Source organism: Saccharothrix sp. BKS2, from assembly GCF_047689505.1.
In the GTDB taxonomy this organism is placed as follows: Bacteria; Actinomycetota; Actinomycetes; order Mycobacteriales; family Pseudonocardiaceae; genus Actinosynnema; species Actinosynnema lopnurensis.
Genome location: NZ_JAUQOL010000006.1, coordinates 396224 through 453894 on the forward strand (window position 1 = coordinate 396224; position 57671 = coordinate 453894).

Consider the following 57671-nt stretch of genomic DNA (forward strand, 5'->3'; position numbering starts at 1 on the left):
GCCCGGAGAACGGGGTGGCGAGGAACGCCTCCACGATCGCGAACGCCTGCTCGGTGGTGTGCATCCGCGCGCCGAGGCCGATGAGCTGGGCGTCGTTGTGCTCGCGGGCCAGCGTCGCGGTCTCCACGCTGTAGGCGAGCGCGGCGCGGGCGCCGGGCACCTTGTTGGCGGCGATCTGCTCGCCGTTGCCGGAGCCGCCGATCACCACGCCCAGGCTGCCGGGCTCGCCGACGACCCGGCGGGCCGTCTCGATGCAGAACGGCGGGTAGTCGTCCTCCGCGTCGTAGACCGCGGGACCGACGTCGACCACGTCGTGGCCCGCGTCGGACAGGTGCTTGGCGAGGGCGTTCTTCAGCTCGAAGCCCGCGTGGTCCGATCCCAGATAAACGCGCACGTCAGGCAGTCTGCCATCCTGGGCCCGGTGTTCGGACAAGAGGGCTGCCGGCTGAGGCTGGAGTGGGGCGGCGAGGGGGTGGCCGCGCTCGGGCCGCGGTGCGCGGTGCTCGTGGTCGTGGACGTGCTGTCGTTCTCGACGGCGGTGGACGTGGTGGTGGCGCGCGGGGGCGCGGTGCGGCCGATCCGGTGGGCGGACCGCGCGCGGGCGGCGAAACCGGCGGACCCGTCGTGGTCGCTGCGGCCGTCGTCGCTGGTGGACGTGCCCGCCGGGGTCGAGCTGGAGCTGCCGTCGCCGAACGGGGCGACGCTGTGCGCCGCGGCCGAGGCGTCCGGGGCGATCGTGCTGGCGGGGTGTCTGCGCAACGCGGAGGCGGTGGCCGCCGCGGCGGCGGAACTGGCGGCCGGCGGCCCGATCGGGGTGATCCCGGGCGGCGAGCGCTGGGGCGTCGACATCACCACCCCCAGCGCGACGGCGACCTTCGGCCCCCTGCGCCCCGCGGTGGAAGACCTCCTGGGCGCAGGCGCCATAGTCTCGGCCCTGCTCTCCAACAACCACACCCCCGCGTCGGTCGAGGCGACGATCGCGGCGGAGACCTACACCCGAACCCCGATCGCCGACGCCGTCGCCGACTGCGTGTCCGGCCGAGAACTGATCGCCGCCGGTCACGCGGCCGACGTGGCCCTCGCCTCCCAGGTGAACGTCAGCACCGCCGTCCCCCGCCTGATCAACGGCGCCCTACGCCCCACCTGACCCAATCCCGCGAGTCGTACGTCCAGACCCATCGTGTCGTACGTTCAGGACCCCCGAGTTCAACATTCGCGTCGCTCCGCGCCTGGTCAGCGGTTACCAACCGGTAGCCCTCACCTGGTCGCGAATGTTGAACTCACCCGTCCTGAGCGTTCGACACGGTGGTCCCGAACGTTCGACTCGCGGGGGTCTGAACGTGTAACTCGGGGGGTCTGGACGTACGACACGCGAGGTCTGGACGTACGACTCGCGCGGGGCCTAGCGTTGGACCGACTTCAGCTCGGTGAACTCGTCCAGGCCGTGGCGGCCGAACTCGCGACCGTTGCCCGACTGGCGGTAGCCGCCGAAGGGGGCGCTGGTGTTGAACGCCGCGCCGTTGATGTCCACCTGACCGGTGCGCAGGCGCCTGGCCACCGCGAGGGCCCGCTCGGGGTCGGCGGAGAAGACGGCGCCGCCCAGGCCGTAGATGGTCGAGTTGGCGATGCGGACCGCGTCGTCCTCGTCGGCGTAGGGCATGACCGACAGCACCGGGCCGAAGATCTCCTCCTGCGCGATGGCCATGTCCGCCTCGACCCGCCCGAACACCGTGGGCGCGACGTGGAAGCCGCGTGCGGTCGGCGCGTCCGGGCCGCCCAGGGCCAGGGTCGCGCCCTCCTGGACGCCTCGGCGGATGTGGTCGACCACGCGATCGCGCTGGGCGGCCGACACCGCCGGGCCCAGGCGGGTGGTGGGCGCGGTCGGGTCGCCCGGCTCGTACTTCGCGGCCGCCGCGACGGCGATCTCCAGCGCCTCGTCGTGCCGGGACGACGGCACCAGCAGGCGGGTCCACGCGCTGCACGCCTGCCCGTTGTTCATGAACGCGTTGGCCACGCCGATCTTGACCGCCCGCGCGAGGTCGGCGTCCTCCAGCACGACGTTCGCGGACTTGCCACCCAGCTCCAGCGCCACCCGCTTGACCGTCTCGGCGGCCAGCGCGGACACCCGCCGCCCGGCGCGCGTCGAGCCGGTGAACGACACCATGTCCACCATCGGGTGAGCCGCCAACGCCTCGCCGACCACCGGCCCGGTGCCGTGGACCAGCGAGAACACGCCCGGAGGCACGCCCGCGCCCTCCAGCACCGACGCCAGCAGGTCGGCGGTGAACGGCGCCAGCTCGCTCGGCTTCAGCACCACGGTGCACCCCGCCGCCAGCGCGGGCACGACCTTGGCCACCGCCTGCTGCAACGGGAAGTTCCACGGCGTGATCGCCGCGACCACGCCGACCGGCTCCCGCAGCACCAGCGAGTTGCCGATCTCCTCACCGTCAAAATATCCACTCGAAAGTGTGGTCTCGACGCCGCGGGCGATGCCGATGGGGTTGGGCACCTGCACGCGGGAGGCGAACGTGATGGGCGTGCCCATCTCGGTCGTCATCGTCGAGGCGAACTCGTCGGCCCGCTCCGAGAGCCCGTGCGCCACGGCCCGCACGACGGCCAGCCGCTCCTCCACCGAGGTCGCCGCCCACGCCGGGAACGCGGCGACAGCCCTGGTCACGGCCGTGTCCACGTCACCGACCGTGCCGGCGCGGACCGTCCCGAGGACCTCCTCGGTGGTCGGGTTGACGACCTCGATCACAACAGGCCCCCCGCACGCGGTGTGACACTCTCGGACGGAACGAGGCCAAGAGTGTCACACCGAGGGTGTCAGGAGAAGTCCAGCCCCCCGGTCCGGGTGCGCTTCAGCTCGAAGAACTCCGGGAAGCCCGCGAGCAGCCGCGCGCCGTCGAACACCCTCAGCGCGTCCTCCCCGCGCGGGATCCTGCTGAGCACCGGCCCGAAGAACGCCACCCCGTCGATGTGGATGGTCGGCGTGCCCACGTCCATGCCCACCGGGTCCATGCCCCGGTGGTGGCTGGCCCGCAGCTCCTCGTCGTGCTCGTCGGTCCCCGCGGCCGCGGCCAGCTCGGCGGGCAGGCCCAGCTCCTCCAGCGCCTGCTCGACGACCTGGTCCCAGTCCTTGTTCCCCTGGTTGTGGATGCGGGTGCCGAGCGCGGTGTACAGGTCGCGCAGCACCCCGTCGCCCCGCAGCTTCGCCGCCGCGATGGCCACGCGCACCGGCCCCCACCCGCGGTCGAGCATGTCCCGGTAGTCCGGGGACACGTCACGACCCTGGTTCAGCACCGACAGGCTCATGACCCGGAAGTTCAGGTCGATGTCCCGCTGCTGCTCGACCTCCAGGATCCACCGGGACGCGATCCACGCGAACGGGCAGATCGGGTCGAAGTAGAAGTCGACGGCAGTGCGTCCCTCGGTCGACATGCGGTGCTCTCCATCCCTGCTGGTGCGAGCCGCTGGTGCGGCTCCGATCGTTCACAACGAACCGGTGTGACGCAGTCTTCCCTCGGACGCCTGTCCACTTCCCGGCACCCGTCGTGATTGGATGCGACTGTCGTGTTCACCCATGCGACACCTGTCCCGTTCCGACGAGGTCAGCGCCAAGTGCGCCGGCAGACGAGGTGACCAGTGGCGGCACCCAACCTCACCCGCGACCAGGCGCAGCAACGGGCTGCGCTGCTGGAGGTCGACTCCTACCGGATCGAGCTGGACCTGACCGACGGCGGTGGCAAGCCCGGCTCGGACACGTTCCGCTCCACCACGGCGGTCGAGTTCCGCAGCCGCACGGCGGGCGAGTCCTCGTGGATCGATCTCGTCGCCGCCAACGTCCACCGCGCCGTGCTCAACGGCCGCGAGCTGGACGTGTCGTCCTACCGCGAGGAGGAGGGCCTGCACCTCCCCGACCTCGCCGAGGCCAACGAGTTGGTCGTCGAGGCCGACTGCCGGTACATGAACACCGGCGAGGGCCTGCACCGGTTCGTCGACCCGGTCGACGGCGAGGTCTACCTGTACTCGCAGTTCGAGACGGCGGACGCCAAGCGCATGTTCGCCTGCTTCGACCAGCCCGACCTGAAGGCCGTCTACACCCTGAGGGTGACCGCCCCGCACCACTGGAAGGTCATCTCCAACGCCGCGATCGAGTCCACTGAGGACGGTATCGGCGGCGCGGACGTGCACTTCTTCGGGACCACGAAGCCCATGTCCACCTACCTGGTGGCACTGGTCGCGGGCCCCTACGCGGAGTGGCGCGACGAGTTCACCGACGGTGTGACCACCATCCCGCTCGGCATCTACTGCCGGGCCTCGCTCGCCCCGCACATGGACCACGAGCGCCTGTTCACCGAGACCAAGCAGGGTTTCGGCTTCTTCCACGGCGCGTTCGGCGTGAAGTACCCGTTCGGGAAGTACGACCAGTGCTTCGTGCCCGAGTTCAACGCGGGCGCGATGGAGAACGCGGGCTGCGTCACCTTCCTGGAGGACTACGTCTTCCGCAGCCGGGTGACCCGCTACCTGTACGAGCGACGCGCCGAGACCGTGCTGCACGAGATGGCGCACATGTGGTTCGGCGACCTGGTGACCATGCGCTGGTGGGACGACCTGTGGCTGAACGAGTCGTTCGCCACCTGGGCGTCGGTGCTGGCGCAGGCCGAGGCGACCGAGTACCGGCAGGCGTGGACCACGTTCGCCAAGATCGAGAAGTCCTGGGCCTACCGGCAGGACCAGCTGCCGTCCACGCACCCCGTGGCCTCCGACATCCCGGACCTCCAGGCGGTCGAGGTCAACTTCGACGGCATCACCTACGCCAAGGGCGCCAGCGTCCTCAAGCAGCTCGTGGCGTACGTGGGGCTGGAGAACTTCCTGGCGGGCCTGCGGGTGTACTTCGCCAAGCACGAGTGGGGCAACGCCACGCTGGCCGACCTGCTCGGCGCGCTGGAGGAGGCGTCCGGCCGCGACCTGTCGTGGTGGAGCGCGCAGTGGCTGGAGACCACCGGCCTGAACCTGCTGCGCCCGAAGTTCACCGTTGACGCGGACGGGCGGTTCACCGAGTTCGCCGTCCTCCAGGGCGGGGCCCGGCCGGGCGCGGGCGAGCTGCGCACGCACCGGCTCGCCATCGGCGTCTACGACGACGAGAACGGCAAGCTGGTGCGCAAGCACCGGATCGAGCTGGACGTGTCGGGCGAGCGCACCGAGGTGCCGGAGCTGGTCGGCGTGCACCGCGGCAAGTTGGTGCTGGTCAACGACGACGACCTGACCTACTGCACGATGCGGCTGGACCCGGACTCGCTGGCGTCGCTGATCGACCACATCTCCGACATCGCCGAGCCGCTGCCGCGCACCCTGTGCTGGTCGGCGGCCTGGGAGATGACCCGCGAGGCGGAGCTCAAGGCCCGCGACTTCGTCAACCTGGTGCTCGGCGGGCTGGCGTCGGAGACCGAGGTCGGCGTGGTGCAGCGGCTGCTGCTCCAGGCGCAGACCGCGCTGTCCTCCTACGCCGACACCTCCTGGCGCGACGAGGGCTGGCGCCGGTTCACCACCCGGGTGCTGGAGCTGGCCCGCGCCGCGGAGCCCGGTTCGGACCACCAGCTGGCGTTCGTGAACTCGCTCGCGGGCTCCGTGCTGGACGAGTCCAGCCTGGTCGTGCTGCGCGGCTGGTTCGACGGCACGGACGTGCTGGAGGGCCTGGACGTGGACACCGACCTGCGGTGGCGGCTGCTGCACGCGCTGGTCGCCCACGGCGCGGCGGGCCTGGACGAGATCGGCGCCGAGGAGGAGCGCGACCCGACCGCGACCGGTCGCCGCCGCGCCGAGTCGGCCCGCGCCCTGCGGCCCACGATCGAGGCCAAGACCGAGGCGTGGGACCGGGCCGTGAACGACGACGAGCTGCCGAACGCGGTGTCCGAGGCCATCGTGGCGGGCATCCAGCACGCCGGCCAGAAGGCCCTGCTCCAGCCGTTCGTGGAGCGGTACTTCGCCGACGTGGCCGACGTGTGGGACCGCCGGTCGAGCGAGCGGGCGCAGTCGGTGGTGGTCGGGCTGTTCCCGTCGTGGTCGATCCTCCGGGAGACGGTCGCGGCGGCGGACGCCTGGCTGGCGGAGGAGCGGCCGCCCGCCCTGCGGCGGCTGGTGTCGGAGGGTCGGGCGGGCATCGTCCGCGCCCTGGCGGCCCAGGAGTTCGACCGGTCCTGAGCCCGCGGGCTCGACGGGGCCGGCAGGTCCGTGAACGGGGTGGTTCCTCCGGGAGCCACCCCGTTCGCCGTGCGTGCGCCGGGGAGGCGCCCCACCTGCCGTTGCGGAACGGCGGCGCGGGGGGATCGCCGACATCCCGGAGCGCCGCGGAGGTCTCGACGGGGTGCGGGCCCCGGGGTCAGCGGACCGGGTGGTCCCGCCGGGAGCCGCCGTGCGCGCGGCTGCCGGCGGTGCGCTGGCGCGGGAACGCGGGGATGCGCTCGACCTGCCGCCACGCCGCGTCGCACTCGGCGCACGTCGGCCAGCACCACGCCAGGTTCGACGCCCTCCGGACGGGCACGACCAGTTCCTCCCCGCACAGGGTGGTGGCCTCGTCGTGGGCGACCACGTGCTCGGGCACGGCGTGCCGCTTGCCGTTGTGGGGCAGCCAGCGGAAGGGGCGGAGGGCCATCAGCGGTTCTCCCTGTCGTAGGCGTCGGCCCAGCGCACGAGGACGTCCCGCGAGCGCTCGGGGCTCAGGACCAGGCGCTGGAGGTGGCGCATCTTCGCCTGGTAGGCGGTCACGGCGTCCGGGTCGTCGTGGAAGACGGTGGCCGTGTCGGTCTCGGTGTAGGCCAGCGGCCTGGTCGGGGCGCCGAAGGTCAGCAGGGTGGCCGGGTGGCGCAGCGCGGTGTGCCCCGGCGCGGCCAGGGGGATCACGCGCGGGCTGAACCCGGTCCAGCCGCACATCAGGACCAGCCGCAGGAGCTGGTCGCGCATGACCTCCCGGCTGCCGACCACCAGCCTCAGCGCGACCTCGTGGACGATCACGAGGGTGTCGGGGCCGCCCGCGCGGCGCAGGTTCTCCTGGCGGGCGACCCGGGTCCTGGCCAGGTCGCGGTCGCCGGTCAGGGCGTGCGCGTAGTCCTCGGTCTGGGCCAGGCTCGGCACGGTGACCGGCTCGTAGGCGGTGACCGTGCGGGCGGTGCCCTCGTGAAGGGTCAGCGCGAGCAGGTCGTCGGGCACCGCGGTGTGCCGGCGCAGGAACGTGCCGGTGTCCGGTTCGCTCGCGATGGCCAGGACGCGCTCGCGCGTGGCCTTGTCCGCGCCGCACCGGCCGAGCAGCGTGCCGATCTCCCACGCGCTGGTGCCGCGGCTGCCGGTTTCGAGCTTGGACAGCTTGCCCAGCGACCAGCCGAGCGCCTCGGACACCGCTCCGGACGACATGCCGGCCCGCTGCCGGGCGCGCCGCAGTTCTTCTCCCAATTCCCGGCTGCGGGCGGTGCTCAACCGGGTGGGATGCTTTTCCTCGTGCTGCATGGCTCCTCTATACCGCTATTTGAGTTGCCCCAGCATGGCACGACTCTCAACACGGCGGTCAATGCCCTTTTCGAGGGACACCGTTGCCCGCCTGTACCGATCTGAGCTGCGGGTATGCAAAGAAAATGCGGTGCGCGCCGTTGAATTTCCGACGCGTTCGCGCAACACCTCAAAAGCCAGGATATAGAACGTTCACGCCTCGCGGAGCAATTTTCTTCCACGTGCGCGGTGCTTTCGCGCAACGCACCCGATGAGGCTGCCCCGGAGCCGGGCGCGGACATGCGAAAGGCCCCGGCCGTGGGGCCGGGGCCTTTTCGGGTGGTTCCTCAGTGCTGTCGGGGCGCGTGACCCGCCTGGTCCGTCAGCATCCTCAGGCCGCTGATCAGACCACCGGCCAGGTCGCCCTCCTTGAAGGAGGCGATCATGCTCATCACGGCCAGCTTCGCGGCGCGGTCCGGCAGCCGCCGGTGGGACTCGTCGCCGGTCACCACCTCGACCACGCGCTCACCCGGCGACACCGCGATCAGCACGGCGTGCGCGGGGCGCGGCGTGGAGGCGTGCAGTTCCTCGGCGCGGGCGCGCGAGTCCTGCCCCAGCCCGCCGAGGTAGACGCTGAAGTCCAGGCCGGTGGTCCGGCCGGCCAGCGTCAGCGCCTCGTCCAGCGTCGACAGCTGCACGGGGGTGAACGGCAGGCTCGGCGCGTGCGGCTCGTACATCTTCGCCGCGGACACGCGACCGCTGTTGGTCACGGCCGCGCCGGCCGGCAGGGTCGACGGGTCGACCTCGACGCGGGTCAGCTCACCAGTTGCCACGAGCGCCTCCCTTGGCGGTGCGGCCCTCGACCGGCGCGGCGACGACCTGGTGGGCGCCACCGGGCAGGCCGGCGGGGTTGGCGGTCCACCACACGGGCGCGTAGTCCCATTCCTGGCCCGGGCGGTACCGCTGGATGCGGGTGGCCTTCGGCCTCAGCGTCAGTAGCGTGATCACGCCGTAGATGGCCAGCGGGATCAGCGCGAAGACGAGCACGGTCTCCACGATGGTCACGGCGGTTACGGTAACCGATCGCCCCGGTCCGCTCAGGGCGAGGTCACCCGTTTCCGCACTGGGCGGGTCGAACCCGGTCCGCGGCGGCCCGCCGGCGGTCGTCCTGTCCGTGAACGCCGCGCCGGCGATGTGAGCCCTGATCATGCTTTCCGAGCCGCCCACCCACTGGGACGCCGGGCACGGCCCGTGGCCTGCACCTCTTCCGCGCGGTGCGCGCGGGCGCGCGACGTGGGCCGGTGTGATTCGGCCGACTCCCACCAGGAGCGATGTCACCGAGAGTGGTCGTGGACGCCGGATGCAGCAACCCGACCGCTCGATCGTCGCAGCGCGTGCACCCGGAAGGACTTCGCCCGGACGGAGGCGAATGGCGGCCGGTTTGGCGTCTTGTCCCGAGCCCACTCGGCTTCTAACTTTTCACCTGTACGGCTCTTGCGCATCCCTTCAGGGATCAAAAGTCCCGCCCCATACGTCTCGGAGGCCACGACATGTATACCGTGAACCGCGCTCAGGTTGCCCCCCTCACCCTTTCGCCGTACACCCGATCGGCGCAGAGCGTTACGGCTGTTCAGGCTCCGCCGCTGTCCGCGGACTCGGTGCGGATCACCGCGCGGGACTCCGTCCGGATCACCGCCGCCGACTCCGTGCGCATCACCGCCGCCGACTCGGTCCGCATCACCGCCCGCGACTCCGTCCGCATCACGGCCGCCGACTCGGTCCGCATCACCGCCCGCGACTCGGTCCGCATCACCGCGTCCGACTCCGTCCGGATCACCGCCCGCGACTCCGTGCGCATCACGGCGCGCCGCGAGGACCTCGTCCCGGCGACGTGAGACCCGGCGCGTCAGGCGGCGGGCTCACCCAGGTAGGGGAGCCACAGCGGGTCGGCCTCGGTGACGCCGGCCAGCAGCCGCCAATGGGGCCCGCGAGGCGCCGCGGGCACCACGCGCAGCCGCCACCCCAGTTCCGACAGGAGCTTGTCGGCCTTGCGGTGGTTGCACCGGGCGCAGCAGGCCACGCAGTTGGTCCACGAGTGCGCGCCGCCCCGGCTGCGCGGCACGACGTGGTCGATCGTCTCGGCCCGCCCGCCGCAGTACGCGCAGCGGTACCGGTCGCGGTGCATCAGCCCGGCGCGGGTCAGCGGGACCCGGCCGCGGTAGGGCACCCGCACGTAGTTCGCCAGCCTGATCACCGACGGCACGACCACCGCGGCCGTCGAGGAGTGCACCACGGCGCCCTCCGGGTCGCCGTGCACCACCTCCGCCTTGCCGCACACCACCAGCACCACGGCGCGCCTGAGCGGCAGGGCGGTCAGGGGCTCGAACGTGGCGTTGAGCAGGAGGACCTTCCGTCTTCCCCAAGGCAGCACCAAGGGGGCCGGACCGGCTCCCTCCCCGCCGACCACAGCGTGCACACCGGGCTGTTTTTGGCCGGACGGGACCGACGACGCGATCCCGGCGTTCACCAGGGCGCCGATCGGGGTGGGTTGTCGGTCTGGCACGCGACCACCTCCACCGGTTCAGCCCTAGGAGACCACAGATCACCGACAAAAATCACCTGTGATATGTGACGTGTCACGGAGCCGTGGGGAAAACTTCGGTGAACCACCCCCAATCGACGATCGTTTTCAACTCTGGCGCTACCCTCGGCGGGGTGACCGAGCCTTCCCGCGCAGCGCTGCCTGCGACTACCGACTACCCCGCCGCAGAACGGCTCGACCTCGTCGAGGACCTGCACGGGCACGCCGTGGCCGACCCCTACCGCTGGTTGGAGGACCCGGCCGACCCGCGCACCGCCGCCTGGTCGGCCGCCCAGGACGACCTCACCCGCTCGTGGCTGGACGCGATGCCCGGCCGCGACTCCCTCGGCGCCCGGGTCTCCGAGCTGATGCGGACCGGCTCCGTCGGCGTCCCCGTGTGGCGCGCCGGCCGCGCGTTCTACACGCGCCGCGACCCCGACCAGGACCTCCCCGTGCTCTACGTGCGCGTCGACGGCGTGGAGCGCGTGCTGCTCGACCCCTCCGCCCTCGACCCGACCGGCCGCACCACCCTCGACCGCTGGTCCCCCTCCCGGGAGGGCACGCGCCTGGCCTACCAGGTGTCCGTGGGCGGCGACGAGCACTCGTTGCTGCACGTCGTCGACGTCGACTCCGGCGAGCTCCTCGACGGCCCGATCGACCGCTGCCGCTACTCGCCCGTGGGCTGGCTGCCCGGCGGCGAGGAGTTCTTCTACGTGCGGCGGCTGGACCCGGCCCTGGTCCCCGAGGACGAGCGCCAGTTCCACCGCCGGGTATGGCGGCACCGGGTCGGCACCCCCGCCACCACCGACCTGAACGTGCACGGCGACGACCTCGACCACACCTACTACTACGGCCTGTCCGTCTCCGAGGACGGCCGGTGGCTGGTGGTCAACGGCGCGCCGGGCACGGTCCGCCGCGACTCCGTGTGGATCGCCGACCTGCGCGGCACCGCCGAACTGCGCCCGGTCCTGTCCGCCGACCAGGGCGCGCAGTGCTCCGCGTGGGTCGAGGCCGACGGCCGCCTGTACCTCCTGACCAGCCTGGACGCCCCCCGCTTCCGCCTCTGCGCGGCCGACCCGACCACCCCGACCGAGTGGACCGAGCTGATCGCCGAGGACCCGGACTCCGTCCTGGACGCGGCGGTCCCCCTCGACGGCTCCCTGGTCGTCGTGCGCACCCGGCACGCCGTCTCCGAACTGCACCTCCACGGCGCCGACGGCGCCCACCTCCGCCAGGTCGACCTCCCCGGCACCGGCTCCCTCCACGGCCTGTCCACAGCGGACGAACTCACCCTTGCCAACCGCGACGTCCTGTGGTTCGGCTGGTCGGACTTCGTCACCCCCACCTCCGTCCACCGGTTTTCGCTCTCCACCGGCGCCGTCACCCTCGACACCGCACCCCCCGGAGCGGTGACCCTCCCGGACCTGTCCACAACCCAGATCTCCTACCTGTCCCCCGACGGCACCACCGTGCGAATGTTCGTGGTGTCCGGCTCCCGTCACCCGGACCTGCCCAGGCCGACGCTGCTGACCGGGTACGGCGGGTTCGCGGTCGGGCGCGGACCGGGGTACAGCGCGACGACGTTGGCGTGGGTCGAGGCGGGCGGGGTGTGGGCGCACGCGTCGCTGCGGGGCGGCGACGAGGAGGGAGAGGAATGGCACGAGGCCGGGATGCGGTCGCGGAAGCAGAACGTGTTCGACGACTTCCACGCGGCGGCGGAGCGGCTGATCGCGGACGGGTGGACCACACCGCAGCAGCTGTCGATCACGGGCGGCTCGAACGGCGGCCTGCTGGTCGGGGCGGCGCTGACGCAGCGCCCGGAGCTCTACGCGGCCGTGGTGTGCTCGGCGCCACTGCTGGACATGGTGCGGTACGAGAACTTCCTGCTCGGGCGGCTGTGGGCCGAGGAGTACGGTTCCGCGGCCGTCCCGGAGGAACTCGGGTGGCTGCTGGCCTACTCCCCGTACCACCGGGTGCGACCGGGAGTTGAGTACCCTTCGGTGCTGTTCACGGTCTTCGAGTCGGACAGCCGCGTGGACCCGAACCACGCCCGCAAGACGTGCGCCGCGCTCCAGCACGCGACGGCGAGCGATCCGACCAAGCACCCGGTGCTGATCCGCCGGGAGACCGAGGTCGGGCACGCGGGACGGTCGGTGAGCCGGACGGTCGGGCTGGCCGTGGACCAGTTGACCTTCCTGGCCTGGGCGACGGGCCTCGAGTTGTAGATCGGGAGGACTGCTACGTGCTGAACGTGGAGTCGACGCTCGCAGTCGAGTGGTGGGTCGCCAACGGCCCGAAGCTCGCGGGCGGCGCGCTGCGGATCTTGCTGGTCGTGATCGTGGCGGTGATCATCCGGGCGGTCCTGCGCCGGCTGATCGACGGCATGACGCGGGGCAACGGCGGCCGCAAGCCCAAGCTGCTCAAGCCGCTGCGGGAGCGGGCGCCCCAGGCCCTGGGCGCGTTCGCCTCCGAGCGGCGGGAGCAGCGGGCCAAGACCATCGGCTCGGTGCTGAAGTCGTTCGTCACGATCATCGTGTTCGGCGTGGCGTTCATCCAGGTCCTGACCGAACTGGGCATGAACGTCGCCCCGATCCTGACCTCGGCGGGCATCCTCGGCGTGGCCATCGGCTTCGGCGCGCAGAACCTGGTCAAGGACTTCCTGGCCGGCATGTTCATGATGCTGGAGGACCAGTACGGCGTGGGTGACGTGGTCGACCTGGGCCCCGCCACCGGCACGGTCGAGTCGGTGGCGCTGCGCACCACCACGATCCGCGACACCAACGGCACGGTCTGGTACGTCCGCAACGGCGAGATCCTGCGCGTCGGCAACTCGTCCCAGGGCTTCGCCGTGGCGGTGGTCGACATCCCCCTGTCCTACGGCGCCAACCTGGCCTCCGCCACCCAAGTCCTCACGACGGCGGCCGAGGAGGCCGCGGCGGAGGAGCTGCTGGCCAAGGACGTGACGGACAAGCCGCAGGTCCTGGGCGTGGAAAAGGTCACGCCGGAGGGCATCACCATGCGCGTGACGGTCAAGGTCAGGCCGGGGCGCCAGTGGGCGGTCCAACGCGCCCTCCGGGCCAAGCTGATGCCGGCCCTGGAGGACGCGGGGATCTCCCTCAAGTCCTCCTGACCCACCACAGCACCACAGCCATACCAAAACCTGATGGGTGCGCCCCAGCCCGATCAGCCTGGAACGGCCCCGCACCAGGGGTCGACTCCGGGCTGGAGCAGACCCGGCCAGGAGCGGGACCGAGGCGGGCAAGCGCAGCGCGGAGCAGGACTGGACGGAGTCGGGCAAGGCGAGCCCGAGCCCGAGGCAGAAGCCGGCCAACACGAAACAGAGGCCGAAGCAGAGCTGAAGGCAGGGCAAATGCAGGGCGGACCTGGACCAAAACCGAGCCGGAGTCGGGCCGGAGTCAGGCCAGCACCGGACCGGCACCAAAGTGCCCGAACCAGCTCTGACCTGCCCTAACCCACCTCCCCACCCACCTCCCCGACCCTCCTCTCCCCAACAGCCACCGGCCGACGAGGCCCGATTTGACATGGGTTCGAGTGCCACAGGCTGGTCGGAGCCGGCAGGCTCGGCGGGACGCTTTCCCCCGCCGTGCCTGCCGGCTGCGGCCTGCCTCCGGTACTCGTAAGGGCCCCATGTCACATCGAGCCGGACCCACCCCAAGGCCAACCCCGGGGCCAACCAACAACACAGACCACACCCCGCTGAGACCTCCACCACAACCCCCTCCCCCACCGCACGCCGAACCAGGTGGCAGTGCGCCTCGCCCAGCGACCTGAGGCAGGATGGAGGGGTGACCACTCCTCCGGAGAACTTCTACGAAGCGGTGGGCGGGTACGACACGTTCCACCGGATCGTCAAGCGCTTCTACGAAGAGGTGGCGACCGACCCGATCCTCCGCCCCCTCTACCCGGAAGAAGACCTCGGTCCCGCCGAGGAGCGCTTCCGGCTGTTCCTCATGCAGTACTGGGGCGGCCCGCACACCTACTCCGACACCCGGGGCCACCCCCGACTGCGGATGCGGCACGCCCCGTACGTCATCGGGCCCGTGGAGCGGGACGCCTGGCTCCGCTGCATGGAGATCGCCGTCGACTCGGTCGAACTGGACCCCGAGCACCGCAAGCAGCTGTGGGCCTACCTCGACATGGCAGCCAACAGCCTGATGAACGCCTGGGCCTGACCAAGTCGACCACCACAACGTCGACCAAAGGCCGACCGGCCGACCACCCAACTCGGCCAATCGAACGTTGACCACCCGAACGGGCTCGTGCCTCAGGCCGCGAATGGCAGGATGACTTCTCGTGCGACGATCCTCCGACCTCCAACCAGAGATCGCCGACGAGTCCGCCTGGTGGCGCGACGCCGTCTTCTACCAGGTCTACGTCCGATCCTTCGCCGACGCCAACGGCGACGGCGTGGGCGACCTCGACGGCATCCGCTCCCGGCTCGGGTACCTCGAACTGCTCGGGGTGGACGCGCTGTGGCTCACGCCGTTCTTCACCTCGCCCATGGCCGACCACGGCTACGACGTGGCGGACCCCCGGGACGTCGACCCCCTGTTCGGCGACCTGGACGCGTTCGACCGCCTGGTCACCGAGGCGCACGCGCACAACATCCGCATCACCATCGACCTCGTGCCCAACCACACCAGCGACCGGCACGCGTGGTTCCAGGCCGCCCTCCAGTCGCCTCCCGGTTCCCCGGAACGCGCCCGCTACGTCTTCCGCGACGGCGGCGGCTTCGACGGCTCCGTGCCGCCCAACAACTGGCCGAGCCAGTTCGGCGGCCCCGCGTGGACGCGCCTGCCGGACGGGCAGTGGTACCTGCACATCTTCGCGCCCGAGCAGCCGGACCTGAACTGGGGCAACCCCGAGGTGCCCGCCGACCTGGCGCGCACCCTGCGCTTCTGGCTGGACCGGGGCGTCGACGGGTTCCGCATCGACGTGGCGCACGGCATGGCCAAGCCCGAGGACCTGCGCAACATCGACCCGCGCGCGGAGCTGGGCTCCGGGGTCCGGCACGACAACGCGCTGGACCCCCGCTTCGACAACGACGGGGTGCACGAGGTGCACCGGATGATCCGCAAGGTCGTCGACGAGTACCCGGGCCGCATGACCGTAGGCGAGATCTGGGTCAAGGACGACGAGCGGTGGGCCCGCTACGTCCGCCCCGACGAGCTGCACCTCGGGTTCAACTTCCGCCTGGTCGAGGCCCCGTTCGACGCCGACGGCGTGCGGTCGGCCATCGAGCACTCCCTGGCGGCCGTGCAGGGCACCGACGTCCCGCCCACCTGGACCCTGTCCAACCACGACGTGGCCAGGCACGTGACCCGCTACGGCGACGGCGCGATCGGCCGGCAGCGCGCCCGCGCCATGACCCTGGTCGAGCTGGCCCTGCCCGGCGTGGTCTACCTCTACAACGGCGAGGAGCTGGGCCTGCCGAACGTGGAGCTGCCCGACTGGGCCCTCCAGGACCCGATCTGGACCCGCTCCCGGCACACCAGGCGCGGCCGCGACGGCTGCCGCGTCCCGCTGCCCTGGGAGGGCGACACGCCGCCGTTCGGCTTCACCCGGGCGGTGAACACCTGGCTGCCGCAGCCGAACGAGTGGGCGGGCCTGACCGCCGAGTCCCAGCTGGAGGACCCGAACTCGATGCTGTCGTTCTACCGGCACGCGATCGAGCTGCGGAAGTCGAACCCGGCGTTCTCCGGCGAGGAGCTGGAGTGGTACGGCGCGCCGGCGGGCTGCTTCGCGTTCCGCCGCAAGGGCGGGGGCCTGATCTGCGCGCTCAACACCTCGGGCGGCCCGGTCCCGCTGCCGCCCGGCGGTGTGCTGCTGTCCAGCGGCCCGATGGACGGCAACCAGTTGCCGCCGGACACCGCGGTGTGGCTGGTCTGAGCTTGGCGGGGGCGTCCCACCGGGGCCGCCCCCCGCCCAAGCCCGGCCAGCCCAAAACCAGCAGCCCGACCCAACCCCGACTCAGACCAGCAGCGGCAACATCGAGTGCCGCCGGCGGACCACCGCACCGAACCGGGCGTCGATGCGCAACCACGAGTCGGTAGCCGTCACGCGCACGTCGTCACCACCCAGGAACCCCATCCCGGACAGCGCGAACAGGCACCGCATCGGCACCTTCACGTCCAGCCCGGACCCGCTGACCGTGATCACGGTCTGGTCCAGCAGCGACGCGGGCGGGGTGCCGCGCGGACCCGCGTTCTCCCGCGCCACCGCCACCCCCTTCTCCGCCAGCTCGGACACCACGCTGCCGGGCAGCCGGTCCACGGGCAGCCAGCCCGCCGTCGGCGGCAGCGCCGAGCGCCACATCATGTCCCGCGCCGGACCGGGGTCCACGACCTCGCTGCGCACCACCGCCAACCCGGTGAGCAGGTCGGTCGCCGACACGGTCAGGTCACCGGGGGTCACCTGCCCCGCCACGGTCCGGGTGGCCAGGGTGTCGAACGGGGTCGCCACCCACGCGTCGACCAGCCCGCCGACCGGCCCGTCACCTCCCGGACCACCCGCCGACCCGTCATCCCCGGAACCACCGACCGGCACGTCCCCGGCCGGCCGGTTGCGCAGCCGCACCACCGCCTGGGGGTCGAGCCGCACCGCGCGGGCGACGAAAGCCCCGAGGTCGTCCCGCTCGGCGCGGTCGACGAGGACCAGCTCAGGCACCATTACCTCCGGCACGCCAGCCGGCGAGGAAATCGCGCTCGGCTTCGAGGAGACGGCGCGGACGCCCGGCCGTCAGGTTGTAGGGCACCATCAGTGTCTCAGCCCTGGTCACCACGGGACCGTCCTCCCGGCGATCAGCGCGCACCGCGTAGTCGAGCGTGAACGACGCCGACTTCAGCTCCCGCACCGACACCTCCACCCGCACCTCGTCACCGGTGAAGGTCAGCGGCGCCAGGTAGTCCACCACGAGCCGCGCCACGACCATGCCCTCCGCCATCTCGGGGACGCCGTGCCGGGCGGCCTCGGTGAACAGCAGGTCGATCCGCGCCTCCTCCAGCAGCGTGACCGTGTTGGCGTGGTTGACGTGACCGAACGCGTCCATGTCCGACCAGCGCGGACGGACACCCGTGACGAACACACCCAACTTGACGCGCCTCCCGGGGTCGACATAGGTGGCAATGACCTTATCCACGTGCTAAGCCCGGGTTAAGACCGCACCCCGCCACCGCCGCGCCCCTCGTCACAGCCGAGCCTCACCGCCACGCCGCCTCACCGCGGCCGAGCCCCCGTGGACCCGCGCACCACCAGCTCCGGTTGGAACACGAACTCGGCGTGCGGCGCCGGCGTGCCGCCGATCTCCTCCAGCAGCGCGTGCACGGCCGCCTGCCCCATCGCCTCCACCGGCTGCCGGATCGTGGTCAGCGGCGGATCGGCGAACACGATCAGCGGCGAGTCGTCGAACCCGACCACCGACACGTCCCGCGGCACGTTCGCCCCGCGCTGCCGCGCCGCCCGGATCGCCCCGAACGCCATGAGGTCGCTGCCGCACACCACGGCCGTGCAGCCGCGGTCGAGGAGGGCGTTGGCCGCCGCCTGCCCGCCCTCGACGGTGAACAGCGAGTGCTCCACCAGCTCCTCCGCGCGCGGCCGCACGAGGGTGAACCCCTCCACCATCCGCTGCGCGGGCACGAACCGCCGCGGGCCGACGGCCAGGCCGATCCTCTCGTGCCCGAGTTCCACCAGGTGGGACACGGCCAGCCGCGCGGCCGCCCGGTAGTCCACCGACACGAACGGCGCGGACACCTGGTCGGTGAACCCGTTGACCATCACGAACGGCACCCCGCGCCCGGCGAGCTTGACGTAGCGGTCCATGTCGGCCGTCGTGTCGGCGTGCAGGCCGGACACGAAGACGATGCCGTTGACGCCGCGGTCGACCAGCATCTCGGTCAGCTGGTCCTCTGTGGAGCCGCCCGGTGTCTGCGTGCACAGCACCGGCGTGTAGCCGTCGCGGGTCAGCACCTGCTCCACGACCTGCGCGAACGCCGGGAAGATCGGGTTGCTCAACTCGGGGGTGATCAAACCGATCAACCCGGCGCTGCGCTGGCGCAGGCGTGGCGGGCGCTCGTAGCCGAGGACGTCCATCGCGGCGACCACGGCCTGGCGGGTCGCGGCGGAGACGCCTGGCTTGCCGTTGACCACCCGGCTGACCGTCGCCTCGCTCACGCCTGCCTGGTTCGCGATGTCACTGAGCCGCGCTGTCACACCGTGTGACTCTACGGGCGCGAGAGCCACACAGTCGTGTCCGGCGGCACGAGAACGTCCGCGTCTTCGGTCGCCACGCCCCCGGAGGACAGCAGCACCTCGCCGTCGCGGGGCAGCCGCACCACCGCCGGGCCGAGGTTGACCACGCACGTGAACCCGTTCCGGCGGAAGGACAGCACGCCCTCGGGCGCGGCCAGCCACTCCACTTCGGAGCCCGCCCCGAGGTCCGGGTGCTCGCGCCGGGCCCGCAGCGCGCGGCGGTACAGCTCCAGCACCGAGTCCGGGTCGCCCTGCTGCACCCCCACGCTCAGCGACGCCCACCCGGCCGGCTGCGGCAGCCACGAGCCGCCGTCGCCGAAGCCGAACGACGGGCCGTCGGGCGTCCACGGGATGGGAACGCGGCAGCCGTCGCGGCCCCGGTCGGTGTGGCCGGAGCGCTCCCACACCGGGTCCTGGAGCACGTCCTCGGGGAGGTCCAGCACCTCGGGCAGGCCCAGCTCCTCGCCCTGGTAGACGTACGCGCTGCCGGGCAGCGCGAGCATCAGCAGGGCGGCGGCGCGGGCACGGGCAACGCCGCCGTAGCGGGTGACGTGCCGCCGCACGTCGTGGTTGGACAGCACCCAGGTGGTCGGCGCGGCGACCGGGGCCATGGCGGCGAGGGAGTCGTCGATGACCCGCCTCAGCTCGGCGGCGTCCCACCCGGCGGTCAGGTAGTGGAAGTTGAACGCCTGGTGCAGCTCGTCGGCGCGCAGGTAGCGGGCGGTGCGCTCGGGGCTGGGCGTCCACGCCTCGGCCACGCCGATCCGCTGCCCCGGGTAGGAGTCGAGCACCTTGCGCCAGTCGCGGTAGATCTCGTGCACGCCGTCCTGGTCGAAGAACGGCAGGGTGTCGGTGCCCAGCATCCTGAGGTGGCCGGGCGTGCCGACGTCGGGCAGGCCGTCGGCCTTGACCATGCCGTGGGCCACGTCGATGCGGAACCCGTCGACGCCGAGGTCCAGCCAGAACCGCAGCACGTCGAGGAACTCCTCGCGCACCTCCGGCTGGTCCCAGTTGAGGTCGGGCTGCTCGGGCGCGAACAGGTGCAGGTACCACTGGCCGTCGGCGGTCTTCGACCAGGCCGGCCCGCCGAAGACGGACTCCCAGTCGTTGGGCGGCAGGTCCCCGCCCTCGCCCCGGCCGTCGCGGAAGTGGTAGCGGGCGCGCTCGGGCGACCCCGGGCCTGCCGCCAGGGCCTGCCGGAACCACTCGTGCCGGTCGGACGTGTGGTTGGGGACGAGGTCGACGATCACCCGGAGGCCGTGCGCGTGCGCGTCCCCGATCAGCAGCCGGGCGTCCTCCAGATCGCCGAAGCTCGGGTCGACGGCGCGGTAGTCGGCCACGTCGTAGCCGCCGTCGGCCATCGGGGACGCGTAGAACGGGGTGATCCAGACGGCGTCCACGCCCAGGTCGGCGAGGTAGGGCAGGCGGGACCGGATGCCCGGGAGGTCACCGACGCCGTCCCCGTCCGAGTCGGCGAAGCTGCGCACGTAGACCTGGTAGATGACGGCCTCGCGCCACCAGTCCTGCGTCATGTGGGGGTGTCCTTCCGGATCGGGTCGACCGGAGGGCCATGAAATACTTTGCAAGTGTTTTCAGCAAGTCCCGCAGCTGGTATGACCTAGAGCACATCCCTGCCAGCCAAGGAGACAACGTGGTTTCCGCACCCCGGCGAGCGTTGCTCGCCATATCGGCCCTGCTGTTGACCTTGCTCGTGGCGCCGCAAAGTTTTGCGAGCCCGCCCTCCTCCAAAGACGTCACGGCGACGTTGTTCCAGTGGCCCTTCGCCCGGGTCGCCGGCGAGTGCACCACCGTGCTCGGCCCGAAGGGCTACGGGTTCGTCGAGGTCTCGCCCGCCACCGAGCACATCCAGGGCTCCCAGTGGTGGACCTCGTACCAGCCGGTCAGCTACCGGATCGCCGGGCGACTCGGCGACGAGAACGCGTTCCGCAACATGGTCAACACCTGCCACGCCGCCGGCGTGAAGGTCATCGCGGACGCGGTGATCAACCACATGAGCGCCGGGTCGGGCACCGGTACCGGCGGCTCGTCCTACGCGAAGTACAACTACCCCGGCACCTACGGCGACCAGGACTTCCACTCCTGCCGCACCAGCATCAGCGACTACCGCAACCGCGACAACGTGCAGAACTGCGAGCTGGTCGGTCTGTCGGACCTCAACACCGGCAGCGACTACGTGCGCGGGCGCATCGCCTCCTACCTCAACCACCTGATCTCGCTGGGCGTCGACGGGTTCCGCATCGACGCGGCCAAGCACATGGCGGCGGCCGACCTGGCGGCGATCAAGTCGCGGCTGTCGAACCCGAACGCGTTCTGGGTCCACGAGGTGATCTACGGCGCGGGCGAGGCCGTTCAGCCGGGCGAGTACACCGGTTCGGGTGACGTCGACGAGTTCCGCTACGCCTACGACATCAAGCGGATCTTCAACAACGAGAACCTGGCGTACCTGAAGACGTTCGGCGAGTCGTGGGGCTACCTGCCCAGCGGCCGGGCCCGCTCGTTCGTGGACAACTGGGACACCGAGCGCAACGGCTCGACCCTGACGTACAAGGACGGCTCCACCTACACGCTGGCGAACGCCTTCATGCTCGCGTGGCCCTACGGAGCCCCGAACGTGTACTCCGGCTACGAGTTCAGCAACCACGACGCGGGTCCGCCCGGTGGTTCCGAGTGCTACACGTCCGGGTGGAAGTGCCAGCACCGGTGGACGCAGATCGCGAACATGGTCCAGTTCCGCAACACGGTGGCGGGCACCGCGGTCACCAACTGGTGGGACAACGGCGGTGACGCCATCGCGTTCGGTCGCGGGAACAAGGGCTTCGTGGTGATCAACCGCGAGAGCGGCGCGCTGACCCGCACGTTCCAGACGTCCCTGCCCGCCGGCAACTACTGCAACGTCCAGCGGGACGGCTGCACGACGGTGGCGGTCGGGTCGAACGGCCAGTTCACCGCCACCCTGGGCGCGGGCGAGGCGCTGGCCCTGCACACCGGCGCGACCAGCGGCGGCGGCACCACTCCCCCGCCCACCGGCACGGCGTCGTTCTCGGTCGGCGCCACCACGTCGGTCGGGCAGAACGTCTTCGTCGTCGGTGACCACCCGTCGCTGGGCGCGTGGAACCCGGCGAACGCGGTGGCGCTGTCCCCGGCCGCCTACCCGACCTGGCGGGCGTCGGTGTCGCTGCCCACCGGCACGCCGTTCCAGTACAAGTACCTCCGCAAGGACGCGAGCGGCAACGTGACCTGGGAGAGCGGCGCCAACCGCACCGCCACGGCCCCGGTGACGCTGTCGGACACCTGGCGGAACTGATCCACCCCGGATGTCGGGGACGTCCACGCGGGTGTCCCCGACGTTCGGGTGGTGCAGGTCTTTCAGGTGGTCCGGGTCTTTCGGACGATCAGGGCCGGAGCCTGCGGGCCATCAGGTCGCGCAGGGCCCCGGTGCGGTCCGCCAGCTCGTGCAGGGAGTCCACCACCCGGTCGGCCCCGGTGCCGAGGGAGGCCAGCAGCTCGGCCGTCACCGCCGCCCGAGCCGCCCGCCCCGCCTCCACAGCCTCGTGCCCACGCGGTGTCATCTCGACCAGGCGGACGCGGCTGTCGCCCGGGTCGGGCCGGCGCACCACGTAGCCGACCCGCTCCATCTCGGCGACCACCTTGGACGCGCCCTGGGCCGTCATGCCCAGCAGGTCGGCCAGGTCGGTGACGCGGACCGGACCGACGAGCAGGTGCTGGAAGACGTAGCCGTGGACGGTGCGGACCTCGTCGTGACCGGCGGCGACCAGGCGGACGCGCACGGCGGCGTCGCAGGACGCGGCCAGGGCGGTGAGGAGCAGGGTGAGGTCGGGACTTGACGGCACGGTCCGGATGCTGCCATGTTCAACCAAGGTTTATCAACCGAAGTTGAGGACATGGCGATGATCTGCGATCCGGCGTTCGAGCACGTGGTCGAAGCCTTCCGCGACGGCGTGGGCAAAGGCGGCGCGGCGCTGGCGATCGTGGCCGACGGACGCCTGGTGGTCGACGTGTGGCACGGCACGCGCGACGAGGCGGGCCGGCTGCCGTGGGAGCGGGACACCGCGGTCAACGTCTTCTCGGTGTCCAAGGCCGTGCTCGCCACAGCCGCACACCTGGCCGCCCAGCGGGGACAACTCGACCTGGACGCCGCGGTGACGGCGTACTGGCCGGAGTTCCGGACCGACACCACCGTCGCGGACCTGCTGGCGCACCGCTCCGGCCTGCCCGCGATCCGCCGGAAGCTGCCGGCGGGCAGCCTCTACGACTGGACCGCCATGACCGACGCCCTGGCCGCCGAGGAACCGTGGTGGCCACCCGGCACCCGCCACGGCTACCACGCCGTCACGTTCGGCTGGTTGGTCGGCGAGGTGCTGCGCCGCGCCACCGGCCGGGAACCGCGCGAGCTGACCGCCGAGCTGGGCCTGTCCCTCGGGTGGCCGGGTCCAGGCGAGCCCGCGTTCGTGCTGCCGCTGGAGGGCGCGGGCATCGAACGGCTGCCCGCACCGATCGCCGTGCGGGCCTTCGCCAACCCGGCCGACCTGATCGCGCCCGGCGTGGCCAACACGGCGGCGTGGCGCGCCGCGCAGATCCCGGCGGCCAACGGCCACGCCACCGCCCGCGCGCTGGCCGACCTGTTCGGGCGGATCGGGAACCTGCTCACCCCGACCCTCCTGGCCGAGGCCACCGCGCCACACAGCGACGGCCACGACGAGGTGCTGGCCGGCCCGACCAGGTTCGGCCTGGGGTACATGCTGCCCAGCGGGCTGCGCCCGTACTCACCGAACCCGCGCGCGTTCGGCCACACCGGGGCGGGCGGGGCACTGGTGTTCGCCGACCCGGACCTGGGCATCGCGCTCGCCTACACGCCGAACCGCCTGGTCACCACGCCCACCGGGCCGGACCCGCGCTGGACGCCGATCACCGACGCCCTCTACGCGTGACGCGCTCACCCGTGACGCGCTCACCCGTGACGCACTCGCGCAACGGCGCTCGCGCGCAACGCACTCGCACGTGACGTCCTCTGCGCTGCGACATCCTCACCGACGGCTCCTGCGCCCGACGGCCACCGTGACCCATGACCCCGTGACCCGACGAACTCCGCGGTGATCCCGACAGCCCCACGGTGATGCTGACCGCTGCTCGGCCGTGGCCGCTGGGGGTCCCGCCGCGCCGCCTCCTTCTCTTCCGGCAACGACCAGGCTAGCCGTGAAGTTTCCGCAGATCTTCCATTCACGACCGGTTAACTCGATCGGGTCGCCGGGGTGTCCGGAGCACCCCCGAGCCACCAAGCCGGGGGTGCTCCGGACAGGTCTAGCGGATCATGCTTCGAACCTGCCTGGCCGCCACCGACAGGGTGGCCAGGTCCAGCTTGCTGACCCGGTTGATCTCCTCCAGCGCGGCCCTTGCCCGCCCCAGCCGGAACGAGTTGGCCTGCTCCCACTTGGCGATCTTCTCGTCCGCCTCGTCACCGGGGTCGGCGGACCGCAGCACGTCGACCGCGATCGACCGCAGCGACGAGTAGAAGTCGTCCCGCAGCGCCAGGCGCGCCAGCGCGTGCCAGCGGTTGAGGCGCTCCAGGCCGGACACCGAGCTGAGCATCCGGTCGACGTCCAGGTGGGCGGACAGCGCGTAGTACAGCTCGGCCGTCTCCACGTGCGTCCGCTCCCGGCCGGCAGTGACGCCGTCCTCGCGCTCGGCCAGCTCCGCCACCTCGGTGACGTCGAGCAGCGCGTAGGTGAACAGCAGCGCCGCGACCCGCCGCGCCAGTTGCACCGGCACGCCGTGGGAGACGAGGCGCTCGGTTGACTTGGCCCAGGACCGCTCCTCGTCGCCCTGGAGCAGGTCCGGCACGCGCGGTGCGAGGGAGGCGACCACCGGGGCGAACCGGCTGATCGTGGAGCCGACCGGCAGCGGCTGGGGGCGGTTGGTCAGCAGCCAGCGCGACGCGCGGTCGAGCAGGCGCCGGCTCTCCAGCACCATCTCGTCCTGGACCTCGGTCGGGATGGTGCTGTCCAGCGCCTGGATGTCCCGCCACAGCGACGGCAGGTCGAACACCGCCGTCACCACCGCGTACGCGCGCACGGCGTCCGTCGCGGAGGCGTTGGCCTCCTCGGCCAGCCGGAACGCGTAGGACACGCCGCCGCCGTCCACGACCTCGTTGACCAGCACCGTGGTGATGATCTCGCGGGACAGCGGGTGGCCGCCGATGGCGTCGCCGAAGCGCTCGCGCAGCTCGCTGGGGAAGTAGTCGGGCAGCTTGCGGGCCAGCACGTCGACCGAGGGCAGGTCGCCGGCCAGCACCTCCTCCTTCAGCGCCAGCTTGACGTGCGCGAGCAGGGTGGCCAGCTCGGGCGAGGTCAGACCCTCGCCGGACTTCTCCAGCGCCTTGAACTCCGCCGGGGACGGCAGGGCCTCCAGCGCCCGGTCCAGCGCGCCGCGCTGCTCCAGGTCCGCCACGAGCCGCGCGTGCACCGACAGCATCGGCGCGGCGTGCGCGCGGGACACGCCCAGGACGAAGTTCTGGGAGTAGTTGTCGGCCAGCACCAGGTCGCCGACCTCGTCGGTCATCTGCCCCAGCAGCTCGTTGCGCTGCCCGGTGTCGAGCTTGCCGTCGCGGACCAGCTCGTCGAGCAGGATCTTGATGTTGACCTCGTGGTCGGAGCAGTCGACGCCGGCGGAGTTGTCCAGGGCGTCGGTGTTGACCTTGCCGCCGGCGCGGGCGAACTCGATGCGGCCCCGCTGGGTCAGGCCCAGGTTGCCGCCCTCGCCGACGACCTTGACGCGCAGGTCGGCGCCGTTGACGCGGATCGCGTCGTTGGCCTTGTCGCCGACCTCGGCGTGCGATTCCGCGACCGCCTTGACGTAGGTGCCGATGCCGCCGTTCCACAGCAGGTCGACCGGGGCGAGCAGGATCGCCCTCATCAGCTCCGGCGGCGACAGCTTGACCACGCCCTCGGGCAGGCCGAGCGCCACCCGCGCCCGCTCGCTGACCGGGATCGACTTGACCGTGCGCGGCCACACGCCGCCGCCCTCGCTGATCAGCGAGCGGTCGTAGTCGTCCCAGGAGGAGCGCGGGAGTTCGAACAGGCGCTTGCGCTCGGCGAAGGACAGCTGGGCGACCGGGTCGGGGTCGATGAAGACGTGCCGGTGGTCGAAGGCCGCGACCAGGCGGATGTGCTCGGAGAGCAACATGCCGTTGCCGAACACGTCGCCGGACATGTCGCCGACGCCGACCACGGTGAACTCCTCGGCCTGGGTGTTGACGCCCAGTTCGCGGAAGTGCCGCTTCACGCTCTCCCACGCGCCGCGGGCGGTGATGCCCATGGCCTTGTGGTCGTAGCCGACCGAGCCGCCGGAGGCGAACGCGTCGCCGAGCCAGAAGCCGTAGGACGCCGACACCTCGTTGGCGATGTCGGAGAACGACGCGGTGCCCTTGTCGGCGGCGACGACCAGGTAGGTGTCGTCGCCGTCGTGGCGCACCACCTGCGGCGCGGGCAGGACGGTGCCCGAGCTGAGGTTGTCGGTCAGGTCCAGCAGGCCGGAGATGAACATGCGGTAGCAGGCGATGCCCTCGGCCAGGGACGCCTCGCGGTCCAGGCCCGGGTCGCCGGTCGGCGCGGGCGGCCGCTTGACCACGAACCCGCCCTTCGCGCCCACCGGCACGATCACCGCGTTCTTCACCGCCTGCGCCTTGACCAGGCCCAGGATCTCGGTGCGGAAGTCCTCGCGCCGGTCGGACCAGCGCAGGCCGCCGCGGGCGACCGGGCCGAACCGCAGGTGCACGCCCTCGACGCGGGGCGAGTACACGAAGATCTCGAACCGGGGCCGCGGTTGCGGCAGGTCCGGGATCGCGCGCGGGTCGAGCTTCACCGCCAGGTAGGGGCGCGGGGCGCCGTCGGCGTCGCGGACGAAGTGGTTCGTGCGCAGCGTCGCCTGGACGAGGGTGAGCAGGCTGCGCAGGATGCGGTCCGCGTCCAGGCTGGTCACGTCGTCGATCAGGGCGGCGATCTCGGCGGCGAGGGACTCGGTGCGGCCCTCTCGCTGGTCGTCGGCCAGGCTCGGGTCGAACCGCGCCTCGAACAGGCGCACCAGGGCCGTGGCGACCTCGGTGTGCGCGAGCACGGCGTCCTCGATGTAGTCCTGGCTGTAGGGGGTGCCCGCCTGGCGCAGGTACTTGGCGTAGGCGCGCAGCATCGACGCCTGCTGCCAGGTCAGGCCGGCCTTGAGCACCAGGGTGTTGAAGCCGTCCACCTCGGCCTCGCCGCGCCAGGCGGCGGCGAACGCCTCCTGGAAGCGGGTGCGGACGGTCTCCAGGTCCTCCCGCGACAGCTTGTCGAGGGTGAGCTGGTCGAGGCGCAGGCCGAAGTCGTAGATCCAGCACTCGGCGCCGTCGTCGCGCGCCAGCTCGTAGGGGCGCTCGTCGACCACCACCACGCCCATGCGCTGGAGCATCGGCAGCACGTCCGACAGCGTGATCCGGGCGCCGACCAGGAACAGCTTGAACCGGCGCTCGCCGGGCTCGGCCTCGCGCGGCACGTAGAACACCATGTCGAGGCCGCCCGGGGCGAGCGCCTCGATGCGCCGGTAGTCGTCCAGGCCCTCGGCGGCGGTGAAGTCCTCCTTGTACGCCTCGGGGAACGCTGCGGCGATGCGCAGACCCCGCTCGGGGGCCGACTCCGCGCCCAGCCCCTGGCCCTGCTCCAGCACCGCCTCGACCATGCGGTCGTCCCAGGTGCGGATGGCCTCGGCCAGCAGCTGCTGGAGGTAGCCGGTGTCCGGCTCGACCTGGCGCTGGGGCTCGGTGTGCACCATGAAGTGCACGCGGGCCAGCGCGGACTCGCCGATGCGGGCGCTGTACTCCAGGTTCACGCCGCCCAGCCGGTCGATCAGCACCTCCTGCATGGCCAGCCGGGAGGTGGTGGTGTAGCGGTCGCGCGGCAGGTAGACCAGGCAGGAGTAGAAGCGGCCGTAGGGGTCGCGGCGCAGGAACAGGCGCAGGCGGCGGCGCTCGGCCAGCGCGATGACGCCCGTCACGGTCTGGTAGAGGGTGTCGGGGTCGACGGAGAACAGCTCGGTGCGCGGGTAGTTCTGGATCACCTCCAGCATCTGCTGCCCCGAGTAGGAGTGCAGCGGGAAGCCCGCGCGGTGGATCACGTCGCGCACCCGGCGGTCGATGGCCGGGATGTCCAGCACGTCCTCGTGCAGGGCCGTGGTGGAGAAGACGCCGAGGAACCGGTGTTCGCCGGTGACGTTGCCGTCGGTGTCGAAGGTCTTCACGCCGACGTAGTACGGGTAGACCGAGCGGTGGACGCTGGACTGCGCGCTGGCCTGGGTGAGCACCAGCAGCTCCGGGGAGAGCGCCTGGGCGCCCGCGTCGGGTCCGGCGGTCAGGCTGCGCGCCGCGAGGCTGTCCTGTCTGAGCACGCCCAGGCCGCTGGCCAGGACCGCGCGCAGGGCGGGCTCGCCGTCGGTGGCCGGGTCGTCGCGGACCACCTCGTACCGGCGGTAGCCGAGGAAGGTGAAGTGGTCGTTGGCCAGCCAGCGCAGCAGCTTCGCGCCGTCCCCGACCTCGTGCTCCGGCAGCGGCGGCGGGGACGCCTCCAGCTCGTCGGCCAGCGTGAGGGCGGTGCCGGTCATCTTGCTCGTGTCCTCGACGACCTCGCGGACGTCGTTGAGCACGGCGTGCAGCTTGGTCTCCAGCTCACGGGCCCGCTGCGGGTCGGTGAGGAGGTCGACCTCGATGTGCATCCACGACTCGGCCAGCGCGTCGGCGGGCGGGTCGGCGGGGTCCGCGCCGGGCAGGGCCTCCTGGAGCGCGCCGGTCACCACGTCCCGGCGCACCACGACGATCGGGTGAACCACGCGCTGGACCTGCACGCCGCCGCGGGTCAGCTCGGAGGCCACCGAGTCCACCAGGTACGGCATGTCGTCGGTGATCACCTGCACCACCGTGGCCGGGCAGGCCCAGCCGTCGTGCGCGCGGGTCGGGTTGATGATCCGCACCACCGGGCGACCCGGCACCCGGGTCTCGGCGAGCTGGTAGTTCGAGCGCACCGCGCCCACCAGGTCCACCGGGTCGTCGTCGATGACCTCTTCGGCCGGGACGTGCCGGTAGTACAGGCGGATCAGGTCGGTGAGCTCGGGGGCGTTGGCGGCGGCCCGCTCGATCAAGTCGTCGCGCGCCTGCTCGGGGCTGGCGGCACGAGCCACGGCGCCGTTGCCGGTGGCGTGCTCGGATCGGGACGGGACTCCAGTCGAGGTCATGTTCAGGCGGCTCCACAGTATGCGGACAGCATCCGGTACCTCTGTGTACCGGGTCCGCGCTCCACTTAATCACATGCGCGCGAACCCGATCATCGCAACCCCACGACTGAATCGAACCACTTGACGGAAAGTGGTTATTTCACTACGGCAGGGATCATTTACCCGCTTTGTTACCGGCGGGAAACCTTATTAGAACCTCAAATTGTTTCAGGATTCGGGAAGCGTCCAGGTGTCGAAGCGGGGCGGGTCCACGCGCCGGATCGGACCGGTGGTCTCGTTGTCCGGGTCGGGCGGGCGGACGGGGGCGGGCCGGGGGGCCGTGGCGACGGGCGCGACCGACGCGTCCGGGGGGACGGGGGGAACGGGGGGGATCGGCACGGTGTCGTCGTCGGCCGGCGCGGCGTGCGCGGGGTGTGCGACGCGGTCGGGTTGCGCGACCCGGGGGGCGGGGTCGGCGGGGACGTCCTGGTCCATCTCGTCGGTCCAGCCGGCGGCCTCGTCCTCGCGGCGGGCGTCCTCGTACGCGACCAGGGCTTCGGCCAGGAGTTCGGCGAGGCTGAGGTCGCTCTTGGGGCGGCGCTCGGCGCGGGTGGTGCTCGGCAACTGGATCGGCTTGCTGATCGGCGGCAGGTCGATGGTCCTGCCCCCGACCACGACGGACCTGATGAAAGGTTCCTCCGCGCTGTCGTCCTCGACGTCGGCGGCGCCGAGGAACCCGGTCGGGTCGAGCGACTTGGGCGTGGACGGGGTGGGGGGCGTCGGGGCCGGTTCGGGCTCCGGGGCGGCGACGGGCTCGGGGGCGGGTTCCGGTTCTGGTGCCGGAGTGGGTGCCGGAGTGGGTGCCGGAGCAGGCGCGGGCACTGCCTCGGGTTCCGGTTCGGGCGCCAGGTCGGGTGCTGCCGCCGGTTCCGGCAGGAACACCGGCTTCAGGATGGACGTCAGCTCGGACGCGGACTCCGGGGGCGCGGACGCGGGTGTCGGCGACGGCGCGAACAGCGGCGCCGACAACGACAACGACGCGGGCAGCGGCCGGGGTTCGGGCCGGGGCTCAGGCCGGGACACGGGCTCCTGAACGGGCCGGGGCTCGTCCACGACCGCCGGGGAGGCCGGCTCCCCCGGCGCTCCGCTCGCGGGCGCGGATTCGGGTTTGATCTCGGTCTTGACCTCGACCTCGACGGGGACGTCATCCGCGTCATGCATGGGGAACGCGGAGGGAACAGAAGCGAAATCCGGCGGTTCGGGCACCCTCGCGGTGGGGATGACCGGGCCCTTCACAAATGCGGCGCCAAGTCCAACCGGCGGAACATCGTCCCGAATCGCGGGCTGAACCATAGTGGGCGAGTCGAACATGTCGACGGGTTCCTCGACGCGGAACCTCGCCGGCGGCTCGACCCGCCATTGCACCTGCTCGACCACGGCGTCCGCGCCGGTGACGACCTCGGGGCCGGCGGTGGGCACCGGCTCGCCGGCTCCGGGCTCGACAACATCCGTGTCGGGGACGGCCGGTACCGAGAGGTCGACGACCTCCGGCTGGTCCGAGCCGGCAACTCCGGAGGCGGGTGCTCCGGGACCGGTCGCGGTGACCGGTCCAGCGGTGGCGGGTTCAGCGGTGGCCGGTGCTCCGGTGATGCCGTCCGCACCGTCCGGAGCCCGACGTCGTCCTCCACCTCGCGGGGGGTCGAGCAACCCGGCGGCCTTCAGGCTGTCCAGCACGCTGGACGACTCGCCCGCCTGCTCGGCGGACTGGTCGGGAGTCTCCTCGGTCGCCTCCCGGGCAGCTCGCCGACGCCCGCTGCGCACCGCCCCGGCCGCAGCGATCAGCCCGGCGGCCGGAACGGTCCGGTCGCCACCGGACTTGGCGGTCGGAGCGGTGTCGGCGGAGGTGTCCTCGCCATCGGTCCAGCCCGCCCCGTCGAGAGCGGTCGGCAGGCTCAGGTCGAACGGCTCGCCGCTGCTCGGCGCGGTGCTCGCATCTGCGCCGGCCTGCACGCTCGGCGACGGGCCGTCCGGAGGCGAGGCCACGGGATCGGTAGCGGCTGCTGGAGCAGGTTCCGGCGGGAAAGGACCGCGCAGGATCGGGCTGGACAGGATCGAGCTGGGCAGGACTGGGTTGGGCAGAACGGGAGCAGGCAGAACGGGAGCAGGCAGGACAGGACCGGGCGGCGCGGAAACCGGCGGCACGGGAACCGGCGGAGTGACGCTCGGCGGAGCGAGGCTCGGCGGGAACGCGGGGCCCACCGCCGGGGCGAACAGGCCGGAACCCGGCATCACCGGCCCCGAGGTGGGCACGACCGGGTCGGGAACGGGCGCGTTCGAGCCGAAATCGGGCGCCGGCAGGCCGGAAGCAGGTGCGGCCGGGCCAGAGGTGGGCGCGGACGGCTCGACAGCGGACGCCGCCGGGCCGGAAACGGGTGCAGCCGGAGCGGCAGTGGTTGCAGCCGGTTCGGCAGCGGTCGGGCCGGCAGCGGTCGGGAGCGGGCCGGCGGTAGCCGAGGCCGGGCCCGGGGTGGGCGCGATGAGCCTGCCGCCGGGAGCGGGGGCGGCGGGGGGCTGGAGGTTCAAGCCGCCCGGGGGGGTGAGGGGCTGGGACAGGGCGGTCGGTTTCGCCTCGATGCTCCGGGCGTGTTCCGGTCGACCCTGCGTGAAGGGCAGCGGCTCTCGCGACCGCGACCCCGGCACCGCGTCCGGGGCCCGGCGGCGACCGGTGGGCTTGGACGTGTCTTGCACCTGGTCGCCCTGCCCACCCGGGTGGTCCGGCTGACCCTGCGGTCCCTGTTCTCCCTGCTCGCCCTGTTCGCCGAAGGGGTGCACCAGGCGCCAGCGGTCGGCGGCGTGCGCCCTGGCCGCCGAGATGCCCTCGACGGTCATGTCCTCCGCCGCGCGGCGGGAGCGCTTGACGCGCAGGCCCTCGTTGCGGTGGACCTGCACCGGGCGCCACTGGCGCAGCTGCTGCTGCCCGACCTCGGGCGCCGGGGTGGTGGTGTCCGGGGCCGGTGGGGCGGTGGGGGTGCCCGTTCGCAGCAGCGTGGCCAGCTGCTCGTGCAGGCTGCCGGCGGACTGGCGGTGGATCCCGGAGAACTCGGCCGCGAGCCGGGCGCGGACCGCGTAGACGGCCCGCGCGCGCCTGCGCTCGGCCGCGTGGGCGGCGCGGAGGTTCGCCAGGGCCTCGGTCAGGTCGCCGGACACCTCGTGGACGTGCGCCAGCGCCAGGAAGCTCTCGGTCTGGAGGGTGTCGAGCTGGTGGCGTTCGGCGCTGTCCGCCACGTCGCGCAGCAGGTCGCGGGCCTGGTCGACCCGCCCCGCGGGCAGGTGGACCCTGGTGGCCAGGGCCAGGCGCAGCCAACCGGCGGTGGCCGCGGAGGGCGCCCGGACGGGGCGCTCCAGGAGCGGGGTGCCCACCCGTGACGCCTCGGCCCCCTGGTTGGAGTCCAGCAGGGCGCAGACCAGCTCGACCGTGAGCCTGCCGCGGACCTGGCCGTTGTCCGACTCGGCCTCCCGGAGGCCGTCGAGGAGGGCGAGGCCCTCGCGGCAGGCGACGATCGCCTGCGGGAGGTCGCCCCAGCGGCGGTGCTGCCCCGCGGCCGCGGCGCGGAGCAGGCCGCGGTGCAGGATCGTCGTGTCGTGGTCCAGCAGCGGGTCGGCCTGGTAGAGGCGGTCGGCCTCGTCCAGGGCCTGGCCCAGGGCGGCGCCGCGGCCGACCGAGACCAGGCACTCGCCGGCCTGCACCAGGGCCGAGGCGCGCAGGCCCGGTGGCACGTCGTCCGCTTCGAGGACCGGGCGGACGGCGGCGAAGCCGGTCAGCGGCGCGCCCACCGACCTGGCGCTGTCGGCCAGCTCGACGCGGAGGCGCCAGGCCGTCTCCCGCTCACCCGCGGCCTCGGCCGCCTTGAGCGCGTCGAGCGCCCGGTCGGCGGTCTTGACGCCCCGGCCCATGCGGTTGCTCGCGAAGATGACCAGTGCCTCCGCGCGCAACCTGTCGACCTCGTCACGGCGGGCGGAGGCGAGCGCGACGGCGCGCTCGCCCAGCACCAGAGCAAGCTCCGGTGCCCGCCAACGCAGCCGCCAGGCGGGCACGACCAGCGTGCTCACCTCGACGTCCGCCTGCGCTTCGCCCCTCGCCGCCACGATGTCGGTACTCGGCTCTCAGTCCCGGGTGAGCTTGCGGTAGGTCACGCGGTGCGGGCGTGCCGCCTCCGCGCCGAGGCGCTCGACCTTGTTCTTCTCGTAGCCCTCGAAGTTGCCCTCGAACCAGTACCACTGGGCCGGGTTCTCGTCCGTGCCCTCCCAGGCCAGGATGTGGGTGGCGACGCGGTCGAGGAACCACCGGTCGTGCGAGATGACCACGGCGCAGCCGGGGAACTGCTCCAGCGCGTTCTCCAGCGAGCCCAGGGTCTCGACGTCCAGGTCGTTGGTCGGCTCGTCGAGCAGGATCAGGTTGCCGCCCTGCTTGAGGGTCATGGCCAGGTTCAGCCGGTTGCGCTCGCCGCCGGAGAGCACACCCGCCGGCTTCTGCTGGTCCGGGCCCTTGAAGCCGAACGCGCTGACGTAAGCCCGCGACGGCATCTCGACGTTGCCGACGTGGATGTAGTCGAGACCGTCGGAGACGATCTCCCAGACGTTCTTCTTCGGGTCCAGGCCGGCGCGGTTCTGGTCGACGTACGAGAGCTTGACCGTCTCGCCGATCTTCACCTCGCCCGCGTCCGCCTGCTCCAGGCCGACGATGGTCTTGAACAGCGTCGTCTTGCCCACACCGTTCGGGCCGATCACGCCGACGATGCCGTTGCGCGGCAGGCTGAACGACAGGCCGTCGATCAGCACCCGGTCGCCGAAGCCCTTCTTCAGGGACTTGGCCTCGACCACGACGCTGCCCAGGCGCGGGCCCGGCGGGATCTGGATCTCCTCGAAGTCGAGCTTGCGGGTCTTCTCCGCCTCCGCGGCCATCTCCTCGTAGCGGCCGAGGCGGGCCTTGGACTTCGCCTGGCGGGCCTTGGCGCCCGACCGGACCCAGTCCAGCTCGTCCTTCAGGCGCTTCTGGAGCTTCTGGTCCTTCTTGCCCTGGACCGCGAGGCGCTCGGCCTTCTTCTCCAGGTACGTGGAGTAGTTGCCCTCGTAGACGTGGGCCCGACCGCGTTCGAGCTCCAGGATCCACTGGGAGAGGTTGTCCAGGAAGTACCGGTCGTGGGTGACCGCCAGGACGGCGCCCGGGTACTGGGCCAGGTGCTGCTCCAGCCACAGGACGCTCTCGGCGTCCAGGTGGTTGGTGGGCTCGTCGAGCAGGAGCAGGTCGGGCTTGCTCAGCAGCAGCTTGCACAGCGCCACCCGGCGGCGCTCACCACCGGAGAGCACCTTCACGTCGGCGTCCGGCGGCGGGCAGCGGAGGGCGTCCATCGCCTGCTCCAGCTGGGAGTCGAGGTCCCACGCGTCCGCGTGGTCCAGCTCCTCCTGGAGGACGCCCATCTCCTCCATCAGCTCGTCGGAGTAGTCGACGGCCATCTTCTCGGCGATCTCGTTGAAGCGGTCGAGCTTGACCTTGATCTCGCCCAGGCCCTCCTGGACGTTGCCCAGGACGGTCTTCTCCTCGTTGAGCGGCGGCTCCTGCTGGAGGATGCCCACCGTGTAGCCCGGAGAGAGGTACGCCTCGCCGTTGCCCGGGGTGTCCAGGCCGGCCATGATCTTCAGCACGCTCGACTTGCCGGCGCCGTTCGCACCGACCAAGCCGATCTTCGCACCGGGGTAGAACATGATGGTGACGTCATCCAGGATGACCTTGTCCCCGTGCGCCTTGCGCACCTTCTTCATGGTGTAGATGAACTCGGCCATGCCCGCGATCGTAGAGCGGTGCCGATCGGGCCCGAACCTCGGACGCCGGCAACGACGTGACGACAACGCAGAGTTAACGCGAACGTGGGTCACCCACACCTGTCACAGGCCCTGAGGACCACCCTGGCGCGATGCCGCGACCAGCGGATCCGATCGGATGCGCGAACTGCTCGTGCTGTCAAGTCCCTCTGCCCGCGTGCGGGTCCGCCCCGAGGCGCCGACCCACGACCTCCCTCCTCCACGCTCGCAACGGCGACGACTGCCCGCCGCATTCTCCGCTGTGATTCCCGCTTGGGAAGCTCTTGTACCCCGATTGCCTCAGAACAGCACTTCGGCCACCCCCTTCGGACGTCCCGCTTCGTCCGGCCGCACCAGCGCCGACTCACCCTCCCTGCGCGGAGCCACGATTTCGGCGGAGGGGAGGTCGGCGGAGGAGGGGTCGGCGGGTGGCGCGGGAGGAGGGGCGGAGGGAGGGGCTGGAGGGGCCGCGGGAGGGTCCGGAACGAGGGCTGGAGGGTCGGGAACGAGGGCCGGCGCTGCGGGTGGAGTGGGTGGGGTCGGCGCTGCGGGTGGAGTGGGCGGGGCCGACGAGGTCGGCGCAGGGGACGAGGTGGCGGGTTCGGGGGTGGTCGGGGCCTTCTTCGAGGTCGCGCGGGACGTTGGAGCGGGACGTTTCCGGCCGGTGGGGGCAGGATCGGCAGGAGCTGGACCGGCAGGAGCAGCGGAGGCCGCACCACCTGCCTGGGCCGCAGCGGTGGGGGCGGCAGGAGCAGGACCAGCTGCTGGAGCGCCGGCGGCGGAGGCCGCAGGGGCAGCGGCGGCGGCGAGGGCGACGGCAGGGGTAGGGGCGGCGGCGAGAGCAGCAGCAGGGACGGCGACAGCGGCGGCAGGGGCGGCGCTCGTGGGCTGGTCGGCCAGCGCTTCTCCCGGCGTCGCCCTCATCCGCACGGCGCGGGCCGTGCACAGGGCGAGGTTCGGGCCGATCGCGGTCGCCTCGATCTCCACGAGCTGCCGGATCTTCCCGTCGTCCCGCAGCTCCTTGATCGACATCCGGCCGGTGACCACCACGGGGTCACCCCGGTTGAGCGAGTTGTACGCGTTGTCGGCGAGCGCCCGCCAGCAGTTGACCGACAGGAACATCTGGCTGCCGTCGGCCCAGCCGCGCTGCTCCTGGTCCCACCGCCGCTCGGTGGTGAACAGCCGGAAGTTCACCCGGCTGAAGCCCGTGCCGACCTCGTGGCGCGTGACCTTGCTGGCCACGTTGCCGCACACGGTGACGCGGGTCTCGTTGTAGGCCATGACCGCCTCCTCTGGTTGATCGCCTGGGACCAGGTTGCCCAGTGCGGGGGAGACGGGAAAGCGCGGGAACGCGACCTGTGGACAACTCACGATCGGGTGACAGAATCAATGAGTGAGCACTCACTCGTTGACATGAGTGAGGACTCACTCATAAGCTGGCCCCATGCCCGAGGAGACCACCCCGCGCCGCAGGCGAGCACCGGCGATGAGCCCGGAGGACCGCCGCGAGGCGATCGTCCAGGCCACCGTCCCGCTGCTGTTCACCCACGGTGCCACCGTGACGACCAGCCAGATCGCCCAGGCGGCCGGCATCGCGGAGGGCACGGTCTTCCGGGCGTTCAAGGACAAGCAGGAGCTGATCCGCACCTGCGTGCAGGCCATCCTCGCGGCCGACGCCGAGCTGGAGCTGATCGACGAGGCCCGCGCGGCGAGCACCCTCGCCGCGCGCCTGTCCTGGGCCATCAGCGCCGTCTCCGGCTACCTGGACCGCATGTGGGCGCTGGCCGGCGTGCTGCGCGAGTCCGGGTTCGACCCGCGCGAGAAGCACGGGGAGCACGGCGAGCACCACGGCCCGCAGGCGGAGATGCAGCGCCTCTCCGAGCGCGTGGCCTCGCTGTTCGGCCCCGAGGACCACCTGCGCGTCGACCCGTCCCTGGCCGCCCGGCTGCTGCTCGGGCTCGTGTTCACCAACCGGATGCAGGGCAGGGGGTTCGGCGACGCCACGGCCGACGTCGACCGGCTCGTCGAGGTGTTCCTGCACGGCGCACTGAGGGGAGACCAGTGAACGACCTCATGATCGAGGCGACGGACGTCGACAAGGCGTTCGGCGCGCACAAGGCGCTCGACGGGGTGAGCGTCGCCGTGCCGGGAGGCACGGTGCTCGGCCTGCTCGGCCACAACGGCGCGGGCAAGACGACCCTGGTCAACGTGCTGACCACGCTGCTCCCGCCGGACGGCGGGCACGCCAGGGTGGCCGGGTTCGACGTGGTCCGGGAGGCGCACCGGGTGCGCGGCCGGATCGGGCTGACCGGCCAGTTCGCCGCCGTGGACGAGCAGCTGTCCGGCCTGGACAACCTGGTCCTGATCGCCCGCCTGCTCGGCGCGTCCCCCCGGGAGGCCCGGGACCGGGCCCGCGAGCTGCTGGAGCTGTTCGGCCTCGCGGACGCGGCGAAGCGGGCGTCCCGCACCTACTCCGGCGGTATGCGCCGGCGCCTGGACCTGGCCGCGAGCCTGGTCGGCCACCCCGAGGTGATCTTCCTCGACGAGCCGACCACGGGCCTGGACCCGGCCGGCCGCCTGGGCCTGTGGGAGATCGTGGAGGGGCTGGTCGACGACGGCACCGCGGTCCTGCTCACCACCCAGTACCTGGACGAGGCCGACCGCCTAGCCGACTCCATCACCGTGCTCTCGCAGGGCCGGGTCGTCGCCTCGGGCACCAGCGCCGAGCTCAAGGCCCAGGTCGGGCAGCGCACCGTGACCGTCACCCTGGCCGACGTCGCGGACGTGCCCAAGGCCGCGGAGTCGCTGGAGCGGGCGGGCCTCCAGCCCGTCGCCGCGGCGAACGCGCTCACCGCGCCCGTCACGTCGTCCCGCGAGATCGCCACCGTGGTCCGCGCCCTGGACGAGGTCGGACTGGAGGCCACCGAGCTGGCCCTGGGCGAGCCGACCCTCGACGACGTCTACCTCTCCCTCGCCCACCAACCGCACGCGGCCTGAACAGGAGCCCAGGACATGACCACCCTCGCCGCCACGCGGACGCACTGGCGCGGCACCGGCTTCGGCACGCAGGTGCTCGTGCTGACGCAGAGATCGCTCCGCGCGCTGGTCAGCGACCCACGCATGATCGTCTTCAGCGTCCTCCAACCGCTGATCATGCTGACCCTGTTCAGCCAGATCTTCGCCAGCGTCGCCGCCGCGCCCGGCTTCCCGCAGGGCGTGGCCTACATCGACTTCCTGATGCCCGCGATCCTGGTCAACACCGCCATGCAGTCCTCGCTCCAGGCGGGCGTGGGACTGGTCACCGACATGAAGAACGGCGTGCTGGCCCGGTTCCGCTCGCTGCCCGTCCAGCCGGGCTCGGTGCTCGTCGCCCGCAGCCTGTCCGACCTGGTCCGCACGACCGCGCAGCTGCTGCTGATGCTGGTGTTCGCGGTCGCGGTGTTCGGCTTCTCCCCCGCCGGCGGCCTCGCCGGGATCGCGGGCGCGCTGGCGCTGGCGCTGGCCGTCTCCTGGGGCCTGGGCTGGGTGTTCCTGGCCATCGCCACGTGGCTGCGCAACGCCGAGCTGATGCAGACCGTCGGCTTCCTGGCGATGTTCCCGCTGATGTTCGCCTCCAGCGCCTACGTGCCGATCAGCGGCCTGCCGGGTTGGCTCCAGGCCGTCGCCCACGTCAACCCGCTGACCTACGCGGTGGACGCGGCGCGCGCCATGGCGCTGGCCCACCCCGTCACCGGCGTGGTCGGCGCGCTGGTCACCAGCGGCGCGCTGGCCGTCGCCGGGTGGGCGCTGGCGGTGAAGGGCTTCCGGCGCCCGCTCTAGCCCGGTCCCCGCTCTAGCCCTTCCCGGACATCTTGCGCAGCATCGCATTGTACGCGGCCAGGTCCGCGTCGCCGTCCGCGTCCGCCCGCCGGTCCGCCCGGCGGGCGTCGCGGCCGTCCGAGCGCGCCCACTGCACCAGCAGCGCGACCATCACCACCAGCAGCGGCAGCTCGCCCGCCGCCCACGCGATGCCGCCGCCCAGCCGCTGGTCGTCCAGCAGGGACGTCACCCACGGCAGGCCCAGCGAGCGGTAGAAGTCGTCGCCGATCACGGTCTGCGAACTCATCAGCACGATGCCGAAGAACGCGTGGAACGGGATCGAGGCGAACAGCAGCCCGAGCCGGCCCAGCGGCGGCAGCCGGTTCGGCGACGGGTCGATGCCGATCACCGGCCAGTAGAAGACGTAGCCGACCAGGAGGAAGTGGGCGTTCATCGCCAGGTGCGCCCAGTGGTAGTCCAGCGCCCAGTCGAACAGGCCCGAGAAGTACAGGCCGTAGAACGAGCCCACGAACAGCGCCAGCGCCACGAACGGGTTGGTCAGCAGCTTCGCCACCGGCGAGTGCACGAACGCCAGCAGCCACTCGCGGGGCCCCGGCGGGTTGCCCCTGCCGGCGGTCGGCAGCGCCCGCACCGCCAGCGTCACCGGGCCGCCCAGCACCAGCAGGATCGGCGCCAGCATGGACAGCAGCATGTGCGCCTCCATGTGGACGCTGAACATCGCCGGCGCGTACCGGCCCACGCCGGACGACGTGGCGAACAGCACGGTCAGGCAGCCCGCCACCCACGCCACCGTGCGGCCGACCGGCCACGCGTCGCCGCGCTTGCGCAGCCGCCGCACCCCCAGCAGGTACAGCACCGCCAGCACCACCGCGGCGGTGCCGAAGACCAGGTCGAAGCGCCAGTCGAAGAGCAGGCGGAACGCCGTGGGCGCGCCGTCCAGGTCGTAGCCGACGCGCAGCTCCACCCGGCTGGGCAGGGTGCGGCCCTCGGCGGGCGGCGGCGTGCGGCTCAGCGCGGCGGCCAGGCCGATGGTGGCGAACATCAGCAGGACCTCGACGCCCGCGAGCTTGAGCAGGGTGCGCCCGGACCCGGTGGCGACGACCTGCTTCACGCCCCGCTCGCGCTGGAACCAGCCGATCACGCCCAGCACGGCCAGGGCGAGCGTCTTGCCCAGCAGCAGCAGGCCGTAATCGCTGGTGAACAGCTGGTTCAGCGGCAGCCGCACCCACGCGTTGACCACGCCCGAGACCGCCATCACGATCCAGCAGACCAGGGCCAGCCGGGAGAACCGGGTGGTCGCCAGCGCCAGGTGGTCGCCGCCGCGGCGGCCGTGCGCGAGCAGGGCGATCAGGCCGCCGACCCACAGCGCCGCCGCGAGCAGGTGGTAGAGCAGGCTGTTCGTGGCCACGTCGTGCGAGCCGCCGCCCGAGGAGTGCCCGGTCACCGCCACCGGCACCAGGGCGAACAGCGACAGGAAGAACAGCGCCGTCGTCCAGCCCCAGGACAGCGCCAGCCGGCAGCCCAGGGCCAGCACCGCCACGACCACCGCGGTGACCACCCACGCCTTGGACTGCTCCACCAGGTCCGCGACCTTGAACAGCACCGAGGGCTCCAGGAACGTGGTCACCGGCTGGCCCAGCGCGTCCGCCACCGTGAACGGCACCGCGAGCACCGAGCCCAGCGTCCACACCAGCGCCGCCCACGCGGCCGTGCGCAACGCGGCGTAGCCGTCGGCGGCCAGCGTGCCGCTGTCCTGCGGTGGGACCAGGAACGCCGCCAGCAGCAGGGAGCCGATGGTCACCACCGCGGCCGACTCGGTCAGCACGCGCACGACCATCAGGCCCGAGGTGTCGCCGCCGGTGAGCGCCAGCAGGCCCGCCGTCAGCAGCGCGGCTATGGCCGAGCCGACGACCAGCAGGGGGATCAGACCGGTGCGCTGCGTTCGGGTGGGCGCTTCAGTGGTCACGGGACGAGGGTAGGCGGCGGGGGCGCGGTGCCACCAACCGCCGGACGTGCGCAGATCGCACCCACTACCGTTGCCGGGCGTGACCGGTTCCCGCGCGGCGCTCCTGGCCGTCCTCGTCCTGACCCTGTCCGGCGGGTGCAGCTACTCCGTCCACGGCACGGCGGTGCCGGGGGCCGGGGAGACGACCTCCGCCCCGGGGCCCACCGCCCCCGGGACGCCGCGGATCGCGCGCCCGCGGACGGTCGTCGGCGTGGAGCCGTGCGGGCTGCTCACCGCGGACGACCTGCGGTCGATCGGGGCGTTCAAGAAGGAGCCCGCGCGCAAGGACGACCTGATCCAGGAGTCGTGCCAGTACGTGCTGGACGACGGCTCGTTCGCCGGGCGCACCGTCGTCGCCGCGCTCTACCAGAAGTACCAGGACGTGCGGTCCCGGCAGGCGAAGGGCCGCGAGGTGGTCGTCGACGGGCACTCGGCCTGGGTGTTCTGCGAGGTCAGCGGCGGCTCGATGGCGTGCACGGCGACGCTGGCCGTGAACGCCAACCGCAGCGTCCTGGTCGCGATGACCCAGCCCGGCGGGGTGGAGGAGCAGATGCTGTCGGTGATGCAGCCGCTGCTCAAGGCCGCGCTGAACCGACTGCCCGCCGCGTGACCTCGCGGTCGCGGGAGCGCCGCGCCAGCCACACCGCGGGCACCATCATGGCGATCACGAACGCCACGAAGCCCAGCGACACCGACAGGTTGCCGACGTGGGCGATGCCGCCGACCAGCGGCGGACCCACCAGGAAGCCGGTGTAGGCGACCGTCGTCACCAGGCCGATCTCGCGCTCGCCGCCGGTGCCGTCCTCGCGGCGGCCCGCGTCGCCCGCCAGGTCCATGATCACCGGGAAGGCGAACGCCAGGCCCAGGCCGACGAGGCCGAAACCGACGTAGCCGGTCGCCGCGACCGGGACGAGCACGACCAGCGCCAGGCCCGCCGCGGCCACCACCGCGCCGCCCGCGAGCAGGCGGTACGGGCCCAGCCGGCGCTGCACGGACTCGCCGAACAGGCGCGCGACGGCCATCGCGATGGAGAAGCCGACGTAGGCGGCCGCCGCGGCGCTCTCGCTCAGGCCGCGCTCGTTGACGAAGAACAGCGCGGACCAGTCGGAGGTGGCGCCCTCCGCGATCGCGGAGAACAGCGTGATCGTCGCCAGCAGCCACAGCAGCGGGCGCTTGACCACGGGGCGGTCGTCCGCCGACGCGGCGCCGGTCTCGCCGGTGGCCCCCGGCACGGCCCGCAGCACCCAGGCGATGGCGACCACGCCGACGACCGCGGCGGTGAGCAGGTGGCGGGTCAGGTCCCAGCCGACGCCCGCGGCCACGGCCGCGCCGAGCGAGCCGATCAGGCCGCCGACGCTGAAGCCCGCGTGGAACTGCGGCATCAGCGGGCGGTCCAGGGCGCGGGTGACGGCCACCGCGGCGACGTTCATGCCCACGTCCAGCATCGCGCCGCACGAGCCGAGCACGAACAGGACCAGGCCCAGGTGCAGCGGCGTCGTGGCGAGGGTGAGCGAGGGCACCGCCACCGCCGTGATGGCCGCGCCCACCAGGACCAGGCTGCGCGCGCCGACCCGCGCGCAGATCCGGGCCGCGAACGGCGCGGTGAGCGCGAGGCCGACGCTGGCGCCCAGCAGGGCCAGGCCGAGGGTCGCCTCGGTGGCGCCGACCTGGTTGGCCAGCGCGGGCATCCGGGCGGCCCAGGACAGGAACATCGCCCCGTTGAACAGGAACACCGCGAAGACGGCGAGGCGTGGCGTGGGCATGGTGACGAGTGTGACTGAAGCGCTTCAGAACGTCCACTCCGATACCTGGTTAGGCTCCTCACGTGGACCGCCCCCGGAAGCCGACGCTCGACACGGTCGCCAGTGCCGTCGGCGTGTCGCGCGCGACGGTCTCCAACGCCTACAACCGGCCGGACCAGCTGTCCGCCGCGTTGCGCGAGCGCATCCTGGCCGCGGCCGCCTCGCTGGGCTACGGGGGGCCGGACCCGGTCGCGCGCAGCCTCGCGACCAGGCACAGCGCGGCGGTCGGTTTCATGCTCGGGCAGCAGCTGTCCACGTCGTTCTCCGACCCGGCGCTGTCGATCGTGCTCGACGGGCTGGCCTCGACCGTGGACGGGCACGACCACTGCCTGGTGCTGATGCCGGGCAACGACCGGGGCGGACCGCGACCGGAGACCGTGGCGCGGGCGCAGGCCGACGTCGTGGTGGCCTACTCGCTGCCGGACGACGCGCCCGCCCTGGCCGCCGTGCGGGCGCGCGGGCTGCCGATGGTGGTGATCGACCAGCCCGTGCTGCCGGACACCGCGCGGGTCGAGGTGGACGACCTCGGCGGGGCGCGGCTGGCCGCCGAGGCGCTGCGCGACCTGGGGCACCGCCGGTTCGGCGTGCTGACCTTCGCGCTGCGCCCGGACGGGCACAGCGGGCCGGTATCGGCCGAGCGGCTGGCGGCGGCGCCGTTCCGGGTCACCCGGGACCGGCTGCACGGGTACCTGGAGGTGGCCGGCCCGCAGCCGATCTGGGAGTGCGCGCGGAGCAGCCGTGAACCGGGGCGCGAGGGCGCGCGCGAGCTGCTGTCCGCCTCCCCCCGGCCGACGGCGCTGCTGTGCGCCTCGGACGAACTGGCGTTCGGCGCGCTCCAGGCGGTGCGCGACCTCGGGCTGCGGGTACCCGACGACGTGTCCGTGGTGGGTTTCGACGACGTGCCGGCGGCCGCGCACGCGGATCCGCCGCTGACTACGGTGCGTCAACCCCTGACGGAGAAGGGGCGGCGCGCCGGCGAACTGGCGCTGCGCCTGCTGGACGGCGCCAGACCGAGCGGACCTACAAGACTGCCCGTTTCCCTGGTCGCCCGCGAGTCGACGACGGCTCTGACGTGATGCACGTCACTTTTTAGCCGTTCTGATCACACTTCTGGCGCGGGATGGAAACGCGAAGCATCGTCCGGACGATGTGTCCGGTGGGACCGACCTCGCAGCTACGGCGCGTGGCCGGCACCCCGAGCCTCCGTAGCTCAGTGGAGAGAGCGAGGGACTTCTAATCCCGAGGTCGCAGGTTCGAATCCTGCCGGGGGCGCAACAGCGCAGGTAGTGACGGTGGGGCCGATCTTCGGTCAAGATCGGCCCACGTCAAACCCACATGATTCACTTCTCCGGTCCGAGACCTTCCAGGGCGTCAGCCGCGGCTCGCCCGACCGTCCGGCGGTTCATGTAGACGTCCTGGGTCATGCTCACCTGAGCGTGGCCGAGGTAGTCCGCGATCTCCCGCGCCGACAGGCCCGCCTCGTCCAACCTGGTCGCCACCAAGTGTCGGAAGGCGTGCGGGTGCAGCCCTTCCCAGTCCGTTCCGGCAAGCGCCCGCCGCAGGCTCTTGCGGGTGTTGTCGGGATCACGCAGCGAGCCAGCAGCCGAGGCGAACACCCATTCAGCCGAGGTATCCGTCAGCCGTTTGCCGATCACCCGTGCCGCCCAGCCCGGCACCTTGATCGTCCGCATACCCGCCGCAGACTTCGTGTGCGCCTGGACGAACAGGCCCACACCGGCCTCCCGAATCACGGTGCCTTCCAGCCGCAGCGTCCGAGCCTCCACGTCAACCCGCGACCAGTCCAGCGCCAGCAGCTCACCGATCCGGGCACCGGTCGCGGCCAGCACGTCGACCAGGTCCACGAGGTCGGCCCGCTCCCCCACCGGTGAGTCGACGAGGAACGCCCGCAACCGCAGGTACTCGTCCCAGGTGATCTCGGTGAGTTTCTTCGAGGCTTCCCGCGGCTTCTTGCTCGTGCCCAGCGCGCCGATCTCCCGGACCGGGTTGGTGTCCAGCGCGCCGTACCGAACGGCCAGGCCCATGACGCCGGTCAGGACGACCTTGGCGTGCTTGGCGCTACCCAGGCCCGCCCGGTCGCGGATGGCCCTCAGGACCCGCTCGGCGGTGGCAACGGTGATCTCCCGCACGGTCAGTTCACCGACCGCCTGGACCAGGTCGCGGTTCCAGCTCTCCCGGTACGTGCGTCTGGTCCTCAGCGCCTTGCCCGACTCGTCCAGCTCCCGCAACCACATGTCCGCGACGGCCGCGACCCTGGTCCGGTCGGTGACCTCCTCCCCCACCACCGCGCGTGCCCGGTCGCGGAGGGCTACCCGCAGGTTGTTCTTGGCGTTGGTCTCGCTCGTGCCCACCCGTTCCACCGGGCGCAGCACGCCGTCGTAGTCCCGGTAGTTCGTGATCGCCCGCCACTTGCCGCCGGGCATCGGGTAGCACCTGATCTCGCCATGCGTGCCCACCGGCAGCCGAGGACGCGCCATCAGGCCACACCGCTCGGTTGGGCGTCGACCCAGGCCCGCACCTCGTCCGGGACGAACCGGACGTACTTGCCGATGCGCTTGCCGGGTGGGCCGTAGTTGCGGGTGCGCCACTGGTAGAGGGTGTTGACGGGTACGCCGAGGAAGTCGGCGACCTCCCGCATTCCCCAGAGCTTGCTCATGCGGTTACCTCCTTGTCGTACTTGCGTCGGCGTTGTTCGCGGGTGCCTTCGGCGATGGCGAGCGCGAGTTCGCGTTCGGCGTCGGTGTGGTGACCGGAGCCGGTGTAGGTCCAGTCGTGGACCAGCAGGACCGAGGTGGGTTCGTGGCCGAGCTGGTCGAGCAGTTCGGCGGTGCGGTGGGCGCGCCGTTCCCCACGGATGGCTTTGAAGCTGGTCGAGTAGGTCGGCGACTTGGAGAGGAAGTGCCCGCGGAAGGCGAGCATGTGTGCCCAGCGCCGCAGCTTGAGGTCGACGTACTGGTCGAGGTCGCCGAGGTCCCAGGCGGTTTGGATGATGCGGCGGTGGTGGGCGGAGACCTTCAGGTGGTCGATGTCGAGTTGGTCGCGGATGGGGCGGTCTGCGGCTTCGCTCTTGCCGGTGCCCTTGGTGGCGTACTTGGCGACGTAGGCGGCGAGGCGGGATTCGCTGATCTCGCCGTCCTGCTCGACCTGGTGGGCGTCGGCGGGGCGGATGCGACGCACGTCGACCTGCGTCCCCCAGCTCAGCGTCATGACCGAGCCGTCCGGGCGGGCCTGGTCGACCTGGACCGAGCGGGCGGCGGTGGTGAAGGCGTGCTCGACGAGTTCGGCGGTGGCCCAGGCCGGGGCGGGGTCGTTCGCGCCGTCGGGGCCGTCGACGCGCAGGACGGCGTGGAAGTGGACCAGGCCGCGCCGCTGGTACTCGGCGACCTTGGCGAACGACACCCGTGCGTGCAGGCGGAACTCGCGGACGGTGAGCCCGGCGGCGTGGGCCAGGGCGCGGCGCAGGGCGATGGTGAGCCGGTGCCAGAGCTTGCCCGCGTTGGCCTGCCAGAGCACCGACCCGACGTAGTCGTAGGCGTCCGCGTCGATCGGCGAGCCCAACCGGGGGTCGGCGTCATGGTGGTAGTCGCCGCACGCACAGGGGCGGCGCTTGCCGGTACGGGTGAGGGGCTGGTTGTGGACCGCGCCGAACGAGGGGGCGGTCACGGTGGCGAACAGCCGCGGCTTGGTGGTGACCGAGCTGGGGACGCCCTTGGAGCCGCCGGAGAGGCCGGCGTGCATGAGGTGGTAGGCATCGGCGGCGTAGCGGTCGGAGCAGGCCGGGCAGACGGACTCGCGGCGGTTGCCGCAGGGTGCCATGACGTCGCCGCCGTGCCAGTCGAGCAGGGCGCCGGTGGTGGCGTGCTGGACCTGCCAGGCACCGGTGAGGCGGACGGGTTGGGCGCATCCGCCGATGGCTGCGACCTTGGCGCGCCAGTCGCGGTAGTCGGAGGCGCGCAGACGGGCGGTGATGCGGTCTTCCAGGGTGAACAACGGGGCACCTCCTTCGAGGGCGTCAGGGGTGGGAAGACGGAGAAGGGCGGGACGCGACCGTGGGGAGTGGTCGCGTCCCGCCCCATGTGGAGCGACCGGCCGTAGGGGTCGGCGATCGGCCGCTCGTGGTCAGGCGGCGAGGTGGTCGGCGACGCGGGCGGCGAAGGCGTCCGGGACGCGCAGCAGGTCGGCGACCTCGTCGGCGTCGAGCGGACGGCCCAGCTCGCTCATGCGGGCGGTGAGGGCTTGACTCATGTGCGGGGGCAGTCGCAGCGCGGAGACCGCCCGGGGCGGATCGGCGACCACGGCAGCAGGCAGGGGCACAGGAGCGGGCTCGGGGGCGGTCTGCGACGCGGGAGCGGGTTCGATCGGCGCAGCGGTGTCCGCAGAAGCGGTATCGGCCGGTGCCGGGAGGGCGTTGAGGGCGTTGTCCCGGGCGGTGATGCAGCGGGCCTGCATGACGGGCATGACCTCCGCGAGCAGGAACACCACCAAGGGGATGAGCAGGTGGAGGAAGACGTTGCCGGGGTTGACCGGGCCCTCGGACGGAGCCAGGGCGGACCAGGCGTTGGTGATCAGGGTCGCGCCGAGCAGAACCCATTTCAGGCCGGTGACCCAACGACTGTCGACGTCGATCCCGGCGGCGATCATCTGGGCTTCCCAGCGCAGGAGGTTGATCAGGATTCCGGCGAGGGCGGGTTCGACCAGCCACGCGCCCCACCACAGCGGGTCGGACAGCGGCAGGCTACCGGCGAGGAAGTCGTGAACCCCGGTGGTGGTGAACCCCAGGCCGATGGCGAGGAAGAACCACATGGTGCGGGTGACCGACACGCGGAAGCGTTCCGCGGTGACCGCGCTCAACAGGGGATCGGCGGACAGGGCGTGCACGTCGTGCGCTTCGGCGAGCTTGGAGCGCAGCCGACGCACCGCCCGGGTGCCACCACGCCGGTCCGGGGTGACGTTGTCCGGACCGGCGTGGTGGGCGCTGTTGTTGCGGCGCAACAGCTTCACCGCAGTTCACCTCCTTTCGGGGGCGGGCGGGCTACTGGCCGCGTGCGGCGCGCACGAGCAAGCGGGCCAGGGCGGTGAGGACGAGGGCGAGGACGGCCGCGCCGAGCCAGCCGAACAGCGCCCACATGACCACCAGCGAGACGACCGAGACGGCCAGGACGGCGACGAGCAGGGGCAGGGTGGAGCGCTTGACGGGGATGACGACCTGGAGCTGCATCTAGGCCACGTCCTTTCGGGACTGCTCACGGTTGGTGCGCGGGTAGTAGGTCTGGTTTCGGGCCGAAGCGGTCTGTCCGCCGACGACACCGGAGGCGTAGAAGCGACGGGAGCGGGTGACCGACTCCCAGTCGTGGTTGTCGGCGCGGCACCGGTCGAGCACCGGACAACCGGCGCACAGGTCGAGGGCGTCGGCGGTGGCGGCGGAGTCGAAGAACAACGCGGGATCGGAGTCAGCGCACGCGGCGTCAGCTCGCCAGGCCGGGGGACGACCGGAGGAGCCGAACAGGGCGAGCATGAGCGCCCGGTGGCCGACGTAGCCGGGGTGGTCGGTCGGGTCGGACGGGCCACGGCCGTAGCGGTTCACGCGGCCACCTCCAGACCGGCCGGGAGGGCGCGGGAGGCGGTGACCAGGTGGGCGACCTCGTCGTAGGTGACGGGTTCGGTGTCGTGTTCGGCGAGCCGGAACACCCCCGCCAGGGTGGCGACGCGGGTGGGGCCGAGGTCGGCGAGGTGGGCGGCGAGGCCGGAGAGCGGCACCGAGCAGGCCAGGCCGAGGGAGACGCCCGCGGGCGTTCGACCGGTGGCGGCCAGGGCCAGGACGCCGCCGGGTCGGTGGGTCCACGCCAGGCTGACGCCGTCGAGGCCGAGGCACCACAGCAGCACGGCGGACAGCAGGTCCGGGGCCGGGCCGGTGGTGAACTCGGCGTGCGCCGAGCAGGACCGGGTGGAGATCACCAGCCGATCAGGGCGGGGCAGGTTGCGGGAGCGCATCACGCCGCGCAGGGTGCGCAGGATGCGGTCCAGTGAGCGGGAACCGTTGGCGGACATGGCAAACAGACCTCCCTTTCGGGTAAGCAAGCGAGCGAGCGGGGTGGGTCAGGAGACGGCGCGCAGGCCAGGCGAGCGGACGAACGAGACCAGCTCGGAGAGTTGGGCGTCGTCGGTGTAGGCGATGCGCACCCGACGCGGCTGCGGACGCCGCGGGGCCTTGGCGAAACCGATCCCGGCGGTGTCCTCACCCTCGGGAATCTCGTCGGCGACCGCGCCGCGCTTGCGCATCCCGTCCCCCAGCACCATGTCCGGGTGGCCGGAGTCGGTGACCCGCAGGCACACCCGGTGCGGCAGCAGCTCCCGGATCGGCACCGTGTCCTTGGTGGGCTCCTGCACGAACGCTTCCAGCACGTCGTGCGTGGTGCGGCCCATCGAGGCGATGATCGCGGCCTTCTCGGTGATCGAGTGCGCGTAGTCCGGCCGATACGACAGCATGTAGCCGATCTCGTCGAAGATCAGCCAGTCCACCGGGTAGTCCTCCGACAGCGGCGCTTTGCGCAGCTTCTCGCGCTGCATCCGCTTCTGCTTGCGCTCCATGTTGTCCACGAACGCCTCGATCAGCTCGTGCGCGTCGGTGGGGTTGTCGGCGTAGCGGCCGTCCAGGATGGGCTTGGCCCAGGCCCACTCCAGCATCTTCGGGTCGATGATCCACGGCCTCACCAGCCCGGCCCGGATCAGCGGGGCCACCTGACGAAGCCGCTGCGCCGGGATCGAGTTCTTCCCCGCACCGGTCGCACCAGCCCGCAGGAAGTGAGTGCCGAACAGCGGCTCGCGGTAGTCGCGGCCGAACTCGTCCTCACCCAGGTACAGCGCCATCGGGTCCACGTCGCCCACGTCGTCGGGCATGTCCGGCGACGGGATCATGTGCCGGAACGGCTCGTCACGCTGCACGATGAACACCACCTGACCGGGCCGGTCACGCTCGACCGCCACCCGCTCGGCCCGCAACGTGTCCGCCAACTCCTCTGCCTTGTCGACCACCGAGCGCACCGACTGCCCCGGCACCAGTCGCACCCGCACCGTGTCGATCGAGGGCGACCACGACCGCACCCGCACCACCCGAGGCACCAGCACCCGACCCGTGCGGGGGTGGGTACGGGTCAGGTCGCAGGCACCCATCAGGTCCGCCCAACGACGCCCGACGTAGGCACCCGCCCAGCGGCGACGCCACGACCGCAGTACCGGCGCGGCGAGCGTGTCGAAGGTGTCCGGGTGACCCCGGTACCACGCGCCCACGCCCAACCCGACCGCGCCCGCGGCCACACCCACCGGGGTGGGACCGAACTCGCCCACCACCGCCAACGCGGCCACCGGGGCACCGGTCATGCCGGGGTGGCGCACCATCCAGCACACCGCCCGGAACTCCCTGCCCGGGTTACGGCGCGAACTACCTCTCGACTGACCGAACATGACCATTCCTTTCCGTCCGTTACCCGATGTGTGCCGGTCCGGACACAGCAACGGCCGACCACCCGTGAATGGAGTGGTCGGCCGCACCGAATCCGGACGCGCGTTACTCGCTCGTCGTCTTCTTCCTGCGCTTGGTCGCGTTCTCGTCCAACATGCCCCGCGCGTAGGACAACGCGGTGGTCAACGTCGCCACATCCTTGGTGAACTCGTCGTGCAGCCTCTTGAACCCCTCCCGGCGGGCCGGGATGCCCTTCACCGCCTCCCGCAACTGCTTCATAGCGGTGTTGACCTCGCTGATGGCGTTGTCCAACTGACGCGACACGTCACACCTTCCATTCCCGGGACTTCAACTCGGCCTCGTACTTCTGCGCCTGCTCCTTGAGCGCTTCCAGGCTGCGCAGCGCCTTCTTCAGCATCGCGCGCAACTCGTCGGGCCTGGCCACCCGCCACGACCCCGCCGGGACGTTCGTCGGCTTCATCCGCTCGATCAGCTTCCGCACCTGCGGGAACTGCTCCGTAGTGAAATCGATCGCACCCACGAACTCGCCGTACTTCTTCACCGCACGGGCGTTGAGAATGTCCGCCACCGGTCACGCTCCCTTCTGATCAGCCGCAGCCGCCCACGTCTGGGGCACCCGCAGCGCGGCCCACCGGCTCAGCGTCCTCTTGGTCGACAAAGGCACGTTGACCCAGGTCACCGAGATACGGACCGCGCCGCACAGCATGGTTTTCGTCTTGCCGCCACGGGTGAACATGCCGCTGTCGAGCAGTTGCAGCACCACCCCGGCCTCCCACAACGGCACCGGACGCATTCGGTTCGGGTCCACCAATTGGTAAACCTTCGACTTCGCGCCGAGCAGGTACGTCGTGCCGTCCACCCCACGTTGCGCGACCTTGCGCACCTGCTCCATGTCGTTGCTGATCCGCCGCGACGTGTCCTTCGACAACGACACGTCGAGAACCTCGTTGCCGAACAGGTCCTCACTCACCGGGACCACCGCCGTTCCGCATGGACACGAACCGGCGCAACACGTCCAACTCGATTGGTTCCCCATACGCGGATCGCGGCAGCTCCAGCCAGCCGAGCAGGCCGGGCACCACGTTCCACACAGTCGCCGTACCGCTTCCCAACGAACCCGTCACGTAGACGAACGCCTGCCCCTTGATGTCCGACACCGTGACACACTGATTCGCCAGGCTGTCCGCCCACACCAACAGATCTACCGCAGACGCATCATGAACAAGCTGCAAATCGTTTCCCCGCACCCACACCGGATGCAGGTGCGGATTGGCTGTCAAGTGCTGCGCCACCGCGAACAGCAGCGCAGCCTGCCGCAACGCCAGAGTTACCTCCACCGTCGCCACACCGACTCTCCTTCCAAACACGCAACAGGTCTCAGAATCGTTTCGCGTCTACGCCGAAACCTCGATCACCTGCACCGTGCGCGTGTACTCCCCGGTGTGGTCCTTGCACTGCATGTCCATCCGGCGGGCCGACACCGTGAACTCACCGGTGCCGATAAGCTCGCTCACCGCCCGGTCCTCCCAGTACGGAACGGGCTCCATCTCCCGCTGCGACACCATGCGGTAGATACGACGCGGAGTGGCCACCAGATACGGGCGATCACCAAGCGCCTTGCGGACCACCGAAACGATTCCATCACGCATGACTACCGATCACTTCCTTTGTTTTTCGGGACACACGGCAGATGTCAGGACCGTTCTGCACACCCCTGACACCACCGAACATCCCGACGAAACGTCGAGACAGCAAACTGTCAGCCGCGCTGCACACCCGGATGTCCAACATGAATCGAGCGGTTCGCAGCACGCGACGCCACACCGGAAGCGACCATCTTCGGCATGTCCGCCGCGATCTTGTCGAATTCGCCCCACGGGATCACAGTCGACATCTGCGGTTCATCCGGCGTCGCGAAACACGTCAACGTCAGGCGAATACCATCCGGCCACGCCGAAAACGACACGATCGTCTGCCGATCACCGCCGTACCAAAACGGCGTCGCGCCCTCCCGCAACGCGTCAATCTCCTCACGCGACATCACATACTCCTTCGAGACCTCCACGACAGCTCCCATCACTCGGCGACGACACCCACTCGGATCACGCGCTCACACACGACGGCCTGCCAAGATCGACCACATGGACCAAGACCGACCCGTCGACCTCATCCGCATCACGCTCGCCCATATGGACAGCCCACGCTGGGACGAGCAGAAAGACGCCGTCAAAGCCACCGGAGCAACCCATCAGAACCACTCCAAGGGAACCTGGATCATCGAGACCGACCGCGACGCCCTGCCCGTAGACACCATCAACCGGCTCTACGAGATCGCCGCCGAATACGGCACGCACGTCCGCATCATCATCGGCAACGACTAGCACCCTTTACGGGACGCACGGCAGGTGCCAGGGCCGTTATGCACACCCCTGGCACCGCCGAACATCCCGGCGAAATTCGCCAGGAAAGTGCCGGATTTTGACAAGGCTCTATCCACTGTGGAATTCTCAAACAACAAGACCGCACGCCCTCATGTCCGACTCGAACGGACAGCACGCCAATCCCCGTGGACGAACGCAGGTCACAAGCGCCACCGGCCCGACTCGAAACGGGCAACCGGCCTTACCGGGCGGGGCAGCCAAACATCAGCGGGCGACGGTCAGGCCGCAGCCGCGGACCGCGCACGGGGCACCAAGGCCGCCGCCCGGAACGACAGGCCCGCCCCGAAGTCGTTGGACCACATCGACACCGTCGGGTCCACCAGGTCCACCCGGTCGCCCTCCTCGAACTGGTCGCCGGGGTCCGTCGCCAACGTCACCGCGATCTCGTCACCCTTGCCCCGACGACCAGACGGACCCGCCGGCGGCTTGGCGAACAGACGCACCACGAACAACTGCGCACCGTCCCGGTCCGTCGCCGGGATCTCCTGCTGAGTCTTGTCGTCGATCTTCATCTTCAGCGTAGGAACCTCGGTGACCTGGAGCGTGTAGCCATCCAGCAGGACCGGGATGTTGCTGAGAGCCATGGTGTCCTCCTAAATCGATCTGACCTATGTCAGCCTACTCTGACATAGGTCGGTGTCGATCGTCCAAACGGGTGACATAGGTCGGCATGGTTCAGTGCCCTTAGACTTAGAACGTGGATGCGACGCCTGGACTTGCGGCTTACGAACGAGTGGTTCAGTCGATCAAGGATGAGATCGCGTCGGGACAGCTCGCGCCCATGCAGAAACTGCGGGGCAACCGGAAGCTCGCCGAAGAGCACGGAGTCGCCTTGGCGACGCTTCAGAAGGCACTCAAGGTCCTGGAAGACGAAGGCTGGGTGACCTTGAGGCCCGCTGTTGGCGTGTTCGTTAACAACGAACCCGGGCAGGCACGCAAGATCGATGTTCAAACGGTCATCGGCCAGCTTGATCAGCTTCAGGCCACCGTGGAGTCCTTGGCGGAGCGGGTACGTCGTCTCGAAGAACGAAGCGCCTGAAGCCTGACCGATCTTCAAGGCGTCGCAGGCGCTGATCTGTCCTCGTGACCAGGGCTTGGATACGGCGTATCCGATGGCTGATCACTCGAAGGTCGTCAGGTGTGGCATCCATGCCTCAAGCATCGACTTCAGCGCAGCGTAACCACAGTGTCGCGTTAGGTGTCAGAGGTGGTGACACGGTGACAAGGCCGCATCACCACCGTGACACCTGCCGTCACCCACAGGCCGGTGACACACTCGAAGCAAGTAGAGGACAGGCCAGGAGGTAGCGCAATGGCTGGTGACGTCCCGAGCTGGGCGCGACGCATCCGAGCGCTGCGCGAAGCCCGCGGCTGGTCGCAAGCTGAAGCCGCCCAGCAGATGCGCCAGCACACCGATGAAGCGCTTCCCGACCCTGATCACTTGGTCCGACGCTGGAAGGCGTGGGAGCGAGGCGAGAACAAGCCGAGTCAGCACTACGCGCCAATCATCGCCGCCGCACTCCACACCGTCACCACAGCCCTGTTCCCGCCCGAGAACCGCACCGACTCCGGACTAGAGATCGTGAACGCGACAGGCATGGACACCATGGAAATCGTGTCGCGCTTGCAGGCATCCTCGATCAACGAGGCGACGTTGCAAGCCCTGCGCATCACAGTCGATCGACTTTGCTCCGAGTACGCACACAGCCGCCCTGACGAGTTGGTGATCGAGGGACGACGATGGTTGCGCCGCATCGTGGAGATGCAAGAACAGCGCCTCAGCTTCTCCCAACGACGAGACACTCTGGAGTTGGCCGGTTGGCTTGCGCTGCTGGTGGGGTGCCTCGAGTACGACATGGGCGACCGACGAGCCGCTGAAGCCACACGGCGTGCCGCGCTCAACCTCGGGCAAGAGGTCGGCAGCGCGGGCATCCTCGGGTGGGCCCACGAGATGAAGGCGTGGTTCTCTCTCACCTCTGGCGACTACAGAGGAGTGGTGGCCGCAGCACAGGCCGGGCAGGCCCTGTCGGGCAACCACTCCGTTGGTGTTCAACTGATTGCACAGGAAGCCAAGGCGTGGGCACGCATGGGCCGCCAAACCGAGATGGAGAACGCGCTTGAGCGAGGCCGCGTGCTCCTGGACTCGATGCCCTACCCGGACAACATCGACAACCATTTCGTGGTGGATCCGCTGAAGTTCGACTTCTACGCGATGGACTGCTACCGCCACGTCGGTGATGACCGCTTGGCAAGCACACTGGCTGATGAGGTCATCCGGGGAGCAACCGACTTCAACGGGTTCGAGCGTGCGCCCATGCGGATCGCGGAAGCCCGGATCACCTTGGGCGTGGCCGCAGCTCGTGAGGGCGACCTAGAAGGAGCGGTGACATTCGGCCGACGAGCCCTGTCAGGTGAACGACGGTCGCTGCCATCCCTCGCGATGGTGTCCCAGGACTTGGCCGCCGTACTCAGTGACCGCTTCTCCGGCGAAGCCGAGGCCGAGTCGTACCTAGACCAGCTACGAGAGATCCGCCGCACGTACTGACCGGCGTGTTCAGAGTTTCTTTTCTTCATCAAGGCGGCCCCCTCCGGGGGCCGCTGGCCGTTGGTGCCCAACCGACGTCGAAGGACCGACGCCCCTGTAGTGCGGCACGCCCAAGCGGGCCTGGCGGCCCGCGGGCGTGCCACGCGAGGAAGGGCGCCGGTCCCGACGTCGGCGAGGAACGGCCAGCGACCCCCGAAGGTGACCGCAAAGGATCAAAGAAGCGCTCGCCGCGCGGCAGGCCAGCAGGATGACCGGGACGGCACCGCCTGTTCGGCTACCAGCGTGGGCCGGGCTTCGTGTCATCCCGCCGACCTCCCCGAGGGCAACCACACGCGTCAAGGGGGCAGACCCAGCCCAACCCTCCGGACCCGTGGAAGGTGCCCCCTTGACACGTGTGGTTGGGGCGAGCCAGGTCGGCGGGATGACACGAAGTCCTCCCATGTAGGGAGGTGCGGGCGAGACGTTGAACGCAAGCTCGTGTCCGCTCCGTGACACAACCGCTCCACAGGTCTGACTGTGACCGCCGACACTCGTTTGGGGGTAATAGTCAAGAGCGAAGGTCTTAACGGGTGAAGGACAGCTGCGCTACGTGCAGTAACGAGCTATGTACATATCGGCAGTTATGTCTTCCAGGGGAAGGTCATCACTTCGTGTACGCACCGTGACTAGTAGTGCGGCCTGGATGCTCGCCTCTACGACGTGGAAAACTTTAGATCCTGCCTACCAAATGTAAGCTTCTGGCCAGTAGCTTACATTCGGCTCCCAACTCTGTAAGTTGCCGAGCACGACGGCGGCTCGATCGTAGGCTTCAGGCCGACATCCTTAAAAGTCCAGGTAGAGCCCCTGAGTCACCTTGATCATGTAACATCGTTGCTGGTCGAGCCAGCGACCAAGGTCAACCTACAGCAAACAGGGTCTAGACCAATCGAGACGCAATCGTTGTCAGATCAGCCAACTGGGGGATGCGCTCATGAAGCACAGTGACTACCATCACCAGGCTTCTACGGTCGCTACCCAACGTGACACATCCTCTGAAATCGATCACCTCCGGTGCAAGGCGCAGCGTTAATTCCATCACTGTCATTTAAAGGATAGAGCCAGTTCCTTACAATGTGACAAGATCGATCGGTGGACTCTCCCGCCTGCTCTGGGCGAGTACTGTCGGTCACGGGACAGATGGGCGACCTCTCATGCAGGTAGAGACCTTCAAAGACTCTCCCGTCGGCACCCTCGTGCCAGTCACTGGGACCGACGCGCGTACACGTCGCGACTTCAAGCATTACGCCTTCGTACCTGAACCTCTGCCTACACATGTCGCCCTCCAGTCGACCACGTACAAAGCGATCAGCGAGGCCGACTGGGCTCTTGGTGCGCTATCTGCTCGGGTAAGTCAGCTGCCAAATCCTCGATTGCTGGTTCGACCGGCCTTGACTAGGGAAGCGGTCAGTACATCTGCCCTTGAAGGCACCTATGCTCCACTTGCAGACGTTCTTGAAGCCCAGTATGTAGACGATAAGCAAAAAACTGCGGAAATTCGAGAAATTCAGAATTATATTCGCGCCGCTGAACTTGGCATTAAGTTGATCGAAAAATGGCCGATCTGCCTAAATGTAGTCGCCCAGTTGCAAAAAGTTCTAGTTCAAGGGACTCGCGGTGACGCTTACGATGCGGGACGCCTCAGGGAACGTCTCGTATGTATTGGTGACCGAGGACGCGGAATTGAGCAATCCCGTTTTGTTCCACCACCGCAAGGAGGTCCACTGATCGAAGGTGTCACAGCCTGGGAGAAGTGGATAAACACCGACCAAGAAATGCCTACCTTGGTCAAGGTGGCACTGGGGCATTATCAATTTGAAACACTCCATCCATTCAGTGATGGAAACGGCCGAATCGGTCGCCTGACGATCACTTTGCAACTGATGGAAGAAGACGTTCTACAGCATCCGGTTCTGAACCTTTCGCCTTGGTTCGAGCCTCGCCGGGATGACTACGTTGATCACCTCCTGAACGTAAGCAGAACGGGAAACTTTGACCCCTGGGTTCGATTCTTTGCTGAAGCTGTAAAAGCTAGGGCATCTGCAGCAATTGACACCATTGAGCGATTGACAAAGTTTCAAGCTGAAGCGCTGGACCTAATTCGTTCAACCGGTGCTCGCGGTGCTGTCGTAGACCTAGTGAATAACCTTATTGGGTATCCCGTCATGTCGGTGGCGGATGTTCAGAGGGATCTAGGCGTTTCTTATCCTACTGCAAACGGAGCAGTTTCCAAACTGGTCGACGCGGGCCTTCTTCGTGAAATGACCGGACGTTCTTATGGAAGACTTTTTATTTGCGATCGAGTATACGATGAATTGATCGAAAGCTAAGGGTCATCGGTCCGCCTAATTGCTAACTGGACTCGGGACTACCGCCCAGATGGTTCCTCAGAGCCGAAGTCAGGGCGCTCGGCTGCCACATGGGTCGACGCCTTGATGGCATTGACCAGTCCACAGGCTTGCCCACGACTGGGTGGAGATCATCTCCATGCCTTACCCCTGTGAAACGACAGCAGATGACCGTAGCGGACGATCGGCGGCGCTCAACCGATTCAACCCATCAGCCCAGGCAGAGACCGACCTTCATCAAGCATGACGAACGATGACAAGCGTCTCGCCCTAATCCCGAGGTCGCAGGTTCGAATCCTGCCGGGGGCGCTCGACGGACCGGGCCCCTGACCTGTGCGACAGGTCGGGGGTACCGGGGGTCATCACTGATGGGGCGCGTGTGCGATCCGCCCGCCGGACTTCGAAAGAGTATCGGTTCCGCCGCTTGGCGTCTTCCCCCTGTACTGCCATTGGCCCAGTGGCGCCCCGGCACGCGTACGCCGGTGTCTCGAAATTTGCGAATATAGTTTCGAAGCTTTTCGATACTCCCCACCTGGTGCGACAGTTTCCGATGCCGTCGCCCAGGGATGGAGGATGACCGGGTTGAAGACGGCTTGAGCTGGTCTTTTGGACCTCATAGTGGATCAAGGTTAATCGATTCGCCTTCGAGGCGGCGAGGGTGTCGATGACGGCACCGGCGGTGCCGGGAGCGGCTCGGGCGAGCGAAACAGAGCCT

52 protein-coding genes and 1 tRNA gene (1 of these 53 cut by a window edge) are annotated in these 57671 nt (G+C 70.6%); 19 read left to right on the forward strand and 34 right to left on the reverse strand.

Features of this window, described 5'->3' with window-relative positions; all coding sequences use genetic code 11:
* A protein-coding gene (locus Q5530_RS15470; RefSeq protein ID WP_415362902.1) for a ribose-5-phosphate isomerase crosses the window boundary here: on the reverse strand, positions 1-394 show its 5' portion. Its footprint begins 74 nt before the window's first position; the window shows 394 of its 468 coding nt (coding positions 1-394); it begins with the start codon at positions 392-394; the stop codon falls past the left edge of the window.
* 27 nt (positions 395-421) lie between these two features.
* Here Q5530_RS15470 and Q5530_RS15475 point away from each other — a divergent pair, with 27 nt between their 5' ends.
* Positions 422-1147, forward strand: a complete 726-nt coding sequence (locus Q5530_RS15475; RefSeq protein ID WP_415362903.1) for a 2-phosphosulfolactate phosphatase — start codon at positions 422-424, stop codon at positions 1145-1147.
* Positions 1148-1402: 255 nt separating this feature from the next.
* On the opposite strand, the gene Q5530_RS15480 is transcribed toward Q5530_RS15475, so the two are convergent.
* Both Q5530_RS15480 and Q5530_RS15485 read right to left on the reverse strand, forming a co-directional pair.
* Positions 1403-2758: an aldehyde dehydrogenase family protein gene (locus Q5530_RS15480; RefSeq protein ID WP_415362904.1), complete on the reverse strand. Its 1356-nt coding sequence runs from the start codon at positions 2756-2758 to the stop codon at positions 1403-1405.
* A 68-nt stretch (positions 2759-2826) separates the two neighbouring features.
* Complete coding sequence (locus Q5530_RS15485) at positions 2827-3441, reverse strand: DsbA family protein (RefSeq protein WP_415362905.1); 615 nt, start codon at positions 3439-3441, stop codon at positions 2827-2829.
* A 204-nt stretch (positions 3442-3645) separates the two neighbouring features.
* On the opposite strand from Q5530_RS15485, the gene pepN reads away from it, so the two are divergent.
* Positions 3646-6204 (forward strand): aminopeptidase N, encoded by a 2559-nt coding sequence (gene pepN, locus Q5530_RS15490; RefSeq protein ID WP_415362906.1) that lies wholly within the window; start codon positions 3646-3648, stop codon positions 6202-6204.
* A 178-nt stretch (positions 6205-6382) separates the two neighbouring features.
* Here the strand turns inward: pepN and Q5530_RS15495 are convergent, their stop codons facing one another.
* From Q5530_RS15495 to Q5530_RS15510, 4 genes are all read right to left on the reverse strand, one after another.
* Positions 6383-6655: a zinc finger protein gene (locus Q5530_RS15495; protein ID WP_415362908.1), complete on the reverse strand. Its 273-nt coding sequence runs from the start codon at positions 6653-6655 to the stop codon at positions 6383-6385.
* Positions 6655-7503: a helix-turn-helix domain-containing protein gene (locus Q5530_RS15500; RefSeq protein ID WP_415362910.1), complete on the reverse strand. Its 849-nt coding sequence runs from the start codon at positions 7501-7503 to the stop codon at positions 6655-6657. The genes Q5530_RS15495 and Q5530_RS15500 overlap by 1 nt, the downstream gene beginning before the upstream one ends.
* 326 nt (positions 7504-7829) lie before the next feature.
* On the reverse strand, positions 7830-8315 hold the full coding sequence (locus Q5530_RS15505) for a DUF5130 family protein (RefSeq protein ID WP_415362912.1): 486 nt from the start codon (positions 8313-8315) through the stop codon (positions 7830-7832).
* Positions 8302-8547, reverse strand: coding sequence for a hypothetical protein (locus tag Q5530_RS15510; protein ID WP_415362914.1), 246 nt, complete (start codon positions 8545-8547; stop codon positions 8302-8304). Before Q5530_RS15510 ends, Q5530_RS15505 begins: the two co-directional genes overlap by 14 nt.
* 593 nt (positions 8548-9140) lie before the next feature.
* Here Q5530_RS15510 and Q5530_RS15515 point away from each other — a divergent pair.
* A complete protein-coding gene (locus Q5530_RS15515) occupies positions 9141-9377 on the forward strand; it encodes a hypothetical protein (protein WP_415362915.1) in 237 nt (78 codons plus the stop codon).
* An 11-nt stretch (positions 9378-9388) separates the two neighbouring features.
* Here Q5530_RS15515 and Q5530_RS15520 read toward each other — a convergent pair whose 3' ends face one another.
* Positions 9389-10045 carry an HNH endonuclease gene (locus Q5530_RS15520; RefSeq protein WP_380636934.1) on the reverse strand — a complete coding sequence of 219 codons (657 nt, stop codon included), beginning with the start codon at positions 10043-10045 and terminating at the stop codon, positions 9389-9391.
* Positions 10046-10197: 152 nt separating this feature from the next.
* Between Q5530_RS15520 and Q5530_RS15525 the strand changes: the two genes are divergently transcribed.
* The 4 genes from Q5530_RS15525 to Q5530_RS15540 all read left to right on the forward strand — a co-directional run bounded on the left by Q5530_RS15525 (position 10198) and on the right by Q5530_RS15540 (position 15973).
* Complete coding sequence (locus Q5530_RS15525) at positions 10198-12288, forward strand: prolyl oligopeptidase family serine peptidase (protein WP_415362917.1); 2091 nt, start codon at positions 10198-10200, stop codon at positions 12286-12288.
* Between the two features lie 20 nt (positions 12289-12308).
* Positions 12309-13193: a mechanosensitive ion channel family protein gene (locus tag Q5530_RS15530; RefSeq protein ID WP_415363068.1), complete on the forward strand. Its 885-nt coding sequence runs from the start codon at positions 12309-12311 to the stop codon at positions 13191-13193.
* 676 nt (positions 13194-13869) lie between these two features.
* Positions 13870-14256, forward strand: coding sequence for a globin (locus Q5530_RS15535; protein WP_380638390.1), 387 nt, complete (start codon positions 13870-13872; stop codon positions 14254-14256).
* A gap of 121 nt (positions 14257-14377) precedes the next feature.
* Positions 14378-15973 (forward strand): glycoside hydrolase family 13 protein, encoded by a 1596-nt coding sequence (locus tag Q5530_RS15540; protein WP_415362919.1) that lies wholly within the window; start codon positions 14378-14380, stop codon positions 15971-15973.
* An 81-nt stretch (positions 15974-16054) separates the two neighbouring features.
* On the opposite strand, the gene Q5530_RS15545 is transcribed toward Q5530_RS15540, so the two are convergent.
* From Q5530_RS15545 to Q5530_RS15560, 4 genes are all read right to left on the reverse strand, one after another.
* Positions 16055-16750 (reverse strand): hypothetical protein, encoded by a 696-nt coding sequence (locus tag Q5530_RS15545; protein WP_415362920.1) that lies wholly within the window; start codon positions 16748-16750, stop codon positions 16055-16057.
* Complete coding sequence (locus tag Q5530_RS15550; protein WP_415362922.1) at positions 16743-17174, reverse strand: acyl-CoA thioesterase; 432 nt, start codon at positions 17172-17174, stop codon at positions 16743-16745. The genes Q5530_RS15545 and Q5530_RS15550 overlap by 8 nt, the downstream gene beginning before the upstream one ends.
* Before the next feature lie 125 nt (positions 17175-17299).
* A complete protein-coding gene (locus tag Q5530_RS15555; RefSeq protein ID WP_415362923.1) occupies positions 17300-18322 on the reverse strand; it encodes a LacI family DNA-binding transcriptional regulator in 1023 nt (340 codons plus the stop codon).
* A complete protein-coding gene (locus Q5530_RS15560; RefSeq protein ID WP_415362925.1) occupies positions 18304-19863 on the reverse strand; it encodes a glycoside hydrolase family 13 protein in 1560 nt (519 codons plus the stop codon). The genes Q5530_RS15555 and Q5530_RS15560 overlap by 19 nt, the downstream gene beginning before the upstream one ends.
* 167 nt (positions 19864-20030) lie before the next feature.
* Between Q5530_RS15560 and Q5530_RS15565 the strand changes: the two genes are divergently transcribed.
* A complete protein-coding gene (locus Q5530_RS15565) occupies positions 20031-21656 on the forward strand; it encodes a carbohydrate-binding module family 20 domain-containing protein (protein ID WP_415362927.1) in 1626 nt (541 codons plus the stop codon).
* Between the two features lie 88 nt (positions 21657-21744).
* On the opposite strand, the gene Q5530_RS15570 is transcribed toward Q5530_RS15565, so the two are convergent.
* Entirely contained in the window at positions 21745-22203 is a 459-nt protein-coding gene (locus Q5530_RS15570; RefSeq protein WP_415362928.1) for a MarR family winged helix-turn-helix transcriptional regulator, read from the reverse strand.
* Positions 22204-22260: 57 nt separating this feature from the next.
* On the opposite strand from Q5530_RS15570, the gene Q5530_RS15575 reads away from it, so the two are divergent.
* Positions 22261-23301, forward strand: coding sequence for a serine hydrolase domain-containing protein (locus Q5530_RS15575; protein WP_415362929.1), 1041 nt, complete (start codon positions 22261-22263; stop codon positions 23299-23301).
* Between the two features lie 370 nt (positions 23302-23671).
* Here Q5530_RS15575 and Q5530_RS15580 read toward each other — a convergent pair whose 3' ends face one another.
* From Q5530_RS15580 to Q5530_RS15595, 4 genes are all read right to left on the reverse strand, one after another.
* The gene (locus Q5530_RS15580; protein ID WP_415362930.1) at positions 23672-28624 is read right to left on the reverse strand and encodes an NAD-glutamate dehydrogenase; all 4953 of its coding nucleotides are present in this window, start codon (positions 28622-28624) and stop codon (positions 23672-23674) included.
* A 207-nt stretch (positions 28625-28831) separates the two neighbouring features.
* Positions 28832-32749: a hypothetical protein gene (locus Q5530_RS15585; RefSeq protein ID WP_415362931.1), complete on the reverse strand. Its 3918-nt coding sequence runs from the start codon at positions 32747-32749 to the stop codon at positions 28832-28834.
* Between the two features lie 18 nt (positions 32750-32767).
* A complete protein-coding gene (gene ettA / locus Q5530_RS15590) occupies positions 32768-34444 on the reverse strand; it encodes an energy-dependent translational throttle protein EttA (protein WP_415362932.1) in 1677 nt (558 codons plus the stop codon).
* 318 nt (positions 34445-34762) lie between these two features.
* Positions 34763-35743: a single-stranded DNA-binding protein gene (locus Q5530_RS15595; RefSeq protein ID WP_415362934.1), complete on the reverse strand. Its 981-nt coding sequence runs from the start codon at positions 35741-35743 to the stop codon at positions 34763-34765.
* 163 nt (positions 35744-35906) lie between these two features.
* Between Q5530_RS15595 and Q5530_RS15600 the strand changes: the two genes are divergently transcribed.
* Genes Q5530_RS15600 through Q5530_RS15610 form a run of 3 tightly spaced genes read left to right on the forward strand, consistent with a single transcriptional unit; the run spans position 35907 to position 38281 of the window.
* The gene (locus tag Q5530_RS15600; RefSeq protein ID WP_415362935.1) at positions 35907-36527 is read left to right on the forward strand and encodes a TetR/AcrR family transcriptional regulator; all 621 of its coding nucleotides are present in this window, start codon (positions 35907-35909) and stop codon (positions 36525-36527) included.
* Positions 36524-37459, forward strand: a complete 936-nt coding sequence (locus Q5530_RS15605) for an ATP-binding cassette domain-containing protein (RefSeq protein WP_415362936.1) — start codon at positions 36524-36526, stop codon at positions 37457-37459. The genes Q5530_RS15600 and Q5530_RS15605 overlap by 4 nt, the downstream gene beginning before the upstream one ends.
* A gap of 15 nt (positions 37460-37474) precedes the next feature.
* Positions 37475-38281, forward strand: coding sequence for an ABC transporter permease (locus tag Q5530_RS15610; protein ID WP_415362938.1), 807 nt, complete (start codon positions 37475-37477; stop codon positions 38279-38281).
* A gap of 13 nt (positions 38282-38294) precedes the next feature.
* Here Q5530_RS15610 and Q5530_RS15615 read toward each other — a convergent pair whose 3' ends face one another.
* Positions 38295-40247 carry a cytochrome c oxidase assembly protein gene (locus tag Q5530_RS15615; protein ID WP_415362939.1) on the reverse strand — a complete coding sequence of 651 codons (1953 nt, stop codon included), beginning with the start codon at positions 40245-40247 and terminating at the stop codon, positions 38295-38297.
* A gap of 79 nt (positions 40248-40326) precedes the next feature.
* On the opposite strand from Q5530_RS15615, the gene Q5530_RS15620 reads away from it, so the two are divergent.
* Positions 40327-40896 carry a DUF3558 family protein gene (locus tag Q5530_RS15620; RefSeq protein WP_415362941.1) on the forward strand — a complete coding sequence of 190 codons (570 nt, stop codon included), beginning with the start codon at positions 40327-40329 and terminating at the stop codon, positions 40894-40896.
* Here Q5530_RS15620 and Q5530_RS15625 read toward each other — a convergent pair.
* On the reverse strand, positions 40862-42049 hold the full coding sequence (locus tag Q5530_RS15625; protein WP_415362942.1) for an MFS transporter: 1188 nt from the start codon (positions 42047-42049) through the stop codon (positions 40862-40864). The genes Q5530_RS15620 and Q5530_RS15625 overlap by 35 nt on opposite strands.
* A 62-nt stretch (positions 42050-42111) precedes the next feature.
* Between Q5530_RS15625 and Q5530_RS15630 the strand changes: the two genes are divergently transcribed.
* Together Q5530_RS15630 and Q5530_RS15635 are read left to right on the forward strand one after the other, a co-directional pair.
* Positions 42112-43164, forward strand: a complete 1053-nt coding sequence (locus Q5530_RS15630; RefSeq protein WP_415362943.1) for a LacI family DNA-binding transcriptional regulator — start codon at positions 42112-42114, stop codon at positions 43162-43164.
* Between the two features lie 123 nt (positions 43165-43287).
* Positions 43288-43360 (forward strand) — tRNA-Arg (locus tag Q5530_RS15635).
* 68 nt (positions 43361-43428) lie between these two features.
* Here Q5530_RS15635 and xerC read toward each other — a convergent pair.
* The 14 genes from xerC to Q5530_RS15705 all read right to left on the reverse strand — a co-directional run bounded on the left by xerC (position 43429) and on the right by Q5530_RS15705 (position 51651).
* The gene (xerC, locus tag Q5530_RS15640; protein WP_415362944.1) at positions 43429-44583 is read right to left on the reverse strand and encodes a site-specific integrase; all 1155 of its coding nucleotides are present in this window, start codon (positions 44581-44583) and stop codon (positions 43429-43431) included.
* The gene (locus Q5530_RS15645; RefSeq protein WP_415362945.1) at positions 44583-44762 is read right to left on the reverse strand and encodes a helix-turn-helix transcriptional regulator; all 180 of its coding nucleotides are present in this window, start codon (positions 44760-44762) and stop codon (positions 44583-44585) included. The genes xerC and Q5530_RS15645 overlap by 1 nt, the downstream gene beginning before the upstream one ends.
* Positions 44759-46096: a replication initiator gene (locus Q5530_RS15650; protein ID WP_415362946.1), complete on the reverse strand. Its 1338-nt coding sequence runs from the start codon at positions 46094-46096 to the stop codon at positions 44759-44761. The genes Q5530_RS15645 and Q5530_RS15650 overlap by 4 nt, the downstream gene beginning before the upstream one ends.
* 129 nt (positions 46097-46225) lie before the next feature.
* Entirely contained in the window at positions 46226-47107 is an 882-nt protein-coding gene (locus tag Q5530_RS15655) for a hypothetical protein (protein WP_415362947.1), read from the reverse strand.
* Positions 47108-47138: 31 nt separating this feature from the next.
* The gene (locus Q5530_RS15660; RefSeq protein WP_415362949.1) at positions 47139-47324 is read right to left on the reverse strand and encodes a hypothetical protein; all 186 of its coding nucleotides are present in this window, start codon (positions 47322-47324) and stop codon (positions 47139-47141) included.
* On the reverse strand, positions 47325-47690 hold the full coding sequence (locus Q5530_RS15665) for a WhiB family transcriptional regulator (RefSeq protein WP_415362951.1): 366 nt from the start codon (positions 47688-47690) through the stop codon (positions 47325-47327).
* Positions 47687-48154, reverse strand: a complete 468-nt coding sequence (locus Q5530_RS15670; protein ID WP_415362952.1) for a hypothetical protein — start codon at positions 48152-48154, stop codon at positions 47687-47689. Before Q5530_RS15670 ends, Q5530_RS15665 begins: the two co-directional genes overlap by 4 nt.
* Positions 48155-48202: 48 nt before the next feature.
* Positions 48203-49501, reverse strand: a complete 1299-nt coding sequence (locus tag Q5530_RS15675; protein ID WP_415362953.1) for a cell division protein FtsK — start codon at positions 49499-49501, stop codon at positions 48203-48205.
* Positions 49502-49670: 169 nt separating this feature from the next.
* Positions 49671-49889 carry a hypothetical protein gene (locus Q5530_RS15680; protein WP_415362955.1) on the reverse strand — a complete coding sequence of 73 codons (219 nt, stop codon included), beginning with the start codon at positions 49887-49889 and terminating at the stop codon, positions 49671-49673.
* A gap of 1 nt (position 49890) precedes the next feature.
* A complete protein-coding gene (locus Q5530_RS15685) occupies positions 49891-50154 on the reverse strand; it encodes a hypothetical protein (protein ID WP_415362957.1) in 264 nt (87 codons plus the stop codon).
* Between the two features lie 3 nt (positions 50155-50157).
* On the reverse strand, positions 50158-50556 hold the full coding sequence (locus tag Q5530_RS15690) for a hypothetical protein (protein WP_415362959.1): 399 nt from the start codon (positions 50554-50556) through the stop codon (positions 50158-50160).
* Positions 50549-50932 carry a hypothetical protein gene (locus tag Q5530_RS15695; protein ID WP_415362960.1) on the reverse strand — a complete coding sequence of 128 codons (384 nt, stop codon included), beginning with the start codon at positions 50930-50932 and terminating at the stop codon, positions 50549-50551. Before Q5530_RS15695 ends, Q5530_RS15690 begins: the two co-directional genes overlap by 8 nt.
* Before the next feature lie 48 nt (positions 50933-50980).
* Positions 50981-51235, reverse strand: coding sequence for a hypothetical protein (locus Q5530_RS15700; protein ID WP_415362961.1), 255 nt, complete (start codon positions 51233-51235; stop codon positions 50981-50983).
* A 110-nt stretch (positions 51236-51345) separates the two neighbouring features.
* Positions 51346-51651: a hypothetical protein gene (locus Q5530_RS15705; protein WP_415362962.1), complete on the reverse strand. Its 306-nt coding sequence runs from the start codon at positions 51649-51651 to the stop codon at positions 51346-51348.
* Positions 51652-51727: 76 nt separating this feature from the next.
* Here Q5530_RS15705 and Q5530_RS15710 point away from each other — a divergent pair, with 76 nt between their 5' ends.
* Positions 51728-51967 carry a hypothetical protein gene (locus Q5530_RS15710; protein ID WP_415362963.1) on the forward strand — a complete coding sequence of 80 codons (240 nt, stop codon included), beginning with the start codon at positions 51728-51730 and terminating at the stop codon, positions 51965-51967.
* Between the two features lie 278 nt (positions 51968-52245).
* Here the strand turns inward: Q5530_RS15710 and Q5530_RS15715 are convergent, their stop codons facing one another.
* Positions 52246-52611 (reverse strand): hypothetical protein, encoded by a 366-nt coding sequence (locus tag Q5530_RS15715; protein WP_415362964.1) that lies wholly within the window; start codon positions 52609-52611, stop codon positions 52246-52248.
* Positions 52612-52724: 113 nt separating this feature from the next.
* On the opposite strand from Q5530_RS15715, the gene Q5530_RS15720 reads away from it, so the two are divergent.
* The 3 genes from Q5530_RS15720 to Q5530_RS15730 all read left to right on the forward strand — a co-directional run bounded on the left by Q5530_RS15720 (position 52725) and on the right by Q5530_RS15730 (position 56938).
* Positions 52725-53066 (forward strand): winged helix-turn-helix domain-containing protein, encoded by a 342-nt coding sequence (locus Q5530_RS15720; protein ID WP_415362965.1) that lies wholly within the window; start codon positions 52725-52727, stop codon positions 53064-53066.
* Positions 53067-53339: 273 nt separating this feature from the next.
* Positions 53340-54572 carry a helix-turn-helix domain-containing protein gene (locus Q5530_RS15725; RefSeq protein ID WP_415362967.1) on the forward strand — a complete coding sequence of 411 codons (1233 nt, stop codon included), beginning with the start codon at positions 53340-53342 and terminating at the stop codon, positions 54570-54572.
* Between the two features lie 1190 nt (positions 54573-55762).
* Complete coding sequence (locus Q5530_RS15730) at positions 55763-56938, forward strand: Fic family protein (protein WP_415362968.1); 1176 nt, start codon at positions 55763-55765, stop codon at positions 56936-56938.
* Positions 56939-57671: the final 733 nt, after the last annotated feature.

Bases quoted from the DNA above. Each gene is read 5' to 3' on its own strand.
- Q5530_RS15485 (WP_415362905.1), bottom strand. From the start codon at position 3,441: ATGTCGACCGAGGGACGCACTGCCGTCGACTTCTACTTCGACCCGATC.
- Q5530_RS15495 (WP_415362908.1), bottom strand. From the start codon at position 6,655: ATGGCCCTCCGCCCCTTCCGCTGGCTGCCCCACAACGGCAAGCGGCAC.
- Q5530_RS15500 (WP_415362910.1), bottom strand. From the start codon at position 7,503: ATGCAGCACGAGGAAAAGCATCCCACCCGGTTGAGCACCGCCCGCAGC.
- Q5530_RS15560 (WP_415362925.1), bottom strand. From the start codon at position 19,863: ATGACGCAGGACTGGTGGCGCGAGGCCGTCATCTACCAGGTCTACGTG.
- Q5530_RS15575 (WP_415362929.1), top strand. From the start codon at position 22,261: ATGATCTGCGATCCGGCGTTCGAGCACGTGGTCGAAGCCTTCCGCGAC.
- Q5530_RS15580 (WP_415362930.1), bottom strand. From the start codon at position 28,624: ATGACCTCGACTGGAGTCCCGTCCCGATCCGAGCACGCCACCGGCAAC.
- ettA (WP_415362932.1), bottom strand. From the start codon at position 34,444: ATGGCCGAGTTCATCTACACCATGAAGAAGGTGCGCAAGGCGCACGGG.
- Q5530_RS15595 (WP_415362934.1), bottom strand. From the start codon at position 35,743: ATGGCCTACAACGAGACCCGCGTCACCGTGTGCGGCAACGTGGCCAGC.
- Q5530_RS15600 (WP_415362935.1), top strand. From the start codon at position 35,907: ATGCCCGAGGAGACCACCCCGCGCCGCAGGCGAGCACCGGCGATGAGC.
- Q5530_RS15610 (WP_415362938.1), top strand. From the start codon at position 37,475: ATGACCACCCTCGCCGCCACGCGGACGCACTGGCGCGGCACCGGCTTC.
- Q5530_RS15625 (WP_415362942.1), bottom strand. From the start codon at position 42,049: ATGCCCACGCCACGCCTCGCCGTCTTCGCGGTGTTCCTGTTCAACGGG.
- xerC (WP_415362944.1), bottom strand. From the start codon at position 44,583: ATGGCGCGTCCTCGGCTGCCGGTGGGCACGCATGGCGAGATCAGGTGC.
- Q5530_RS15645 (WP_415362945.1), bottom strand. From the start codon at position 44,762: ATGAGCAAGCTCTGGGGAATGCGGGAGGTCGCCGACTTCCTCGGCGTA.
- Q5530_RS15660 (WP_415362949.1), bottom strand. From the start codon at position 47,324: ATGCAGCTCCAGGTCGTCATCCCCGTCAAGCGCTCCACCCTGCCCCTG.
- Q5530_RS15670 (WP_415362952.1), bottom strand. From the start codon at position 48,154: ATGTCCGCCAACGGTTCCCGCTCACTGGACCGCATCCTGCGCACCCTG.
- Q5530_RS15675 (WP_415362953.1), bottom strand. From the start codon at position 49,501: ATGGTGCGCCACCCCGGCATGACCGGTGCCCCGGTGGCCGCGTTGGCG.
- Q5530_RS15700 (WP_415362961.1), bottom strand. From the start codon at position 51,235: ATGCGTGATGGAATCGTTTCGGTGGTCCGCAAGGCGCTTGGTGATCGC.
- Q5530_RS15710 (WP_415362963.1), top strand. From the start codon at position 51,728: ATGGACCAAGACCGACCCGTCGACCTCATCCGCATCACGCTCGCCCAT.
- Q5530_RS15715 (WP_415362964.1), bottom strand. From the start codon at position 52,611: ATGGCTCTCAGCAACATCCCGGTCCTGCTGGATGGCTACACGCTCCAG.
- Q5530_RS15725 (WP_415362967.1), top strand. From the start codon at position 53,340: ATGGCTGGTGACGTCCCGAGCTGGGCGCGACGCATCCGAGCGCTGCGC.
- Q5530_RS15730 (WP_415362968.1), top strand. From the start codon at position 55,763: ATGCAGGTAGAGACCTTCAAAGACTCTCCCGTCGGCACCCTCGTGCCA.